The sequence below is a fragment of the Gracilibacillus orientalis genome, assembly GCF_900114645.1.
Taxonomy (GTDB): Bacteria; Bacillota; Bacilli; order Bacillales; family Amphibacillaceae; genus Gracilibacillus; species Gracilibacillus orientalis.
On record NZ_FOTR01000001.1, the window covers coordinates 173015 to 230685 of the forward strand.

Annotated in this window: 60 protein-coding genes and 1 pseudogene (2 of these 61 running past the window's edge); 25 read left to right on the forward strand and 36 right to left on the reverse strand. The window is 35.9% G+C overall.

Annotated elements, in window-relative coordinates; translation table 11 throughout:
* Nucleotides 1-324 carry the start of a DUF3298 and DUF4163 domain-containing protein gene (locus BM121_RS00825; protein WP_091479724.1) on the reverse strand. 333 nt of this gene lie to the left of the window's left edge, so the window shows 324 of its 657 coding nt (coding positions 1-324); the start codon lies at nt 322-324; its stop codon lies off the left edge, out of view.
* A 106-nt stretch (nt 325-430) separates the two neighbouring features.
* Between BM121_RS00825 and BM121_RS00830 the strand changes: the two genes are divergently transcribed.
* The 4 genes from BM121_RS00830 (at nt 431) to BM121_RS00845 (ending at nt 3638) form a co-directional block, all read left to right on the forward strand.
* Entirely contained in the window at nt 431-1600 is a 1170-nt protein-coding gene (locus BM121_RS00830; protein WP_091479727.1) for a cation:proton antiporter, read from the forward strand.
* 52 nt (nt 1601-1652) lie between these two features.
* Complete coding sequence (locus BM121_RS00835; RefSeq protein WP_091479731.1) at nt 1653-2369, forward strand: alpha/beta hydrolase; 717 nt, start codon at nt 1653-1655, stop codon at nt 2367-2369.
* Between the two features lie 11 nt (nt 2370-2380).
* Nucleotides 2381-2803, forward strand: coding sequence for a GNAT family N-acetyltransferase (locus BM121_RS00840; RefSeq protein ID WP_091479734.1), 423 nt, complete (start codon nt 2381-2383; stop codon nt 2801-2803).
* Nucleotides 2804-2963: 160 nt separating this feature from the next.
* A complete protein-coding gene (locus BM121_RS00845) occupies nt 2964-3638 on the forward strand; it encodes a DUF421 domain-containing protein (protein WP_091479737.1) in 675 nt (224 codons plus the stop codon).
* Between the two features lie 162 nt (nt 3639-3800).
* Here the strand turns inward: BM121_RS00845 and BM121_RS00850 are convergent, their stop codons facing one another.
* The 3 genes from BM121_RS00850 to BM121_RS00860 all read right to left on the reverse strand — a co-directional run bounded on the left by BM121_RS00850 (nt 3801) and on the right by BM121_RS00860 (nt 5007).
* Nucleotides 3801-4082: a hypothetical protein gene (locus tag BM121_RS00850; protein ID WP_091479741.1), complete on the reverse strand. Its 282-nt coding sequence runs from the start codon at nt 4080-4082 to the stop codon at nt 3801-3803.
* A 208-nt stretch (nt 4083-4290) separates the two neighbouring features.
* On the reverse strand, nt 4291-4512 hold the full coding sequence (locus BM121_RS00855; protein ID WP_091479744.1) for a hypothetical protein: 222 nt from the start codon (nt 4510-4512) through the stop codon (nt 4291-4293).
* A 96-nt stretch (nt 4513-4608) separates the two neighbouring features.
* Nucleotides 4609-5007 carry a CotO family spore coat protein gene (locus BM121_RS00860; protein ID WP_175495263.1) on the reverse strand — a complete coding sequence of 133 codons (399 nt, stop codon included), beginning with the start codon at nt 5005-5007 and terminating at the stop codon, nt 4609-4611.
* A gap of 174 nt (nt 5008-5181) precedes the next feature.
* Between BM121_RS00860 and BM121_RS00865 the strand changes: the two genes are divergently transcribed.
* Entirely contained in the window at nt 5182-5685 is a 504-nt protein-coding gene (locus BM121_RS00865) for a CotY/CotZ family spore coat protein (RefSeq protein WP_091479750.1), read from the forward strand.
* 197 nt (nt 5686-5882) lie between these two features.
* The gene (locus tag BM121_RS00870; RefSeq protein WP_091479753.1) at nt 5883-7424 is read left to right on the forward strand and encodes a glycine betaine uptake BCCT transporter; all 1542 of its coding nucleotides are present in this window, start codon (nt 5883-5885) and stop codon (nt 7422-7424) included.
* Between the two features lie 33 nt (nt 7425-7457).
* On the opposite strand, the gene BM121_RS00875 is transcribed toward BM121_RS00870, so the two are convergent.
* From BM121_RS00875 to mgtE, 3 genes are all read right to left on the reverse strand, one after another.
* Nucleotides 7458-7853, reverse strand: coding sequence for a thiol-disulfide oxidoreductase DCC family protein (locus tag BM121_RS00875; RefSeq protein WP_091479756.1), 396 nt, complete (start codon nt 7851-7853; stop codon nt 7458-7460).
* Between the two features lie 235 nt (nt 7854-8088).
* Entirely contained in the window at nt 8089-9942 is a 1854-nt protein-coding gene (locus tag BM121_RS00880) for a monovalent cation:proton antiporter family protein (protein ID WP_091479759.1), read from the reverse strand.
* Nucleotides 9943-9962: 20 nt separating this feature from the next.
* Nucleotides 9963-11327 (reverse strand): magnesium transporter, encoded by a 1365-nt coding sequence (mgtE, locus tag BM121_RS00885; RefSeq protein ID WP_091479762.1) that lies wholly within the window; start codon nt 11325-11327, stop codon nt 9963-9965.
* A 215-nt stretch (nt 11328-11542) separates the two neighbouring features.
* Between mgtE and BM121_RS00890 the strand changes: the two genes are divergently transcribed.
* Entirely contained in the window at nt 11543-12733 is a 1191-nt protein-coding gene (locus BM121_RS00890; protein WP_091479765.1) for an FtsW/RodA/SpoVE family cell cycle protein, read from the forward strand.
* Nucleotides 12734-12763: 30 nt separating this feature from the next.
* On the forward strand, nt 12764-13498 hold the full coding sequence (gene prpE, locus BM121_RS00895) for a bis(5'-nucleosyl)-tetraphosphatase PrpE (RefSeq protein ID WP_091479767.1): 735 nt from the start codon (nt 12764-12766) through the stop codon (nt 13496-13498).
* Between the two features lie 135 nt (nt 13499-13633).
* On the opposite strand, the gene BM121_RS00900 is transcribed toward prpE, so the two are convergent.
* Genes BM121_RS00900 through yjbM form a run of 3 tightly spaced genes read right to left on the reverse strand, consistent with a single transcriptional unit; the run spans nt 13634 to nt 16012 of the window.
* Entirely contained in the window at nt 13634-14554 is a 921-nt protein-coding gene (locus tag BM121_RS00900; RefSeq protein WP_342714377.1) for an RluA family pseudouridine synthase, read from the reverse strand.
* Nucleotides 14555-14564: 10 nt separating this feature from the next.
* Nucleotides 14565-15371 carry an NAD kinase gene (locus tag BM121_RS00905; protein WP_091479774.1) on the reverse strand — a complete coding sequence of 269 codons (807 nt, stop codon included), beginning with the start codon at nt 15369-15371 and terminating at the stop codon, nt 14565-14567.
* 14 nt (nt 15372-15385) lie between these two features.
* On the reverse strand, nt 15386-16012 hold the full coding sequence (gene yjbM, locus BM121_RS00910; RefSeq protein WP_091479776.1) for a GTP diphosphokinase: 627 nt from the start codon (nt 16010-16012) through the stop codon (nt 15386-15388).
* A 140-nt stretch (nt 16013-16152) separates the two neighbouring features.
* Here yjbM and BM121_RS00915 point away from each other — a divergent pair, with 140 nt between their 5' ends.
* The 4 genes from BM121_RS00915 (at nt 16153) to BM121_RS21885 (ending at nt 18891) form a co-directional block, all read left to right on the forward strand.
* A complete protein-coding gene (locus tag BM121_RS00915; protein WP_091479778.1) occupies nt 16153-16734 on the forward strand; it encodes a CYTH domain-containing protein in 582 nt (193 codons plus the stop codon).
* 334 nt (nt 16735-17068) lie between these two features.
* On the forward strand, nt 17069-17470 hold the full coding sequence (locus BM121_RS00920) for a globin domain-containing protein (RefSeq protein WP_091479782.1): 402 nt from the start codon (nt 17069-17071) through the stop codon (nt 17468-17470).
* Nucleotides 17467-18360, forward strand: a complete 894-nt coding sequence (locus tag BM121_RS00925; RefSeq protein ID WP_091479785.1) for a ClpXP adapter SpxH family protein — start codon at nt 17467-17469, stop codon at nt 18358-18360. Before BM121_RS00920 ends, BM121_RS00925 begins: the two co-directional genes overlap by 4 nt.
* 354 nt (nt 18361-18714) lie before the next feature.
* Complete coding sequence (locus BM121_RS21885) at nt 18715-18891, forward strand: hypothetical protein (protein WP_175495264.1); 177 nt, start codon at nt 18715-18717, stop codon at nt 18889-18891.
* 56 nt (nt 18892-18947) lie between these two features.
* On the opposite strand, the gene pepF is transcribed toward BM121_RS21885, so the two are convergent.
* The 12 genes from pepF to BM121_RS00985 form a co-directional block, all read right to left on the reverse strand.
* Entirely contained in the window at nt 18948-20765 is a 1818-nt protein-coding gene (gene pepF, locus BM121_RS00930) for an oligoendopeptidase F (RefSeq protein ID WP_091479788.1), read from the reverse strand.
* A gap of 55 nt (nt 20766-20820) precedes the next feature.
* Complete coding sequence (locus BM121_RS00935) at nt 20821-21906, reverse strand: competence protein CoiA (RefSeq protein WP_175495265.1); 1086 nt, start codon at nt 21904-21906, stop codon at nt 20821-20823.
* A 52-nt stretch (nt 21907-21958) separates the two neighbouring features.
* Complete coding sequence (locus tag BM121_RS00940) at nt 21959-23356, reverse strand: MDR family MFS transporter (RefSeq protein WP_091479793.1); 1398 nt, start codon at nt 23354-23356, stop codon at nt 21959-21961.
* Nucleotides 23357-23671: 315 nt separating this feature from the next.
* Entirely contained in the window at nt 23672-24355 is a 684-nt protein-coding gene (gene mecA / locus BM121_RS00945; protein WP_091479797.1) for an adaptor protein MecA, read from the reverse strand.
* A 608-nt stretch (nt 24356-24963) separates the two neighbouring features.
* Nucleotides 24964-25359, reverse strand: coding sequence for a transcriptional regulator SpxA (spxA, locus tag BM121_RS00950; RefSeq protein ID WP_018933337.1), 396 nt, complete (start codon nt 25357-25359; stop codon nt 24964-24966).
* 223 nt (nt 25360-25582) lie between these two features.
* Complete coding sequence (locus BM121_RS00955) at nt 25583-26185, reverse strand: GNAT family N-acetyltransferase (protein ID WP_091479800.1); 603 nt, start codon at nt 26183-26185, stop codon at nt 25583-25585.
* A gap of 121 nt (nt 26186-26306) precedes the next feature.
* Nucleotides 26307-27527, reverse strand: a complete 1221-nt coding sequence (locus tag BM121_RS00960; RefSeq protein WP_091479804.1) for a putative glycoside hydrolase — start codon at nt 27525-27527, stop codon at nt 26307-26309.
* A gap of 633 nt (nt 27528-28160) precedes the next feature.
* Nucleotides 28161-29081, reverse strand: coding sequence for an ABC transporter ATP-binding protein (locus tag BM121_RS00965; RefSeq protein WP_091479807.1), 921 nt, complete (start codon nt 29079-29081; stop codon nt 28161-28163).
* Nucleotides 29078-30127 carry an ABC transporter ATP-binding protein gene (locus BM121_RS00970; RefSeq protein WP_091479811.1) on the reverse strand — a complete coding sequence of 350 codons (1050 nt, stop codon included), beginning with the start codon at nt 30125-30127 and terminating at the stop codon, nt 29078-29080. The genes BM121_RS00965 and BM121_RS00970 overlap by 4 nt, the downstream gene beginning before the upstream one ends.
* A gap of 11 nt (nt 30128-30138) precedes the next feature.
* Nucleotides 30139-31287, reverse strand: a complete 1149-nt coding sequence (gene opp3C / locus BM121_RS00975; protein ID WP_091479815.1) for an oligopeptide ABC transporter permease — start codon at nt 31285-31287, stop codon at nt 30139-30141.
* Nucleotides 31287-32219 (reverse strand): oligopeptide ABC transporter permease, encoded by a 933-nt coding sequence (opp3b, locus tag BM121_RS00980; RefSeq protein WP_091479821.1) that lies wholly within the window; start codon nt 32217-32219, stop codon nt 31287-31289. Before opp3b ends, opp3C begins: the two co-directional genes overlap by 1 nt.
* Nucleotides 32220-32325: 106 nt before the next feature.
* Nucleotides 32326-33975, reverse strand: a complete 1650-nt coding sequence (locus BM121_RS00985; RefSeq protein ID WP_091479824.1) for a peptide ABC transporter substrate-binding protein — start codon at nt 33973-33975, stop codon at nt 32326-32328.
* A gap of 272 nt (nt 33976-34247) precedes the next feature.
* Between BM121_RS00985 and BM121_RS00990 the strand changes: the two genes are divergently transcribed.
* Entirely contained in the window at nt 34248-34613 is a 366-nt protein-coding gene (locus BM121_RS00990) for a DUF3899 domain-containing protein (RefSeq protein ID WP_091479828.1), read from the forward strand.
* 130 nt (nt 34614-34743) lie between these two features.
* Here BM121_RS00990 and BM121_RS00995 read toward each other — a convergent pair whose 3' ends face one another.
* On the reverse strand, nt 34744-36222 hold the full coding sequence (locus BM121_RS00995; RefSeq protein WP_091479831.1) for an aldehyde dehydrogenase family protein: 1479 nt from the start codon (nt 36220-36222) through the stop codon (nt 34744-34746).
* A gap of 337 nt (nt 36223-36559) precedes the next feature.
* Between BM121_RS00995 and trpS the strand changes: the two genes are divergently transcribed.
* On the forward strand, nt 36560-37558 hold the full coding sequence (gene trpS / locus BM121_RS01000) for a tryptophan--tRNA ligase (protein ID WP_091479834.1): 999 nt from the start codon (nt 36560-36562) through the stop codon (nt 37556-37558).
* A 219-nt stretch (nt 37559-37777) separates the two neighbouring features.
* On the opposite strand, the gene BM121_RS01005 is transcribed toward trpS, so the two are convergent.
* From BM121_RS01005 to BM121_RS01020, 4 genes are all read right to left on the reverse strand, one after another.
* The gene (locus BM121_RS01005) at nt 37778-38536 is read right to left on the reverse strand and encodes a DUF3603 family protein (protein WP_091479838.1); all 759 of its coding nucleotides are present in this window, start codon (nt 38534-38536) and stop codon (nt 37778-37780) included.
* A 77-nt stretch (nt 38537-38613) separates the two neighbouring features.
* Entirely contained in the window at nt 38614-38847 is a 234-nt protein-coding gene (locus BM121_RS22760; RefSeq protein ID WP_483866633.1) for a YuzI family membrane protein, read from the reverse strand.
* 346 nt (nt 38848-39193) lie between these two features.
* Nucleotides 39194-40432, reverse strand: a complete 1239-nt coding sequence (gene fabF / locus BM121_RS01015; protein ID WP_091479845.1) for a beta-ketoacyl-ACP synthase II — start codon at nt 40430-40432, stop codon at nt 39194-39196.
* Nucleotides 40433-40451: 19 nt separating this feature from the next.
* A complete protein-coding gene (locus BM121_RS01020) occupies nt 40452-41387 on the reverse strand; it encodes a beta-ketoacyl-ACP synthase III (protein ID WP_091479848.1) in 936 nt (311 codons plus the stop codon).
* A gap of 237 nt (nt 41388-41624) precedes the next feature.
* Between BM121_RS01020 and BM121_RS01025 the strand changes: the two genes are divergently transcribed.
* Nucleotides 41625-41804 carry a hypothetical protein gene (locus BM121_RS01025; protein WP_091479850.1) on the forward strand — a complete coding sequence of 60 codons (180 nt, stop codon included), beginning with the start codon at nt 41625-41627 and terminating at the stop codon, nt 41802-41804.
* A 19-nt stretch (nt 41805-41823) separates the two neighbouring features.
* Here BM121_RS01025 and BM121_RS01030 read toward each other — a convergent pair whose 3' ends face one another.
* The gene (locus tag BM121_RS01030; RefSeq protein ID WP_091479853.1) at nt 41824-42795 is read right to left on the reverse strand and encodes a BMP family ABC transporter substrate-binding protein; all 972 of its coding nucleotides are present in this window, start codon (nt 42793-42795) and stop codon (nt 41824-41826) included.
* 278 nt (nt 42796-43073) lie between these two features.
* Between BM121_RS01030 and BM121_RS01035 the strand changes: the two genes are divergently transcribed.
* Both BM121_RS01035 and BM121_RS01040 read left to right on the forward strand, forming a co-directional pair.
* Nucleotides 43074-43250, forward strand: coding sequence for a DUF2929 family protein (locus BM121_RS01035; RefSeq protein WP_091479857.1), 177 nt, complete (start codon nt 43074-43076; stop codon nt 43248-43250).
* A gap of 97 nt (nt 43251-43347) precedes the next feature.
* Complete coding sequence (locus tag BM121_RS01040) at nt 43348-44163, forward strand: undecaprenyl-diphosphate phosphatase (protein WP_091481217.1); 816 nt, start codon at nt 43348-43350, stop codon at nt 44161-44163.
* Nucleotides 44164-44228: 65 nt separating this feature from the next.
* Here the strand turns inward: BM121_RS01040 and BM121_RS01045 are convergent, their stop codons facing one another.
* Both BM121_RS01045 and BM121_RS01050 read right to left on the reverse strand, forming a co-directional pair.
* Nucleotides 44229-44540, reverse strand: coding sequence for a metal-sulfur cluster assembly factor (locus BM121_RS01045; RefSeq protein ID WP_091479860.1), 312 nt, complete (start codon nt 44538-44540; stop codon nt 44229-44231).
* Between the two features lie 71 nt (nt 44541-44611).
* Nucleotides 44612-45376, reverse strand: coding sequence for an alpha/beta fold hydrolase (locus BM121_RS01050; RefSeq protein ID WP_091479864.1), 765 nt, complete (start codon nt 45374-45376; stop codon nt 44612-44614).
* A gap of 145 nt (nt 45377-45521) precedes the next feature.
* Here BM121_RS01050 and BM121_RS01055 point away from each other — a divergent pair, with 145 nt between their 5' ends.
* The 3 genes from BM121_RS01055 (at nt 45522) to BM121_RS01065 (ending at nt 47193) form a co-directional block, all read left to right on the forward strand.
* Nucleotides 45522-46376, forward strand: coding sequence for a Cof-type HAD-IIB family hydrolase (locus tag BM121_RS01055; RefSeq protein WP_091479867.1), 855 nt, complete (start codon nt 45522-45524; stop codon nt 46374-46376).
* Between the two features lie 198 nt (nt 46377-46574).
* Nucleotides 46575-46772 (forward strand): DUF3813 domain-containing protein, encoded by a 198-nt coding sequence (locus BM121_RS01060; RefSeq protein ID WP_091479871.1) that lies wholly within the window; start codon nt 46575-46577, stop codon nt 46770-46772.
* A 157-nt stretch (nt 46773-46929) separates the two neighbouring features.
* Nucleotides 46930-47193, forward strand: coding sequence for a NifU N-terminal domain-containing protein (locus BM121_RS01065; RefSeq protein WP_091479874.1), 264 nt, complete (start codon nt 46930-46932; stop codon nt 47191-47193).
* Nucleotides 47194-47908: 715 nt separating this feature from the next.
* Here the strand turns inward: BM121_RS01065 and BM121_RS01070 are convergent.
* Both BM121_RS01070 and BM121_RS01075 read right to left on the reverse strand, forming a co-directional pair.
* Nucleotides 47909-48751 carry a BsuPI-related putative proteinase inhibitor gene (locus tag BM121_RS01070; RefSeq protein ID WP_091479877.1) on the reverse strand — a complete coding sequence of 281 codons (843 nt, stop codon included), beginning with the start codon at nt 48749-48751 and terminating at the stop codon, nt 47909-47911.
* A 50-nt stretch (nt 48752-48801) separates the two neighbouring features.
* Nucleotides 48802-49650: a YitT family protein gene (locus tag BM121_RS01075; protein ID WP_091479880.1), complete on the reverse strand. Its 849-nt coding sequence runs from the start codon at nt 49648-49650 to the stop codon at nt 48802-48804.
* Between the two features lie 232 nt (nt 49651-49882).
* Here BM121_RS01075 and BM121_RS01080 point away from each other — a divergent pair, with 232 nt between their 5' ends.
* Nucleotides 49883-50743 carry a DegV family protein gene (locus BM121_RS01080; protein ID WP_091479883.1) on the forward strand — a complete coding sequence of 287 codons (861 nt, stop codon included), beginning with the start codon at nt 49883-49885 and terminating at the stop codon, nt 50741-50743.
* A gap of 126 nt (nt 50744-50869) precedes the next feature.
* Nucleotides 50870-51730 carry an SDR family oxidoreductase gene (locus BM121_RS01085; RefSeq protein WP_091479888.1) on the forward strand — a complete coding sequence of 287 codons (861 nt, stop codon included), beginning with the start codon at nt 50870-50872 and terminating at the stop codon, nt 51728-51730.
* Between the two features lie 31 nt (nt 51731-51761).
* On the opposite strand, the gene BM121_RS01090 is transcribed toward BM121_RS01085, so the two are convergent.
* The gene (locus tag BM121_RS01090) at nt 51762-52265 is read right to left on the reverse strand and encodes a DinB family protein (protein ID WP_091479891.1); all 504 of its coding nucleotides are present in this window, start codon (nt 52263-52265) and stop codon (nt 51762-51764) included.
* A gap of 99 nt (nt 52266-52364) precedes the next feature.
* Nucleotides 52365-52568, reverse strand: coding sequence for a transcription initiation factor TFIIIB (locus BM121_RS01095; RefSeq protein WP_091479894.1), 204 nt, complete (start codon nt 52566-52568; stop codon nt 52365-52367).
* 160 nt (nt 52569-52728) lie between these two features.
* Here BM121_RS01095 and BM121_RS01100 point away from each other — a divergent pair, with 160 nt between their 5' ends.
* Entirely contained in the window at nt 52729-54096 is a 1368-nt protein-coding gene (locus tag BM121_RS01100; protein WP_091479896.1) for an MATE family efflux transporter, read from the forward strand.
* Between the two features lie 91 nt (nt 54097-54187).
* On the opposite strand, the gene BM121_RS01105 is transcribed toward BM121_RS01100, so the two are convergent.
* Together BM121_RS01105 and BM121_RS01110 are read right to left on the reverse strand one after the other, a co-directional pair.
* Nucleotides 54188-55096, reverse strand: a complete 909-nt coding sequence (locus BM121_RS01105; RefSeq protein ID WP_091479900.1) for a macrolide 2'-phosphotransferase — start codon at nt 55094-55096, stop codon at nt 54188-54190.
* A gap of 713 nt (nt 55097-55809) precedes the next feature.
* Nucleotides 55810-56673: a hypothetical protein gene (locus BM121_RS01110; RefSeq protein WP_091479903.1), complete on the reverse strand. Its 864-nt coding sequence runs from the start codon at nt 56671-56673 to the stop codon at nt 55810-55812.
* Between the two features lie 141 nt (nt 56674-56814).
* On the opposite strand from BM121_RS01110, the pseudogene BM121_RS22630 reads away from it, so the two are divergent.
* Both BM121_RS22630 and BM121_RS01125 read left to right on the forward strand, forming a co-directional pair.
* A pseudogene (locus BM121_RS22630) lies at nt 56815-57422 on the forward strand (IS3 family transposase); the annotation flags it as partial.
* Between the two features lie 43 nt (nt 57423-57465).
* On the forward strand, nt 57466-57671 hold the 5' portion of the coding sequence (locus tag BM121_RS01125; protein WP_245780719.1) for a sce7726 family protein. It continues 85 nt past the right edge of the window; the window shows 206 of its 291 coding nt (coding positions 1-206); its start codon is at nt 57466-57468; its stop codon lies off the right edge, out of view.

Below are 57671 nucleotides of genomic sequence, written 5' to 3' on the forward strand. Positions count from 1 at the left end.
GATATAATTACTCGTAAGAATACTCAATTTAGAAGATTGGTTAAATTTCACTTCATAATCTGTTTGATATTCCGTGTGGAAATCGTGTTTTTCTCCTTGCTTTTCATTTTCCTTCAGTTCTTTATACGATTCTTTAATATACTTCTGAAACGTTTTATTGATCTTATCTTCCATCTCCGGTTTTTCAACTTCTGAAACTAGAGGATATTTTAATGCCTCCATATCTTTATATAGCTCATCTGTTACCAAAGCTGTTTGATTATTCGCAAATACTGTTGTAGTCATCGTCGTGAAAAGCAATAAGAATAAACAGATCTTTTTCATCTAAGCACACATCCTTTTTTGCTTAGCTTACCTAAAATAAGGGTAAACATACATGTGTTTTTGTTGAAAAAATATGGGAATAACTACAACATAGGTGGTGAAGAAAATGTCGATTGAACACATTGTGGTCTTACTTTTTATTGGCTACATAATTTTTGCGATTGATACAAAGAAAGAAAACTTTCCTGTCCCTACCTTATTAATATTACTTGGGATTGGGTTAGCTTTTATTCCGTTTTTCGAATCGGTAAAACTAACGGATCATACCATTTATCATATATTTCTGCCTGCCTTACTTTTTGTATCCGCTTATCAATTTCCAATAAAGGATTTCCGTCAAAATGCAAACTTAATTATTTCTCTTGCAACTATTGGGGTTATTTTGAATGTAGTAATATTAGGCTATCTGATCGCTGTTATTTCACCTCTTAACTTAGCCGGTGCTTTTGTTATTGCTGCAATACTGACACCTACTGATCCCGTTTCAGTTGTTTCCATTATCAAAAAAGCAACCGGAAATAAACAGGTCGCTAGTACAGTCGAAGGGGAATCCATGTTAAATGACGGGACTAGTATTGTACTTTTTACAACTTTAATTGCTCTAGCCACGCGTGAAAAAGGCTTCTCTTTTTCTGCGTTTCTTGGTGACTTTCTGCTCGTTTCTTTAGGTGGAATTGCGATAGGCCTTGTCTGTGGTTATTTAGTTAGCAAAATTGTCCACTATTCTCATTTACGTAATTATCAAATTATGCTCAGTATTATCTTGGCATACGGCTCTTTCTTAATTGCTGAGGCAGTACAAGTTTCTGGTGTCTTAGCGACCGTTGCAAGCGGCATGATGATTTCATTGGAATATGGCCGTGCAATGAAAGAAGACCATTTTCGCGAATCATTGGACGGATTTTGGGAAATTGTTGAAAACAGTTTACTTGCAATCTTATTTTTAGTTATAGGTATTGAAATTACTGAGTACTTAGCAATTAATTACTGGCTCTATGCCTTCATCATATTTCTGTTCATGATTTTGGTACGGTTTATCACTACCTACGCGGTGACAAAGGTGATTCATTCCCTTTCCTGGCGTTACAACCTGTTAATATCATGGGCTGGATTAAAAGGGTCTATGTCTGTCTTTTTAATCCTAACATTGCACGCAAAAAATGCCAGTGGTATTAACAGTGAATGGATGGTTGGTGTTAGTTTTACCGTTATTCTATTGTCACTAACGATTCAAAGTCTCAGTATGGCACCGATCTCACGATGGTTGTTAAAATAATGCATATAACAAAAAATCCTGTTAAAATATTTTATCATAAGGGGGAGTTTATGTGGGGCGTAATGGCACAATGGAAGATGCGACCATTCAAAGCGTACATTTGAATGAAGAAATCCAGATAAAGTGGTACCTTCCAGAAGGATTTACAGCTTTTAAAGATTACCAATTATGTATCATGAATGATGGTGATGATTATTTCAGAATGGGACGAGTTGCAACATTAAGCGATCAATTACATGAAGATATGGAGATAGAAGCAACTATCTTTGTTGGTGTTCATTATCAAGATAAGAATGACCGACGGGAAAAATATCATCCAAGTGGTAAACAACAGGACGCCTATATTGCTTTTCTCGTAAAAGAAGCGATTCCTTATGTCGAGAATCATTTACATATTACACCGGTAAAGCGCATTTTAATGGGAGATTCGCTAGCTGGGACATTAGCATTCATGATAGCAACTCAATTTCCACATTCGTTTGATACCGTTATTATGCAATCACCTTATGTTGATAAGGATGTATTGGAAAGGATGACCATTGCGTCTGAATTTTCTCAAATCGAAGTATATCATTCGATTGGAAAAGAAGAAACCGAAGTACACATGACAAATGGAGAAATTGCTGACTTTTTAACACCAAATCGTACTTTACGTAATGAATTAAAAGATAAACTACAGTTATATCATTATGATGAGTTTAACGGTAATCATACGTGGAAATATTGGCAAAAAGATTTAAAGAATATATTAATTAAGATGTTAGGATAAGGAGATAGAAAATGGAAGTAAAAGTAGTCAAATCAGAAGAAGAATTACAGGATGCCTATAAAGTTCGTTCCGTTGTTTTTGTGGAAGAACAAGGTGTACCTGAAGAACTAGAAATTGATGAGTTAGAAAAGGAAGCCATTCATTTTATCGGGTATGATAATGGTGATTCGGTAGCAGCCAGCAGAATGCGGTTCGTTGGTGGTTACGCTAAGATGGAGCGTATTTGTGTATTAAAATCACAGCGAGGTAAAAGCTTTGGCAAAGATATTCTGTTATTTATGGAAGACAAAGCAAAAGAAAAAGGCATAAAAAAATCAAAACTAAATGCCCAAACACAAGCAGAGAAATTTTATCAATCGCTCGGTTACGAAACGATTTCTGGTGAATTTATGGATGCCGGCATCCCCCATGTAACGATGACAAAATCATTATAAAGTGAGACATCCATCAATGGAGGTTTTACGGCAACTGTTTAAGCTAAAATGTGATACGCATTTTAGCTTTTTTTGTTAAGAATTGTTGTTCCCTTATGTATGCACTTTGAGGTTTTAGTGTACCCTAATAAAAAATACGATAAAGATAGGAGAAACAACAATGCATTACGGTTCAATTTTTGTCGAGACATTGTTTGGTTTTGTCATGTTGTTTATCTTAGCTAAGGTGCTTGGAAAAACACAAATTAGGCAGCTCACAGCATTTGATTTTATCTCTGCACTTATTCTTGGGGAATTAGTAGGGAATGCACTCTATGATGACGAAGTAGGCATTAGGGATATTGGTTTTGCTGTACTCTTGTGGGGAGGGTTATTATATTTGACTGAGATCATTACACAACGGTATAAGAAATCGAGAGGGATACTGGAAGGTCGGCCGTCGATTGTCATCCACAAAGGGAAATTACAACGCGAAGAGATGAAAAAAGGAAAGCTTGATATGAATCAGCTTTTACACTTATTACGATCTAAAGATGTCTTTTCCATTCGAGAAGTGGATTATGCCCTTCTGGAAACAGATGGTACAGTTTCTGTATTGAAAAAAACTGCTCACCAACTTCCTACACGTAATGACTTAAACCTTCCCCCGGAACAAATCGTATTGTCCTTTATGCTCATTAATGATGGTGAAATTATTTGGGATAGCCTTCGTGAAATAGGGAAAGATGAAAACTGGATAAAAGAGGAATTAAAAAAACAAGAGATCTATTCTGTTAAAGATGTGTTTTATGCTGAATATGAAAAAGGCAAGAATTTGTATGTTCAAGGATATTAGTAGCTAAAGTAAGTAGTTCAATTTGGAGTTAAAAGTACTTCAAAGTGGACTACTTTTTTATTTAACAAAGCAGTTAATGAAGCGTTCATCTATGCTTACCACCATGATAAACAAAAAAATAACAGGATCAAATTATACTGCATTTGATCCCCCATTAATTCGCTATACGTTTGCTTCAAAATTCCCACCTTTTCCGGTGACTTCTGCATAGATCGTATGGTGTTTTGTCTGACTTTCTTTTTCCGTTATTTGTTGGTGAACTCTCTTCTTTTGTTGAGGAATCACTACTTTTTTAGGCTCTTCTCTTGTTCGTTCCTGTTTATAATGCATGCCAAATTGGATTGGGTATAGCTTTTCAATAGGAAATGGGTCACGTTCTCTACGTGTGTCACGGTTATGATATTGTTGATATTGATAATTCTCAACCGGTATAATATATCCCATTATCGTCCATCCCCTTTCATGCTTATATATTATTCTATACCCATATTTTCGGAAAATGAATCATACTTTTGACCGTCAAACTAAGAAAAGCGAAGTATTCTGCCTGAGCGGTGACATAACACTCTTTACAAGACAGCAAATCACAAAAGAGTTATTGCTACAAAAATAAAACAGATAGCTTCTCACGTAAAAGCTATCTGTTACATTTTTAGAACCATGAAAATGGTGGGCGTTCGTTTTTATCTTTATCATCATCGTCTTGTTCGTCTTCTAGCTCTTCAACATCATCTTTTTCGAATCGTTCCTCTTCTTCTCCTTCCACTTCGCGTGGACCAAAGAAAGGATCTTGACGGCGAGTTGGTTCAATTCGAACATTATCTGCTTTGATAACTAGATCTTTCACATAAATCACTTTCTTCTTTTCTGACACGTTCTTCACTCCTTCTTTCTTTTATATCAACTTGGACTAGGTTCAAATATCATTACATCTTATGCGACAGGTAAAGAATAATGCCTACTCTCTATACTAAAAGCCGACCATGTTGATTTCTTCAATTTGTTTCATAGGAACTGATACAGGTCTCGGTTTACTTGCCACTTTGATGATTACCATTTCATTTTGGTAATCTTCAATCAATCCTACATATTTTTTTCGTTCTGTGATTATTTCACATTTAACTCTTGGGACATGGAAAGGCATAGAAGCAAAATAGATCACTTTTTCCAGTATGGTCATCTCTTTAAATTTTTTATTCTCCAATTGTTTCTTTGAGATATACTGACTCGGAATATCTTGAGACTGCTGTGGCTTATCATAGGCACTGACAGAATGATAATGTGACTGCATGCTTCGCTTCGGTTCTGCCAAATCCGGTTGCGTAATATATAACTTTGGTAATTCGCGCTTTTCACTGATGGAGTCCATCTTCACTACCTCCCTATAACACTGCATAGTTATATATATGACAACCGTCTAGGTCTTGTGAAAAAAAATCAACACCTATTTACGGAAAACAAGGCTTCCGTCTATACGAATAGCCAACTCTTTCATAGATTAATTAGTGTTAACGAAATCTTTTCAAAAGAGGAGTGTAGTGTAATGGGAAGAAATTCCGGATGTAATGATGATAATGTAGCAGGAATTAGTAATGGCAAAGACTGTGTTTGTGACGTTGTCCGCGCGATTGCTGATGCACAAGATAACGTTGTAGACCAACAGTGTGATGTTAGCTGTTCACGTTCAATCCAAGATTTAGTATCACCAGTAAGAGGTAATGGCTTAGATACAGTACCATTTATTTTATATGATAAAAAAGGTAAGCCGTTCAAAGGATTTGGAGCTGAAGTTGATGCAAACGGTGGACCTGCTCGATTCGATTGCTTCAGCAGTTTTATTTTCCGCGTAACAGAAGTGGATGATGATGAGTGCTGTGCAGTATTGGAACTATTAGTGTTTGACAACGATGAGAAAACTTGCGGCGATCCTTGTGAGCAATTGGATAACGAGAAAGTTGATGAATTAGAGCGTACTGGTATTTGTATTACAGTAGACTTAAATTGCTTCTGTGCTATTACTTGCTTACCTGCTGTTTCTGTACTTTAATAATCCGTTCGACCCTCTTCCAGCGAAAAAAGCTGGAAGAGTTTTTTTGATTTTTGTACCATATTACTTGAATTTTTCCGCTAATATCTGATAAACTCCGACACGTTGTGTAAAAAAAGATGAATATTTCGCGAAAAATAGGGTAAAGTATATTGTGCACTAATACACAAAACACATTTTTTGGAAAGGATGTTAGAATGAAAAAGGTTACAAAGGTATTTTATATTTCTCTTGCTATTTCAGTGTTATTTATTATTTGGGGGTTAATTCCTAAAGATGCATTACCTGAATGGAACCTCGATCATGTCACTTCTCTTATTCAAGGTTTTCTAGTGACACGCTTTGGTTGGTTCTATTTATTAGTTACAACTGCTTTTTTAATTTTTGCGATATTTTTAATTGTCTCTAAATATGGAAACATTGTGCTTGGAAAAGATGAAGACAAGCCTGAATATAATTACTTAACTTGGTTCGGTATGTTATTTAGTGCCGGTATGGGGATCGGACTTGTATTCTGGGGTGCAGCAGAACCAATCAGGCACCTGCACGAGCCACCATATCCAACAGGGACTGAAGCAGCGGCAGCACGTGTTGCAATGCAACATAGTTTCTTCCACTGGGGCTTTCATCCATGGGCGGTTTATGCCACACTAGCATTAGCGCTAGCTTACTTTCAATTCAGAAAGGACGAGCCCGGTTTAATTAGTAGTACATTGAAACCACTATATGGTGACAAAATGAATGGGGGTTATGGTACATTAATAAACGTTATTGCTGTATTTGCTACTGTTTTTGGTGTTGCTACCTCACTCGGTCTTGGTGCACAACAAATAGGTAGTGGTTTAGAATTTATCTCAGATAATATTTCTAATACCATTAATACACAACTCATTATTATTGCAGCCGTAACAGTCTTATATATGTTGTCAGCATTAACTGGCTTGAATAAAGGTATTAAAATTTTAAGTACAACTAATATTATTGTTGCGATTCTATTAATGTTATTCTTACTATTTACTGGACCGACGAATTTCATTATGAATTTCTTCACAACAACTTTAGGTTCTTATATTTCTAATCTACCTGAAATGAGCTTTCGTATGGCACCATTCAATGAAGAAAATGCGCACTGGTTAGAAGATTGGACGATTTTCTACTGGGCATGGTGGATTGCATGGGCTCCATTCGTCGGTATGTTTATCGCACGTGTATCCCGTGGACGTACGGTTAGAGAGTTCGTTGTTGGTGTCTTGTTAGTGCCTACCATTTTTGGTGCGCTATGGTTTAGTGTATTTGGTGGATCAGCAATTCACTTAGAAATGAACCAAAATATAGATATTTTTAATATCATAAATGAGTCCGGCTCTGAAGCGGCATTGTTTACCGTTTTAGAAAACTTTCCTCTAAGCACATTTATGTCGGTGCTAGCCGTGTTACTGATCAGTACATTCTTTATTACATCAGCTGACTCAGCAACTTTTGTTCTTGGTATGCAAACTACTAACGGTGAATTAAATCCGGATATCTCGGTTAAAGTTGCATGGGGTATTGTTCAATCAGGTACAGCTGCTGTATTATTGTGGCAAGGTGGTTTAGGAGCATTACAAACTGCCTCGATCATAGCAGCATTCCCGTTTGCCATCATCTTGATTATGGTTACTTACTCGCTATTTAAAGCCTTTAAAGAGGAAGCACGACTTTATACATTGAAAAGAAGAAAAAGAGAAGGAAAAAGGTAAAGAGAAAGGCTATCTCCTTTGTGAGATAGCCTTTTATGTGTCCAAAAAGCGTTGTCTGTCTTCGGGTTTTGGAAGCATACATTGATTTTTTTTACCAAACCAACGATAGCGATTATTGGCAAGGATGTTATAGAATATATCACGAATCGGTTTTGGTATAATAAGGAATATCGATAAGAGTTGATAAGCTCCTTTAAGTTCTTTAGCAATACGTAAAGCTGCCGTGGATTTTGTATAAACACGGTCTTTTTCAATAAGTACCATGCTGTCCATGTCCTGTGAAACTTGATATTTTGTTAATAATTGTTGGCCTACGTCACTTTGTAACGATGCGAATTGGAACTTGTGTACGGGGTCTCTCTTGATAATAAACTGCACACTGCTACTGCAGAAATTACAGACCCCATCAAATAAAATAATTCTTTGCATATATAGCACCTCTTGTGTAAAATATATCAGATTTTACTATATAAATACAAAAGGTACTGCTTAGTACAACAGTTCTCCCTAATAGAAAAATCACTCATAAACGAATGGGAGATAAGAATTGATGATCAATAAATCTTGGTTTGCTCGATTGGTAGCACCATTACATTTAGTCTAAGCCAAATTTAAACCCGTTTCTTTAAAGAAACGGGTTTAAACATTATTGACTATAAAGATTCTAAACATATTCTAATAATTGTTGTAGTTCTTCTACATATTCTGTTGATCCTGTTACGACTAATCGATCATCCAACCTTAATTCTGTGTCCCCATGTGGAACAATGGAATCCTTGCCACGGAAAATACGTACCATGATTACATCACCCGTAAATGGAAACTCTCGTAAAAGCGTACTATCGTAATTGGCATTATTCATGTTAATCTCGTACAATGCACTGTCCTGTTGTGTAAAGATGTTCACAACATTTGGCGATTCAATTAATGCCTTCAACACTGTTTTTGAAGATAGCAATACCGAGAAAACATCGATACCAATTTCCTGTAGCCTTTTTTCGATAGCTGGAATTTCAATACGAGCAATAATTCTTTCAACACCCTGCTCTTTAGCATAGGTAGCAATTTCTTCATTTTTGTATTCATCCCCGGTCGAGACCACCACTATATCATGCTCAAATACACCTGCTTCTTCCAATGTTGCCAGATCATAATTATCAAGTTCATTAATATCGAAAATGGAGCGACCATTTTTAACATCGAATTTTTCCTGTTTCGTATGGAACAAGTGTGTCTCGTATTCTTTTGGATCCAATTCACGTACTACCGGAATGGTTGCCTGATTGGTACCAATGAAAGAAACTGTCTGCTGATAGTCTGCTTCTTCTTGATTCTCATAATATTTTTTAAAAAATGACGGTGTAATGATACAGGATAACACTGCCACTAACACTAAAGCTCCGTGCATTTCACTTGAAAAGATCTCTAGTCGTTCTCCAATCGTTGCTGCAGCAATGACTAATGACAATGTAGAAGTCAATAGCATGCTTGCGGCCACCACTGTTTTGGTATCATACCATTTTTTCAAAATAGCCACTGGAATGACTTTTGAAATCAGCAGAGCGATAAATAATAATGGGATCAAGGCTAATACTTTGGGTTCATCAAACAATGCCCATAAATCCAAATCTACCCCAACCATTACAAAGAAAATCGGAATTAGAAAGCCATAGCCAAAGCTGTCTAGTTTTTGTACTAATTCCTGATTTGGTGCTAATAACGATACTAACGCACCAGCTAAAAAGGCCCCAAGAATATTTTCCGCTCCTACCGATTCTGATAAGGCCACAAGGAAAATAATTAACGTAAACACTGCCCTTGTCCCTATTTGAATCGTACCTTTTGACATTGTTTCGATAAAGGACTGATTCCGAAAATACTTGCCGACGAAATACAACAGTACACCGACACCAAATAAGATCAATAATAACCACATATTCCCGGATTCTTCACCATAGAAAGAAACAAATACAGCTAACAATATCATCGTAACCAGGTCGGCAATAACGGCAATTAATAATATTGTTTGTCCTACAGTTGTCTGCATCGCTTGTGCTTCTTTTAATGTAGGAACAACAACCCCTAATGAAATCGTAGAAATGATTAACGTCATAAAGTAAACATTATCGATAAATCCAAACAAGACAAACATAAAGGATAATAAGAACGACAAAATCAAAATGCCACCAAACACCATACTTGCTAACAAGACTGGATTGGGCATTTTTTTAGTCATATTTTTTTGATTTTTACGCTGTTTCTTACTGGAAAAAATCGAGAAATCTATTTCTAAACCGCTTAAAAACATCAAGAAAATAAAGCCTAATGTAGATAATGTTTTCAACCAATTACTCTCTTCAACAAGGTTAAATCCACTATTTCCAATGATTAAACCAACAATAATCTCTGCCACGACCACAGGAATCATTTTTAACCGGAATCTGTGTAACAGAATCGGCGTTAAAAATGCTGCGAGAATGACTATAACTAGTGAACTGACAGATTCACCGTGCTCCATATTACAGCACTCCTTTCCCTCTAAACTAAAAAGCTCATAAATGCTGTTGCTAATCCGAAATAGATAAATATTGAAATCAAGTCATTTAGTGTTGTGATAAACGGACCGGATGCAACAGCTGGGTCAATATTAAAACGGTGCATAACAAGTGGTACGAAAGCACCTGATATAGTTGCGACAAGTAAAGTTGCCATAATCGAAATACCTACAAGTATCCCTAAGAATAAATTTTGGTACCAAACTGCAACAAGTAATGTAATAATAACACCACATGAAACACCTGTAATTAAACCTGTTTTCGCTTCTTGCCAGATGACGGAGGCTTTACCCTTCTTCTCCATTTCACCTGTTGAAATACTTCTAACAGCTACAGCAAGTGCCTGTGTACCGGTGTTACCTGCCATACCTGCAATTAATGGAATAAAAATAGCTAAAATGGCTACTTGCTCCAGAGTAGCTTCAAATCTGCCGATAACCGTGGCTGTTAACATACCTAAGAATAAAAGAATAATAAGCCATGGCAACCTTTTTTTAGCGGATGAAATGGCAGTATCTCCACTTTTTTCGACTTCGGATATACCAGCTAATTTGGAGTAGTCATCACTTGCTTCTTCCTCCATAACGTCCATAATATCATCAACTGTGATAATTCCAAGCAAATGATCTTGAAAATCGACAACTGGAAGGGCTAAAAAGTCATAATCACGCATCATTTGTGCGATATCTTCCTGATCTTCTCCGACAGGGACAGAGACAACACGCTCACCCATTACATCTTGAATGAGCCAATCTCCTTCTGCTATAATTAAGTCTCTTAACGAAATAACACCGACAAGTTTTTTAAAGGAATCAACAACATAAATATAATAAATCGTCTCAGCAGCAGGCGCTTCTTTTCTTAAATGCCGCATCGCTTCTTTGACTGTCATTTCGGTATTAATGACAACAAATTCTGTTGTCATTATACTACCGGCTGTTTTCTCTTCATAATGCAGCAATTCTTTAATTTCTTCCGATGACTTTTTGTCCATTATCGTTAAAAAACTTGCCACTTTATTTTTATCTAATTCATTTAGAATATCTACCGCATCATCCGTTGACATATATTCCAATATTTTTGTTGCGAATGCTGGAACCATTTCAATGATGAATTCTTCAACAAAGTCTCGATCAACCTGTTCAATTACTTCAGCCATTTCTTCCGGGGATAGGTAGGTATAAATTAAAAAGCGGATCTCCTCATCTTGTTCTTCGAAAATCCTTGCTTGATCATATGGATGTAATTCTAAAAATTCCGCTCGAAATTGGTCGATTTGTTCATCGATTAATGCTTTCTGTATTTTTTCCCACATTTCCATTCGTTCATGCTGTTCTAAATGTTCCATTATTTCGCCCCCTATCTCTCGCTTGACTTATTCATTACATTTGGGATGTTAAAAGAATAACATAACTTGCAAAAAAAAACGCTAATTTTACACATTCTTATCAAAAGAAGATGTTACAATAATGAAGGGAAATAATTGTTTTTATTCTCAAAAAACCATTTATACACTATACTAGGAATAGACTATAATTTTCAAGAAAGAAAGGTCAATACATTATGTCGGAAAAAAATTCGAATGCAAAACTTGATTACTCGTTACTATTAATTATTATTTTACTTGCAATAATTAGTGTTTTTACTTTATATACATTGGATCCATATTTAAGCCAAAACTCTTTGTATCAAAATATGTACTTAAAACAAGTCGTCTGGTATATTGCCGGATCAATGGCCGTGGCCGTTATTATGATGTTTGATTATGATCGTTTTCGACAAGTGTCCTGGCTCCTGTATGGAATTGGGGTTCTATCTCTACTCATGCTTTATTTTCATTTTCCACCTGGCATAGCTAAAGAAGTTAAAGGGGCTTGGGGATGGTTTGAATTTCCAGTACTAGGGACAATTCAACCGGCAGAATTCATGAAAGTATTCTTGATTATTTTCATGGCTCATGTCATGGTAGCCCATAATGAAAAAAATCCAGAACATACCGTTTCAATGGATCTCTGGCTACTTTGTAAAATGGGAATCATTGCTTCGATCCCTATTGTATTACTTATTGAACAGCCAGATCTTGGTGGTGTTTTAGTACTAATCGCCATTACCGCCTTCATGGTGTTGGTATCAGGAATAAAATGGCGTATTATTCTAACGTTATTTTCCACATTTATTATCGGTCTCAGTACATTTATTTACCTGTACTTTACTTATACAGATAAAATGAATCAACTTTTATATGACAATGGACTTGATCACGTTGTTCAACGATTTCAAGGCTGGCTGTTTCCAGAAGAATACAGTAGTGAAGGGGCTTATCAAACATCACAAGCAATGCTGGCTATCGGTTCCGGGCAATTTTTCGGTAAAGGTATTGGCCAGTTTGAAAAGACACAATATGTCCCAGAAAACCATACAGATTATATTTTTACATCCATTTCAGAACAATTTGGTTTCTTTGGTTCCAGTGTCGTTATATTAATTTTCTTTTTATTAATTTACCGGTTAGTTAATGTCGCTCTAAAGTGTAAAGAACCGTTTGCCAGCTATATGGTAACCGGAATTATCGGTATGTTTACCTATCAAGTATTTCAAAACATCGGAATGTCACTTCAATTGCTCCCTGTGACTGGATTACCATTACCATTTATCAGTTATGGTGGTAGTTCGACACTTACTTATATGATTGCTATCGGAATCGTCTTGAGTGTCTTTTATCGTATAAAAACCTATATGTTTGACGAATCATAGAAGTAGACTAAACGGATAGGAGTTAATTCGATGAAATTAGATATTATAGGTGATATTCACGGATGCTATCAGGAGCTACAAACTCTACTTAAGGAATTAGGGTATAAATGGGAAAACGATCAATTCCATCATCCAGAAGATAGAACGCTCGCTTTTGTAGGAGATTTAACAGATCGAGGGCCTCGCTCCCTCGAAGTGATTCGGTTTGTCTATCAAATGGTTGTTGAACAAAAAAATGGCTATTATGTTCCAGGTAATCACTGTGATAAATTATATCGTTTCTTTCTCGGAAATAATGTGAAACAACAACATGGTTTGGAAACGACAGTAGCAGAATATAAACAACTGACTAAACAAGAAAAAGACGAAGTAAAACACATGATGATAACACTTTATGAGAATGCACCCTTATATCATGTGATTAATGAGTTACAAACCGTAATAGCACATGCAGGGATTCCTGAAAAATATATCGGCCTACACGGTAAGAAGGTAAAAACATTTGTCCTTTACGGAGATATTACTGGGGAGAAACTTGCTGATGGCAGACCGGTTCGCAAAGATTGGGCACAAGACTATCATGGGAACAGGTGGATTGTTTACGGGCATACCCCTGTTTTAGAACCTAGATTTGTGAATCAAACAGTAAACATTGATACTGGTTGTGTATTTGGTAATAAACTGACAGCCTTCCGCTTACCGGAAAAAGAAATAGTCAGTGTCAAATCCTCGCTGCCATTTGTAGAAGAGAAATTCAGGTATTAAAGTGTCTATATATATTTGGAGCAGTTCCTCCTAAGTAAATCAGTAACATTCATCTGGTTGGTATTTATTGATTTTGGTCTGATTTTACGTAATGGTTTGTTTCTCCTGACTTAAGATGATAAGAAAAAGTCACTACTATTCCAGAGGTTTAGTAGTGACTTCTTCTTTAAACTCTTGCAAGAATAGTTCTAAATCATTTGCAAGTGGAATTTCAAATTCCATTCGTTTCTTTGTGAGTGGGTGGTTAAACGCCAGCTTATGACAATGTAAGGCTTGTCGTTGAAGTTTAGTAGTATCCCCACCATATAAACTATCACCGATCAAAGGATGGCTAATCGAAGAGAAATGAACACGGATTTGATGGGTTCTACCCGTTTCTAATTGAATATCCAGCAACGAAATATCCGCCAACTCTTCTTTTACTTGATAGTGTGTAACAGCTCTTTTTCCGGTAGAAGCAACCAATCGTTCGATAATCGAATCCGGCGCTCTATCAATTGGATAATCCAGCACCCCTTCTTTCTCGGTAAGCTGACCAGCAATGATCGCTTGATAGTGTCTATTTACTTTTGCTTCGTGCTGCTCACTGAATAGGATCGAATGACTGTAACGATGTTTGGCAATTAATAATAAACCAGACGTATCACGATCTAATCTTGTTACCACGTGCACTGTGTAAGGAATTTGCTGCAGATTATAGTGATGAATAATTCCATTCGCAAGCGTATGACTTAGATGATGAGAAGACGGAATAGTTGCCATATGCGGCGCTTTATTCAACACCAGCACATCGTCATCTTCGTATACAATATCAAGCGGTATTGGTTCTGGTACTAATAACTCACTTCTTTTCTCTGGCGGAAAAATAACCTCAACCACATCACTGTCTAAAAGTTGATGACGGACATTTACATCACTGTTATTGACTAACAGTCTACCGCCCTCAAATTTAATTGCAGTTAAAATTCTGCGTGATATGCCTCTAACTTGTAATAGATATTCCCTTAACAATAAGCCCTCGTACTGCTTACTTATTTTCCACTTCAAATTATCCACCTACATTTTATTATGTTCTTTCATCAGAAATGAAGGAGTCGTGTACTCTTTTCCAAAAAGGAAAGGATCTAAACCTGGCAAAACGGATTTTTTCATCCGAGACACGACACTCAATTCGGTCAATATTGTCGTACATTTCGGTATAGTGGTCCACTGTAATTAAAAACCTTCTGTCATGATATAAAGGTAACAGTTCACATACATGATGTTTCGGTAAAATTAATGGAGAACCGATTGTACGATAGACACGATTATTAATTGACGCCATCTCTGTTATTTGTAAAGCATTAAGCGAAGGATGAAGGATTGCTCCACCTAACGCCTTATTATATGCAGTACTTCCTGATGGTGTAGATATACACAATCCATCACCACGGAAACGTTCAAAATGAGCTCCTTTAATATGAACATCCATTGCTACGGTTCCTTCTGCTGATTTTACCGAAGCTTCATTTAATGCCACGAATTGCTTATATTGATCATTATCAACCGGATGAATTTTTATGTCTAACAGTGGGTATTCCACCACTTCAAAAGGTTTCTTCGCGATTTCAATAATTAATTTCTCTACATCCTCCGGTACCCAATCTGCATAAAAGCCTAAATGACCTGTGTGAACCCCAATAAAGGCAGTATCCTTTAATCGGTGTTTATAGGTATGGAAAGCTTCCAGAAACGTGCCATCCCCGCCGACGGAAATAACAACTTCTGGCTCCTCTTCATCATATATAAGTGAAAAATCTGCTAGATATTGCTTCACTCTTGATTTAATCGCTTCTGATTTATGATCACTTCTTGACAGAATTGCAAAGCGCATGTTATTCCCCTCCATTACTTGTCATCGCTCTCCTTGTTGGTTTTGAAAATTCGTTGTGCTTCTTGAATTTCATCTTTTACCTTTGACATTTCCTCATCTAATTTAAATGCAGCCTCAGCCGCACGCTTTAGCCTTGTCCTAACCTTTTCAGGAATTCGACCATCGTATTTATAATTAAGAGAATGCTCATTTGTCGCCCAAAAATTCATTGCTAACGTGCGAATTTGAATTTCAGCAATAATTTTTCGCTCTCCATGAATCGTTTCCACTGGATAAGAGATAATTAAGTGATAAGAACGGTAACCACTTTCCTTCTTATGGTTAATATAATCTCTCTCTTCTATTACCTCAAAATCATTCCGATATTTCAAGCGTTCCACGATATCATATATATCGTCGACAAATTGACAAACAACACGAACTCCTGCTATATCCTGTAGTTCCTCTTCTATATTATCAATATGTATGTGTTTACGTTTCATCTTATCTTTAATACTTGATACCGGTTTAACTCTGGCTGTCACAAATTCAATCGGTGAGTGACTGGACTCAAATTCAAATTGAGTTCGCATTCCTTTCAGTTTAACCTTTAATTCTTCAACCACCTGTGCGTAAGGTGCCAAGAAGTTTCTCCAATTCATGTCTTGCACCACCTATGTTAACATTATCTGCATTTATTTTATCATATATCCTGCTAAAGAAGTAATCTTTACCATTTTCGTTATTTTTGCTTTTTTGTCTGAAATACTTCAGAATATAATAGCAAGAAAGGGTGAAGTGTATGTCACAAGAAATTGAGATTGAATTTAAAAACCTTTTAACGAAAGATGAATATCAGCAATTAGTTACACATTTTCGTTCATATGAACTGACGGAGATAGAACAAAAAAATTACTACTTTGAAACACCAGACTTCCAATTAAAGCAGCACCATGCAGCACTTCGCATCAGAGAAAAAAAGGAAAAATTTCAATTAACACTAAAACAGCCAAACCCAAATGGTGCCGGTTTATTAGAAACGCATTGTGATATAACAACAGATGAAGCTCAACAATGGATCAACGGGCATATTATTTTAAAAGATGAAATAGCGAAAGCTCTTAGTGCTATAAGTATTAACATGCAGAATTTAAAATACGGTGGAATGTTGGAAACGTATCGTTTGGAATGTACGTATGATAGCACAACTATTGTCCTCGACAAAAGTCATTATAACGATCATACGGACTATGAATTAGAATTAGAAGCGGAAGATGAACAACATGGAATGACAGTTTTCAAGGAGCTTTTATCTTCTCATCAAATTCCAAAACGGAAAACCGCAAATAAAATTGAACGATTTTATCAAACATTAAAGATGTAAATTTCAAACTATAAAGTGAGACTATGATCATTAGCGAAACTTATCAGGGTGTTAGCGTCTGTTATCCCCCACTTAGCTTCCTTGTGTTACTTGAAGCTTGAAGTGGGAGTCTTACAGACGATTAAGTGAGACTTCCACCAGTCGGGGTTTTATGGACAAATAGCACCCTGATAATGTTTTACTACTGAACTGTTCAATAACAGTTGAATGCTTACAGCTTAAAGGGTTAAACTACTAAAACACATAAGTTGCTAGTTCTATGTAAACACTGTTACAATATAGTAACATAAAGAGAGAAATAGTTAGTAACATGAAATGAAAGGTTTGGAGGAATATGAGAGAAGAAGCGGGCTCCATTTATGAAGCGATTGGTGGACAGGAAAAAATTGAGGAATTAGTTGAGGCTTTTTACGCACGAGTGTCTAAACATCCTGATCTAATTCCAATCTTCCCAGAGGATTTTACTGAAGTGGCACGGAAACAAAAGCAATTTTTAACTCAATTTTTTGGTGGTCCACCGTTATATATACAAGAACATGGGCATCCTATGCTAAGAAAGCGTCATTTACGCTTTCCAATTACTCCAACTAGGAGAGACGCTTGGCTTTCCTGCATGGAGGATGCACTAGAAGAAGCAAATATTGAGGAACCATTTCGAAGTGCTATGTTTGATCGGCTTACCCTTACGGCCAATCACATGATGAATACGCCTGAAGAGAAAGGAGAATCATTGTGAATTGGAATTCTGCCGGATCTTGGCAACCTCAAGATCGAAACCAAACAGCGCATTATCACTTTATCGATGTATTAAAGAAACCAATTGAAATATATGTATTTATTGATCCACTCTGTCCTGAATGTTGGTCTCTGGAACCATATTTAAAGAAACTTTCGATTGAGTACGGACGGTTTTTTACGATAAGAACGGTTCTAAGCGGTCAATTAACGAACTTGCATAAAGATAAATTTGAGAAGCCGAGAAGATTAAAGGATATATGGGAAAAAACCGCTAGTCGAACTGGCATGAGTTGTGATGGCGATCTCTGGATTGAAAACCCTATTCATTATCCATGGCTTGCTTCCATTGCAATAAAAGCGGCAGAATTACAAGGGAAAAAGAACGGTAAACGATTTTTACGCAAATTACAGGAGCTTGCCTTTTTAGATAAACAAGATATTTCACAAGAAGAAGTATTATTGGGTTGTGCTAGAAAGGTACATCTGGATATTGATGAATTTCGTGAAGATCTTTATTCAAAATCGTCCAAAAAAGCTTTGCAATGTGATTTGAAAATTACTAAAGAAATGGACGTTGAATATATTCCAACCATGGTTTTCTTTAATGAGTCTGAAGACGATGCAGGCTTAAAAATTTCTGGTATTTATCCTTATGAAATTTATGTCAAAGTTCTGAAGCAAATGTTGCAAAAAGAACCACTTCCAGCAAAGAAGCCTAAATTATTGGAGTTCTTATCTCATTATGATTTTGTTGGAACAAAAGAAATAGCAGTTGTCTATGATTGGTCGATGGAAAAAGCAGAAAAAGAAATGAAAAAGTTACAGCTTAAACAGCTAGTTGAAAAGGTACCGGTGAAGTTTGGTTACTTCTGGAAATATGCTAAATAAGAAAAGCTTAATCTTCTCATAGTAACGTAGAGGTGAGATATGAGGTAGACATCTAAGCTTATACTTCCTTTATAACTTTAGCAAAGAGGACATGTTTACGTGACATATCCTCTTTTGCTTTACCTATTACTAGATAAGGGATGGGAGAAAGTTACAGGTCAAACAAAGGGGTTTTTTGTTTACCTTACCTTTACTATACCAAGCGTTGAAGGCGGCTGACAATAGTTTTGTGCATAAATTCACAAAATTTTCACACTTCTACACTACAAAGTAATGAATATGATAGAGTATAGTTGATTTATCAGTTACCTTTCCATAATCTCTGATAACTCTATTTTGGAGGTGGTTTCATAAATGAAAGTAATACTATTCATACTGCCTGTTTTTGCGTTTATACTTAATATTTTTGGATTAATGCGAATGATTCCGATCTATTTTACCGTACCACTATTATTTGTCACAATTTACATGACTGTATACTTTTGGCGTGACAAAAAACAATTTAAAGGATTTCAAAAGGCCACCAGATAAGGTGGCCTTTTTTCTTAGTTTACCTAGCTCCACTAAATGGGTATACAAAGTTTTGCTTAGTTAACTTGATCTAATAATTTTTCCATCTCATCAAGCTTGTCTTCAAATACTTTTAATGCATTGGTCACAGGGGTTTTTTCGGTCATGTCAACACCTGCTTTTTTCAACACTTCGATAGGATCGTCACTGCTTCCTGCTTGTAAGTAACCAAGATAACGTTCTACTGCTGGTTCTTTTTCTTCTAAAATTTGAGCGGCTAATGACTGAGCTGCTGCATAGCCTGTCGCATATTGATAGACATAATAATTGTAGTAAAAGTGTGGGATACGTGACCATTCTAATCCGATTTCTTCGTCTACTATCAGGTCATCCCCAAAGTACTTTTTGTTCAATTCATAGTACAGTTCCGTTAAGCGATCGGCTGTTAGTGCTTCCCCGTCCTGTGACAATACATGAATCATATGCTCGAATTCGGCAAACATGGTCTGTCTGAATACAGTTCCACGGAATCCTTCTAAAAAGTGATTAAGCAAGAATAATTTTTCTTTTGGATCATTTGTTTTTTCTACTAAATAATTATTCAGTAACGCTTCATTACAAGTAGAAGCTACTTCTGCTACAAAAATCGAATAGTTCCCATAACGGTATGGCTGGTGTTTATGTGTGTAATAACTATGCATGGAGTGGCCTAACTCATGTGCTAGCGTAAATAAGTTATTTAAGTTGTCCTGCCAATTCATGAGAATGTAGGGGTTTGTACTATAGGCACCAGAAGAATATGCACCACTACGCTTACCTTTGTTCTCCTCCACATCAATCCAGCGTTCATTGAATGCCCTTTGCATGACGTTTAAGTAATCTTCTCCTAAAGGTTTTAACGCCTCTGTCACTGTTTTTTGCGCTTCTTCAAAAGTGAATGACATATCAACATCTTTCACTAATGGTGTATACAGATCATACATGTGCAATTCTTTTATGTCTAACACCTTTTTTCTTAAAGCTATATATCGCTGTAGTAATGGCAACCCTTCGTGAATTGCTTCAACCAAATTATCATATACTTTCTCGGGGATATTATTTTTATTCAAAGCGGCTTGTCTTGAAGAATCATAGTTACGGATTTTGGCATAGAAATTATCTTTTTTAACAACACCTTGTAATGTTGAAGCAAATGTATTCTTTAAACTGCCATATGTTTCATACATTGCTTTGAAAGCATCACGGCGCACGCGCTGCTCATTGGATTCAAGGAAATTAATAAAGCGGCCATGTGTTAAATCCACTTCATCTCCTTGTTCATTTTTTACAGATGGAAAGGTTAAATCAGCATTGTTAAGCATACTGAAAGTTTGTGACGGGTTATCCGTTACTTCTGATGCTTCGGCTAATAGGATTTCTTCTTTTTCTGTTAGAACATGCGGACGCTGACGATTAATTTCATCTAATGTATGTTTATATAACCGTAAGTCTTCATGACCCTCTAAATATTGTGTTAACGTTTGCTCGTCCAATTTTAAGATCTCTGGCGTTATGAAACTCATCTTACTGGAAGCTTGTGTAATCAAATTCTCCGCCTTACCATTCATTGCTTGATAGAAAGAGTTTGTCGTATCCTGATCATAACGCATATGCGCGTATGTATAGAGTTTACTTAGACGATCCGATACTTCATCTTGTAATTGTAATAATTGATATACTTTCTCTGCACCATCCTCCAATTTCCCTTGAAATTCCTCAAATTTAGGTAATAATGCTTTTGTTTCTTCCCATTCTTTGTCCCACTCTTCATTTGTCGCAAAAATATCCTCTAATTTCCATGTTAGCTTTTCAGGTATTTCTTCGCGGTTCGGTAGTGATTTCTGAGCTTTGGCCATGTGAATTCCTCCTTCATTGTTACTATGATCTTATTATAACTTATTTGCCTATTATTCATACAGTAGTTCGATTTACTTGATAATTAGCTTCAGAGACCCCCTTTAAAATACCTATACGCACTAATAGTTGTAAATATTCACTAACTGGGTGATTTGTAGTCTGAATTAAAGAAAAATTATCTGCAGGATGGTAATGATCACGAAGAAGATGCATCGCTTGGCTGATTGTGAAAAATTCTTTTATTAAAATGAGATCAACGTAGAGTCTGGATTGCCATATCCATGGTGGGCTCTTCATCAGATATTGCGTAGTGATGGGAAGATAAATGAAGGAAGGTAAAGATAGTATATTTAATTGATGAAGGTATAGCCATTGTCGCCATTTAGTCTCTTCTCGCTGATAATAAGGAACCGGACGATTACGCCACTTTTCTTTTTGTTTATTCCAATATTTGTTGAATAATTTTTTATTGCAATATCTTGGTCGAAATAGATCTGACCATACCAGTGATGTTAACGGAGATATATGCAATGCTCCAAATACCTTAGTTTTCGATAAAAAGATCAAATCTTGATAGATAATCAAACGTTTCGTATTGGAACAATAATAAAATATGCTTGTTGGTAATGATGGATGGAATTGATGCAGGAAAGCATGATCATTAGAAGGAATATTGAGGGAATGTGTGCCTCGTCTCTGTAATTTGTTAGCTCCAAGTATCCAAATTGGAATAACACCTATGGAACGGTATCCTGCAGTTCTCTGACAAATTTCCTGTATAGAAATAGCAGCACATTGATATTCAATTGCAATTCTTTTCTTTTTTAGCTCTAAGTAAACATCGGCTCTTTGCCTAATATCGGGAAAATAATGCTCTAATGCTACTTGATAACCTTGTTCATGTAACCATAAATAAATATCCTTTTTTCCATTTTCATGATAGCTGCCTTCACCGGATAGAGTGCAATTACTTTTGCTGTGGTGAGCAAAATGCGGTGTGTTTTTCATCCCTGCTTTGATCATTAATGGCTCACTACAGTCTGGGCAGAAAAATCTTTCTTTTCTCTTTTGCTTAATTTCGTCACGATTCATTTTCCAAATAGGGACAAGCTCTCCTACTTGATTTACTGCTTGTAACATAAAAATCACCTCCATGTAATTATAATTCTACAAAGAGGTGATTTTTCCTGCATTATTCTACAACTTTTTTTGGTATAGAATTTTTGATGAAGAAAGCTAAAATAAAGCCTCCTATTGAAATAATACCAGCAACCATAAACGAAACATTGGCACCATGGATCATCCCTGCCAACCCATCTGTCGGGATTGCTTGGTTCATCATAACAGAAACAAGTAATGCCGTACCAAGTGCGCCTGCCATTTGACGCATTGTATTATTCATAGCTGTTCCATGAGGGATAACATCGTTTGGCAATTGATTCAATCCGGCAGTAGTTACTGGCATCATCACCATCGAAATACTAAACATTCTGGCTGCATTCACAGTTGCAATGTAAGTAAAGGTTGTCTCTGTTGTGAGAATAGCCAGTAAGAAAGTTGTGACCGATAATATTCCTAATCCAAATACGGCTAGCCATTTTCCACCAAAACGGTCGAATAAGCGTCCAGTAATTGGATTCATTATTCCCATTAAAACGGCACCAGGTAATAGTGCTAAACCTGATTCCAAAGCAGTAAATCCTAGATAATCCTGCATCATGATCGGTAAAATAATTGCTCCACCAATCATTGCTAAAAAGGATATCATTCCGATAACTGTGGTCAAACTAAACATACTATACTTAAATATACGGAATTCCAGAATTGGTTTTTCCAATTGGAACTGACGACGAATAAAGAGATATAAAGTTACTGCACCTACAATTAATGGAATTAGTACCATTCCACTTAACCAGCCATGATTAACATCCCCGGCCATACTAAATCCATATAGAATACCACCGAAACCTAACGTTGACAAAATAATGGAGATCGTATCTACTTTCGGGAAAGTCTGCTTTGTTACATTGACTAAAATCTTATTTGCAACGATCAAATCAATAATAGCTATTGGTAAAACGACATAGAACAAACTTCTCCATGGAAAAGTTTCAACTAACCAACCTGATAATGTTGGTCCAATTGCCGGGGCAAATGCAATGACCATTCCAAATAGACCCATTGCCGTTCCACGCTTTTCAACTGGAAATATCAAAAACATAATTGTCTGCATTAACGGCATCATAATACCCGCACCAGCAGCTTGTAAAACTCTCCCTGCCATTAACACAGAAAAGCCTGGAGCAACTGCAGCTATCAAGGTACCAACAGCGAAACTTCCCATCGCTGTTAAAAATAACGCTCTTGTTGTAAAGCGTTCAATCAAAAATGCTGTTACAGGGATCATAATCCCGTTCACAAGCATAAAAATCGATTGTAACCACTGTGCAGTAGCCGCATCGATTTCTAAATCTTTCATAATATGAGGTAATGCTGTTCCTAGTAATGTTTGATTTAAAATTGCGACAAATGCACCGGACATTAAAATAATCATTAAGGGTGTACGTTTTATCTCTATATCGTTGTTCATACTCTTCCTTCTTTCTATTTTTTAAGATAACAGGGTATATCATAACATAATTTATTTCGGTATACGAAATAAATGCAACTTTTTTTAAAAAGTTTTTATTCCATTTTACTCACTAGTCTTAGACATTTAACAATACGTTTCTTATTATGTACGGAATAACTCATTATATATTTTCATGTCGCATGAAAACTTTTCCAGAATACGGGCATAATAAAACTGCGAAAAGATACTCTCTTTCCACAGCTAATTGTAGGTTTATTTTTTAGTAGTTGAACTAAACAAAAGAAAAAACTAAGCATCATGACAGACACTTAGCTAACGTGTAAAATGTTCACAAACTTGTTCCAGTGCATCTTCTTCAAAGATTGCTTTACCGTATTCTTCTACTACAAACACAGTTAGCGTCGATTCCTGACCAAATTCTAAAATTTGACTAATTAAATCTTCTTGCTCATCATCCGTCAAATAATCTTCATCAAATCGAGTAATTAACATGTATTGATTGTCGTAGTAATATAACTCATCTCTCATTCCTGTGGACGGTTCAAAAACATGACTTAATTGAATAATATCTTCTAATTCTTTAAAGGTTACCACCACAACAAAATCCTGACCATATTGTTGTTCCATTTCCGGCATTTCTTTGTCTGTTGGGCCGAATTTCTCCTCTAGAAGTGATTCAATCTTATCATCAACTGGCATATCAATTGTTTTCCCAGACTCTGTTGGCAATTGCAAGTTTTGACCATCTTTAGAAATCTGTGCTTTTGTTACCACAATTTCCAAACCTTTTTCGAGAGCTTGCACTTGAATCCATAATGGGCCATCAATTTGGAAGTCTTCTTCGTTATAATTGACTTCATCCATTACTTGCCAAAAAAGTTGTTCACTCTTTTCACGATTATACCAAATTTCTTCTCGATCAAAGCCACGGTCTTCGATGTCCATATAAGAGATGTAAAATTTTATTGTATTTTCGTTAATTCTTTCTATTTCCATCCTGTAACTCTCCCTTCTTGATAAGTGATTGGGTTGGAAGGGATCAATGTGTTCATCTATCTAAACCCTTATTAATACATATACCCTTTGGTCATCCTATCTAACTTAAAAGGATGTTACCTCTATTGTATGATAATTACTACTTATTTGAAAACATAAAAACCTAAAAAAAATAAATTGGACTTGATAACTCTGTATTAACTATAGATTGTAGCTTATTATACCCTATTTGTCACTAGTTAATTGCTTCAATTTGTGAAAAAGCAGATTACAATTTCTTCACAACTCCATTAAAATCATACATATTACTAATTGAATGAAATGATACCTCTTTTTAAGAAAAGCTTAGTGCGCCCGTTTAGAAACTGGAGCGAATCAACTGAGATAAAAAAGCACGCGGTGAGCTAACGAGCCGATAATGACTCTCGCCCTAGAGCATAAGGGCGACTAGGCCTCTGTTTTCACCAGTCAGCATGTCTACTTTAACGTAGGGCGATTCGTGAAGTCGTCTAGTTTCTGACGTTCAGAGCTAGACAACCGAGCAACTTTTATACTTTCTTGTCTTTTTAACAAAAAAGCAGATCTCAAAATAAGATCTGCTTTTCCTTTTAGTTTACCATTCTTTGTGCTTCTCTTAGTTGGAAAGTACGAACTGTACGTGGCAAAAAGCGACGAATTTCATCTTCGTTGTAACCAACTTGTAGTCTTTTCTCATCTAGAATAATTGGTCTTCTCAATAAACCAGGATTATCTTGAATCAATTGAAATAAATCTTTCAACGGCAGCTGATCCAAGTTTACATTTAATTTCTGGAATACTTTTGAACGAGTTGAAATGATCTCATCTGTTCCGTCTTCCGTCATTCTTAAAATTTCTTTAATTTCATCAAGCGTTAATGGTTCCGAGAAAATATTGCGCTCTGTAAATGGAATATCGTGTTCCTCTAACCATGCTTTCGCTTTACGACATGATGTACAACTTGGCGAGGTATAAAGTGTTACCATGTAACTTCACTCCTCAAAATGAATTAATTTATTATTTTTTAGATGCTTTTCACTTACACCTTTTATTACTTTAAAATGAGTTTAATCTATCATCTATGTACAAAGTATACTATATCTTGTAGTGGAATGATAGGGGGTTATGTTTTTTTCTTCACTTTTTACATAACTTTGTCTTATCAAGAGTATTCCCTTCCAATTCATCCCTAAACACCGTTTCAAAACTTTATTTATTTTTTTCCTCATGTTGTTTATCCAAAGCTTCAAAAATATCATCTGCTTCTCGATCATCGTTATAGGTTAACACTTCATCGACAGGCTGATAGGCTTTTCCATAAATCTCTTCATCCTTATACGTATGAATATCTTCATACATCCATTTCATTTGCTTATAAATCTCTTCTTCATTTTCTCCGGTTGGTGACCAATACAAAATTTCTAATGAATTAGTTTCATCTGTTGCTAAAGACTTTCTTGTATAACCAATGGAAACCGCATGTTTAAAACCTTCGCGCTGGTAGAAGCGTAATCTCTTTGTTGAATCACTATCTTGGTAATCATATGGTTCGACTTCCAAAATAATGGGCTTATTTTTGGTCTTGAGCTTTTCCATAAGCTGATGACCGATTCCCTGTCCCCGTGCTTGGGTCGATACATAGACATAATCAATAAAAAGAAAAGTAGGGAACTCAGCATACATTAATACGTGATGAGGTCCTTCATCTTTATAATAAACATCTCCTTTTTCTTTTAATAGTAATTCCATATGTTGTTTGGATTTCATTTCCTCTACAGGGAAATATTGATTTAATTTCTCGAACCAGTTCATATCTAATCTCCCCTTTTATAAAGATCATTCCAGTTTACGTAGAATCACTCTCATTATACCCTTTTTTGTTGGAAATACTCTTCATTTACTATTCAACAAAAAAGACCTCACATTCGCGCTGCTAATCTAATGGTGTATAATCTACACCTTCAGTATATGAGTTTCCAGCATTCCAAATTAGAAATTCGTCGATACCATTTTCATTTAAAGCTTTTATCTGTGCTTCCACTTCTTCTACCCCATACTGGAATGTTGAACCACTATAGAGCCACGGTGCTTCGAAATCTTGGATCCATGGTCTGGATACTGGTGGATTGTCTAATGCACCTAATACTTCATTTTCCACTTTGGCATATTCATCTACTAACCGATAAGGTTCTTTATCAGGAAAATCAATGTCGAAATATGGTGTCCAATGACTAGGATAAATCATCGATGAAATGACATCGACATTATCTGCAATTTTTGAAAAGTTTTGTCCAATACCTGGTGTTTCTTCAAGTGTTGCTGCATAGCCGAAAATATCTACTGACACATCTACATTATAATGTGCTAACTCTTCCCTTCCATAAGCAACGAAATCTGTCACAGCTTTTACTCTTTTTTTAATGTCATTCAGTTCAACATCTTCATAGTCACCTAGATCATATTCTAATTCTTTATCACGTTTTTCAAACCCTTCTGGAAAACGAACATAATCAAATTGAATTTCTTTAAAACCAAGCTCTGCTGCCCTTTTGGCGATATCAAGGTTATATTCCCATACTTCTTTTTGGAATGGACTTACAAAGGATTCACCTTTACCATTTGTCCAAACTTTACCATCTTTTGTGAAAGATAAGTCTGGTCTAGCTTCAGCTAAGGCCGTATCTTTAAAAACAACAATACGAGCTATTGGATAAACTCCCTTTTCTTCAAGTTTTTTCAACACTTTTTTTGGATCTTTCATGAAATTTTGAGCAACGCCTTCATATGGTAACTCTTCCTCAGGCTCATACGTAAGATGTCCATTATCATCTTTAATATCGATTACCATTGAATTCAAATCTGTTGAATCCATAAGATCCAATAATGTTTCGAAACGGCTACCTCCAGCAGAATGGCCGGTTACATATATTCCCCGTACAGCATCTGGATATTCAAATTGTAAATCAGATACAAACGAAAATCGCGCTAATGCTTCAGGTAATTCATGTATTAACAAATCTGCTTCCTTCTTTTCATGGACTTGCGCATGGAGCACTGCTTCTTTCTCTTCCTCAGCGCTTACTGTTGTTGTGATTGCAACTAACATAAGCATTGCAATCATCATGCTGACTGACCATTTTATGTACGTACGCATATACCATCAAACTCCTACAACTAAAATTATGTATAAACCTATTATATAGAATTTCTGTCCGTTTTTGTTAATATTCGTTGAAATTTTTTTAAAAAATGGAAAATTAGTTCATTCATCTCATTTATTCGAACGTTCTCTTTAATTTGCAGGTGTAAATACCTAAACTCATCCATCTATATACTGATATTTACTCACCGCTATGGTGTTTATTATGGACTAGCAATCACACAAAAAAATTCTACAAGAACACCCTTATCTGAGAGCTCTCCTTGTATACTGCCAACATAGAACGAGTATCTAAATCCAGTTCGTCTTCGATCATTAAATAAATCTTCACTCATCACTTGATCTAACCATTTCTGGTGTTTCTCATTCTCCATTAAACGGATTTGATTTTTATCATGATTTTTGTGACAAATCTCTAGCCTTCTCTTAAGATTTGTCAGTTATATCTGGTTTTGTGACAAATCTTTAACCTTTCTCTTGGGATTTGTCAGTTATATCTGGTTTTGTGACAAATCTTTAGCCTTTCTCTTAAGATTTGTCAGTTATATCTGGTTTTATAACAAATCCCCTGATTTTCTTTCTTACCTAATAATAAAAACTCTTACCCAAAAGGATAAGAGTTTTTTTCTATTTATCTTGATATGCTTTATATTCTTCTTCAGTACATAATACCCAGTGTCCTGGTTTTACTTCTCTAAATTCTGCGTCCTCCGTATCATGTTGTGTTGGATCATATATTGTTCGCTCACGGGTACGCTCAAAATCCGGATCAGGTAACGGGATTGCTGATAAGAGAGAGTTTGTATAAGGGTGTAATGGATTTTTGTATAACTCCTCACTATCCGCAAGTTCTACTATCTTTCCAAAATACATGACCGCAATACGATCACTAATATATTTCACCATCGAAAGATCGTGCGCAATGAAAAGATATGTCAACCCATGCTCTTCTTGTAGTTCTTTCATTAAGTTGACTACCTGTGCTTGAATAGATACATCCAAAGCAGAAATCGGTTCGTCGGCAATAATAAACTCCGGATCAACTGCTAATGCTCTCGCAATACCAATACGTTGACGTTGACCACCACTAAATTCATGTGGATAGCGAGTCGCATGCTCTTTATTTAAACCAACTGTTTCTAATAGTGCTTCCACTCGTTCCATTTTTTCCGTTTCACTCTTAATCAATCCATGAATCTGTATACCCTCTAGAATGATCTCTTTTACCGTCATCCTTGGATTTAACGATGCATATGGATCTTGGAAAATCATCTGCATTTGGCGGTTGAATTTTTTTAAATCTTTTTTGGACTTAGTTCCGTGAACATCGATACCATTAAATGTCACTTCACCACTCGTCGCATCATATAAACGTATGATCGTTCTTCCAGTCGTCGATTTTCCACATCCGGACTCACCAACTAAACCAAACGTTTCACCACGATAAATGTCAAAGCTGATACCATCTACTGCTTTAACAACACTCTTTCTCCCTGTCTGGAAATGCTGTTTTAAATTTTTGACTTCTAATATTTTTTCTTTATTCATGATCGGTTCTCCTCCCCAGCAGAGATATTACCTTTCATTCGCTTCTTCACCGCTTCTGGTGGTTCCACTTTAGGTGCATCATCATGTAATAACCATGTTGCAGCATAATGCGTATCCGAAACCTTAAACAATGGCGGCTCTTCTTCTAAGTCAATTTGCATGGCATATTCATTACGGGCAGCGAATGCGTCTCCTTTTGGAGGATTCATTAAATCAGGTGGCGTACCAGGTATTGCAATTAATTTTTCATCATTACCATCTACTGTTGGCATAGAGCCAAGTAATCCCCATGTATAAGGATGTTTCGGATTATAGAAAATATCATCCACTGTACCAACCTCAACTATTTTACCAGCATACATCACCGCTACACGATCCGCTACGTTAGCTACTACTCCTAAATCATGCGTAATAAAAATGATCGATGTATCCATTTTCTTTTGAATATCCTTCATTAATTCTAAAATTTGCGCTTGAATAGTTACATCAAGTGCTGTTGTCGGTTCATCCGCAATCAACACTTTCGGATTACAAGCAAGTGCAATGGCAACAACAACACGTTGTCTCATACCACCAGAAAATTGGTGGGGATATTGATCAATTCTTTTGGTAGAGTCAGGAATACCTACTAAGTCCAGCAGTTCAATGGCACGATTGCGAGCCTCTTTTTTTGATAATTTCTGATGTAATATTAAACCTTCCATAATCTGTTTTCCAATTTTCATCGTTGGATTTAAGGATGTCATCGGATCTTGGAAGATCATCGACATGTCCTTACCACGTATTTTTTGCATTTCTTTATTGGAAAGCTTTGTTAGATCTTTTCCATCGAAAAGAATTTCACCTTTGGGAATGTGACCTGCTGGTTTCGCAACAAGCCCCATCAACGCTTTAGTTGTTACGGATTTACCGGAACCGGATTCCCCAACAATTGCTAGTGTTTCTCCTTTTTTCAGTGCGAAATCCACTCCTCTTACCGCTTGAACAGTACCTCCATACGTATCAAACGATACATGTAAATTACGAACATCTAAAATTGGATCCATCTTCCTCCACCTCACTTTCTCATCTTCGGATCTAATGCGTCTCGTAATCCGTCCGCTAATATATTAAAGCCAATCATTAATAAGGAAATAATTACAGCAGGGAAAAGTAACATATAAGGGTACACCCTATAATCATCAAAAGCTGTATCAATTAATGTACCTAAAGAAGCATATGGTGGTTGTAAACCAAGACCAATAAAACTTAAAAATGCTTCAAAGAAAATCGCACTGGGTATCGTAAACATGGTATTTATAATAATCACACTAGTAACATTTGGAATTAGATGTTTCATCAAAATTCGCTTATCACTTGAACCTAACGATCGAGCAGCCAATATAAATTCTTGATTTTTTAACTTCAACACCTGTCCACGTACTATTCTAGCCATGCCAATCCAGCCTGTAATAGTTAGTGCTATCGTGATAGCTATGATTCCTGGGTTTAACAACATAATCATTAATATAACTACTACTAAATTTGGAATACCGGATAATACTTCAATAATTCGTTGCATAATATTATCTGTACGGCCACCGTAATAACCTGAAATTCCACCATATAATACACCGATAACCATATCAATCATAGCCGCGAGAAAACCTATATATAATGAAATCTGTGTACCTTTCCAGATTCTAGTCCATAGATCTCGCCCCATGCTATCTGTACCAAACCAGAAGTGTTCATTATCATATCCTTTTGCAGCATATACATCTACTTCCATAGCTACTGTATAATAACCATTTTCACTTTCATCAGGAGTTAAAACAACTTCCGTGTTTTGAATATATTGTTCTTCAATTTCATAGCCTTCTAAACCTCGATCTATTGCATCTTGTTCAGAACTACCTTCTACCTCATAGGTTTGCATGCCATCTAATCCCAGCCATTCCATACCTTGCACCTTAGGTGGTAAATAAGCGGCGTCATAATCTGCGTCATCGAATGTGTAATCATTTAATAACGGACCGAGGAATGCAATGAGAATAATAAAAGCTAAAACGACTAATCCAGAAATAGCCCCTTTATTTTTACCGAGTCGTAACCATGCATCCTTCCAATAAGAGAGTTGAGGACGTGACAGTTTTTCGCTATCATCACCTTTTAAATGGACTTGCTTAAATTTTTCTGGATCGTATTGTTTATTCTTATCGTCCATTAGTCCTTCCCTCCCGTTATTCGAATTCTTGGATCAATTAAACCGTATAATAAATCAACAATTAAAATGATAACGATGAACATTACTGAAAAAAGCATCGATGTTCCCATGATAACAGGGTAATCATTCGTATTTATCGAACGGACAAATTGTTCCCCAATTCCCGGTACGGCGAAAATTTGTTCAATTACTAACGTACCAGTCATTAAACTAACAGTCATTGGACCTAAAACTGTAATGACGGGAATCACTGCATTTCGTAAAGCATGTTTGAACATTATCGTATTGTTTGAAACACCTTTCGCTCGTGCCAATTCAATATAATCAGACCCTAATACTTCGAGCATTTCTGATCGCATAAAACGTGCACAGATTGCCATTGGGAAAATCATTAATGCAATAGTTGGTAATACGGTATAAATTGGCCCCTCCCAGAAAGATACTGGAAATAGCCTCCATTGCACTGCAAAATAATATTGAAGTAGACCTGCAAACACAAAAGATGGAATTGATATACCAATTACAGCTAACACGTTTGAAGTATAGTCCCACCAAGTATTATGTCTAATTGCTGCCGTCATACCTAAAATAATCCCCAAAATAGAACCTATAATCAGCGCTTGTGCACCTAAATGAGCCGATGGACCCAATCTAGTAAGTATAATGTCTGTTACATTTCTATTATCATATTGAAAAGACACGCCTAAATCTCCTTGGACCATCCCAGCCATATACTTCGCATACTGAACAGGTACTGGTTCATCCAGGCCATATTTCTCCATTAATAGTTGTTCTTGAGCTTCTGTCATTTTGCCACCAAGGTCGTTGAATGGAGAACCTGGTAACAATTTCATAAGAAAAAAAGTAGCAGTTGCTATAATAAACAATGTAATTACCATATAAATAATACGTTGAAAAATATATTTAACCATATCTTCCACCTCCTATATACATTTATTTATATAAAGCGAAAAGAGAGTATAGCGATTATCCCCATCGATAACTATACTCCCCTCTCGCCTATACAGTTATAATGTTCTATTCAATATCAACATATTTGTAACTGTAGTTATTTCCATAAGGGTTAAATTGATCTAAACCTTTCACATTTCCCTTAAATAATACGGACGTTTTACGTTGCATAATTGGAGAAATCACTGCGTCTTCTAGTGCAATTTCTTCAGCTTCTCGCATCGCTTCAAATCTGGCAACAGGATCATTAGCCAATTCACCTTTAACAGATTCTACAATTTCGTCATATTCTTCGCTGGAGTAGCCAACATCATTGTTTTCTCCATCTGTTATCCATAGGTCAACGAATGAGATAGGATCAATATAATCAGGACCCCAGCCAGATACAGCTAAATCATATTCTTTATCACGCATAAGTTCCAACTGACGTGACCATGGTACATTGTTTGCTTCAATCGTTAAACCTTCTAAATTAGTTTCAAGTTCTGTTTTCATGAATTCACTAATATTTTTCGCGACATCATCATCTTTACTTAAGAAAGTTAATGTAATTTCGTCAAAATCTAACTCTTCTTTTGCAGTTGCCCAATATTCTTGTGCTGCTTCCACATCATAACTTAATACATCACTTCCTGTTTGGAAGTCTTCACCTGTTTCAGGATGCTCTGCAAAATTTGCTGGAACAAAGAAATCTACTGGTACAGAGTCGTTACCATAGTTTACATCTACATATGATTGTTTATCAAATGCTTTTGCTAACGCTTTTCTGAAGTTTTCATTTTGCATGTATTCACTGTTTTCAACAGATTCCTGATTCATTTTCAACCAGAATATACTTGACTCCGTTAATGAATGATAATCCGGGCTTGTTTGATTATCACTTACTTGTGAACCGGATAATAAAACTCGGTCTAATTCCCCGACATCATAGTTAGAAAGCCGTGTATCTGCGTCTTTGATAACTTTAACAGAAATACCATCTAATGCTACATTTTCCGCATCCCAATAACTTTCATTTTTCTCAACTGTCCAACCTTCTTCTGTGTTCCATTCTGTCATTGTAAATGGACCATTTGACATAATGTTATCAGGTGATAAAGAAAAATCATCGCCTTGTTCTTCCACAAACTCTTGATGGGCAGGTAAGAAGTTTGCATTTGTTACATAAGAATCAAAATATGCAATCGGTGTTTCAAGTTCTACCACAAATGTGTGATCATCTTGTGCACTTACTCCTAACTCTTCCGGTTCCATCTCTCCAGCAAAAATTTCCTCTGAATGTTTAATTTTTCCGCTCATTAAATAATTACCATAGAATGAACCATTATCTGGATTATTTGCACGTTGCCAACCATAAACAAAATCTTGTGCAGTTACTGGATCACCATTCTCCCATTCCGCATCTTCGCGTAAATGGAATGTATATGTTAAACCATCTTCACTCACTTCAGTTTCTTCCATTTTTGCAATACCAGAAACAATTTCTCCTCCCGGTGCTTGACGATATAATCCTTCATAGACAGTATCAATCCATTGTGTCGATACATTATCTTCTGTCATGATTGGATCCATTGTCGGAATATCTGATCTTTCCGCTATATTTAAAATCTTTTCCTCATCTTCTGCTTCTGTGCTATCGCTTCCACTAGAGCATGCTGCTAAAACTAAACCTAAAAATATCGCTACTACTAACAATAACCATTTGTTATGTCTCATTTAATGATACCCCCTGTTATTTTTATTTCGAAATAAAGACAAAACTTATATTAGGTATTATACATATAATTTTCACACAATTCACTAAATTTTTCGTCATATTTCTACAATAAGCTATATTTACAGTAATCCTTAGCATTAAATTGATTCTTTATCCCTATTCCTTTTTGCTTATTCTGAATATTGGGTATTTTCTGTAAATTCGGATAGTTCTGACAATTGCTATTATAGTATGATTATTTCATAATAGCAAAGAAAGGAGTAACAAAATAATGATAAAATGGACCATTCATTTAGCCTTAATTATTGTACATTGCTTAGTCTTTCTACTATTTAACTTATTATTTACAAAAAATGCGTCATTACTTGATTATATCAATATCACTTTTTATATGGGGGCATTTTATTTAACGATAGGACTCTTACTTTACGTCATATCTAAAAAATTCTTTGATATAACAGCTCTAAGCTTTAGAAAAGTGTTTGCAAAAGTAAACAAGCAGAAAAAATGGCAGAGTAACTTTGAAGAATACCAATTACCTTCTGATAGAGTTAATACTAATTGGGTTAATTTCTTTTCTATTCAAGGAGGGGCTCTTCTTGCGATTATGTTTATATTGTTAATATTATATTATTAGACTTAAAAAAGTATGTTATATTCTATTAAATCATAGTATAGAAAAGGCCTTGGATTTAATCCAAGGCCTTTTCTATTAGTGTTATAGCTGAAGCTTCCTTCTTTTATTAAACAAAATGATACATAACCGTTTATTCAGGAATATAAGGTAAATCTAGATTTTCAGGAACGTTAATTACATGGGTATCGGTGTAAGCAAGAATTCCTTCCTTGCCGTATTCACGCCCCACTCCAGATTGTTTCACACCACCAAATGGGAAACGTACGTCAAGTCCTTGAATGGCAGCTGTATTAATCATGGTAGTACCAGCCTGTATATGCTTCGCGATCTCTATGGCATGCTCTTCTTTTCCCCATACAGAACTAGTTAGGCCAAAAATGCTGTCATTGGCAAGTTCAATGGCGTGTTGATCATTCTCAAAAGGTAAAATAGGGACTGTTGGTCCAAACTGTTCTTTCACAACAATTGGGTCATTCTGATCTGCTCCTAAAACGACTGTAGGCTGCATGAAATAACCTTCTTCAAATAAATCTTGATCAAGTATCTTACCTAATTTAACTACTTTAGCACCCTTACCTTCAGCGTCATCGACTAAACTCTGCACATACTTTGCTTGTTTCTGATTATTAACAGGACCAACCGTAACATTTTCATCAAAAGGATCTCCAACCCTAATCCACTTGTTAGCTGCCTCCATATACTTTTCGACAAACTGATCATAAATGGATTTATCCACATAAATTCTTTTGGCAATCATACATATTTGTCCAGCCGTAAGAAAATTAGAAATAACCAAGCGTCTCATTGCCTTTTCATCATTTACATCAAAATCACGTAAAACAATAGCTGCATCGTTTCCGCCTAATTCTAATGTCATATGTTTGATGGTATCTGCTGCCGCCTTCATGATATGTTTCGCTGTGTCCGTCCCACCTGTAAAGGCTATCTTGGCTACTTTAGGATTGGATGTTAATTCAACACCAACTTCTGCTTCCCCATGGACCATGTTTAATACTCCAGGTGGAAATTCATCTGCAATTATTTCAATGACTTTACTAACAGCAAGTGGTGCTAAAGGACTTGGTTTCAAAACCATCGTGTTTCCTGTCAACAATGCTGGTGCCACCTTAATAGTGGAAAGTGAAATAGGATAATTCCAAGGTGTGATAGCAGATACAACACCGATCGCATCTTTTGCAATAATCGTCTTCCCATTATCGTGCGCTTGTACCTCATTTTTTAAAACTTCCGTTACGTTATCACATGCATATTCCATCCACATTAACGAAACACCAATTTCACCTTCTGAATCATAAAGTGCTTTTCCATGCTCACGTGATAACAATTCCGCAATCTCAGGCGTGTTATCTTTAATTTTCTGAATGGCACTTCTCATACGTTTAATCCGCTCTTCAATAGGCGTTTCTCTCCAAGTAGTAAAGGTATCGTGTGCTACGTCAATCGCCCTGATTGTATCTTCCACTGTATTAACTGGTGCATACCCAACAATTTCATCCGGATGTGTAGGATTTTCACGTGGTGCTTGTTTCTCAGCCTTATACTTTTCCCCATTTATAATGGCCTCTATTTTAATCAGGCTTTCAGACATAGAATGCTTCATCCTTTCTAGTGAAATTCTTATTTTACTATACCCTTCATTTGATAGGATAATGCATAGAAATTTAACTCAGAGCAATCTTTCAACTTTTCCCTACAAATGTTATTATTATAGGGAAAAATAAACCTAGTACGTCATTCTAATATCAAACTGCACGGTAAAAAGGATATACGTTAATGTGAGAAATTATGAACAACATGTGATAGAATCAATTAAGTTAAGTCAAAATAACGTAATATTTGCTGATGATGCAAAGAATAATTTCAGAAATAGAATTGCTTTTTTATAGTAAAAAAATATACATATAGATTTATTGAGGTGAAGAAAAGTGAAAACAATTTTTTCAGGTATTCAACCAAGCGGTAGTTTAACATTAGGGAATTATTTAGGTGCGATGAAGCATTTTGTGACATTACAAGAAGATAGTCAGTGTTATTTCTGTGTAGTAGACCAACATGCGATTACCGTACCACAAGACAGATTAAAATTACGCGAAAACATTAAGTCGCTTGCAGCGTTGTACATAGCTTCCGGAATTGATCCGGAAAAATCTGTGCTTTTTATACAATCAGAGGTGCCAGCACATACACAAGTGGGTTGGATGTTACAAACGATTAGTTACATAGGGGAACTCGAACGGATGACCCAATTCAAAGATAAATCCAAGGGTAAAGAAGCAGTATCTGCTGGTTTATTAACTTATCCACCGCTCATGGCAGCTGATATTTTGCTCTATAATACCGATGTTGTCCCTGTTGGAGAAGACCAAAAGCAACACTTGGAATTGACACGTGACTTAGCTCAACGGTTTAATCATCGCTATAATGACATTTTTACGGTTCCGGAAATTAGCATACCAAAAGTCGGTGCACGTATTATGTCATTACAAGAGCCAACGAAAAAAATGAGCAAGTCAGATGATAACCAGAAAGCTTCTATTTTTATGCTAGATACGGAAAAACAAATGGAAAAGAAAATTAAAAGTGCCGTGACAGACTCTGATGGTATTGTCACATATGATAAAGAAAATAAACCAGGGATCAGTAATTTATTAACCATTTATGCGAGTTGTACAGGAGAATCAATTGATGAATTGGTACAAAAATATGAAGGCAAAGGCTATGGCGAATTTAAACAAGACACCGCAAATGCAGTAATTGAGGCATTACGTCCGATCCAAGAACGTTATTACGAACTAATTGAATCAGATGAATTAGATGATCTGCTTGATCAAGGTGCTGATAAAGCCAACTTCACTGCTACTAAAATGTTACGTAAAGCGAAAAAAGCAATGGGGCTTGGACGAGTGAAGAAAAAGAAAAAATAATAAGAAAAGCGCAAAGCGCCCACTTAGAAACGTAGCGGCTTCAGAATCAACTGAGATAAAGGAATCACAGTGAGCATGTGACGCGATGATAACTTACGCCCAAAGGATAAGGGCGATTCGTTAGTCACCTAGTTTCGCGCATTCGCAGGCTAGACACCCACGTGAATTTTATGCTAACAAAAAACCTTGGAGGTAATAATACTCCAAGGTTTTTGCTTTTTAAAATCGTAATGATTTGGTTGAGTAAGGTTCGTGTTCTCGTTCCCATATATCTTCATAAAAAGCTTGCCCTTTAATAATTTGTTTACAAAAAATCTCATGTTTAATACTCCAACCAGTCACTAAATCCCGGTATAACTTTTCCCATGCCTCACTGAATGTCATTTTTTTAATCAAATGATATTGCTCTGGTGCCCATTCTGTTAACCAGTATCTAACTTCTTCAGAACAGCTAGCGACTTCTAATTGATCCAAAGCAATCATTAGTAATTGTTTTAATTGTCGCTCTCTTCTCGTTAGGCCGACCATATATTCTGGTGGTAATGATAAAATGTGAAATTCTTTATCCGAATGGGCAGGTATTGGATATGTCTTGGCAGCTCGTCCCTCAATCAGATCTAATACTAACCGCTCTTGACGAGGGATTAACCTGCTTTTTCGAATTGGTATATGATATCCCATCGTATCAAATGTTAATATCGATGAACCGTTCGTGATGACACAAGCATAATCGAGCTGTTGCCGTTCTTGATTTTTTCGAATATAGGCACGTTGATAAATCTGATCTAACATAGTTTGAGGTATGTCTTGCAAATCATTTTCAATGTATTGAAAGGTTTTGTCATCGATGAAGAGTATCGGTGCTTGATCTAGAATTTCAATACCATCTGACTTTCTCCATTCATGGAAAGGACTTACATTATAGCCGTTTTCTTCTCCTTCAAACCAATTGACCCATACATCATGTAAATACAGCATATGACGAACCCTCACTTTGACTAATCTGTTTATCAAACAGTATGACCAATACAAGATAATTTATTCTTTTATTGCTATTATTTAACAGAGAAAAGTGTCATCTTTTGAACAGATATTCCCATAAAAATAAGGCCAAGGAGGAAAAAATAACATTCCATTTTCGTTTGTACAATGACAAGATAATCAAAGAAAGACAATCCAGCTGGTATAAAATTTAAATAAAGAATAATCGAGACGCCACCCGAAATAGACAACCCAAACCCAATCAAAAAAAGCAACAAATAAATCACCACAACCCGCCCCTTAACCACTTTATACTCATTATATGTACAAGCCTCTAATCTATGACAATAGCACGTTTATTGACTGACTGTAAGTGAAATAGTTGATTCTTCGCAAATACAAAAAACCGGGCATAAACCGCCCGGTACATATACACTAGAAACAAACTGCGAACCAGTGAAAGTTTAGAAAAATGAGGCTTCCTCCCATTCTGATTAATGATAAGTGCTACTACATCGCTGCGGAAAAATACTCCCTTTCACCCAACTGCATAGAAAATACTTCAGCCTCCACACAAGAAAAAGACGCTTCTGCACAATGATATATATTCTTTATTTAAAAAAGAGGACAGTGGCTCTGTCCTCTTGATTGATATTATTGATATTTTTTGAATGCGAGTGTGACGTTATGACCACCGAAGCCTAGTGAGTTACTGATTGCGATATTGGTACCTTGATCAATTGCTTCATTTGGTACGTAGTTGAGATCACATACTTCGTCTGGAGTTTCATAGTTGATCGTTGGTGGTAAAATACCATCCTGAATTGCTTTGATACATGCGATCGACTCAATGGCACCAGCTGCTCCTAATAAATGTCCTGTCATTGATTTCGTTGAGGAAATATTCATCTTATAAGCATGGTCTTTGAAAACTGTTTTAATCGCTTGTGTTTCATAGGAATCATTGTACTCGGTACTCGTCCCATGTGCATTTACATAATCTACATCTTCTGGAGATAGTTCAGCAGTATCAAGTGCTTGCTGCATTGCACGTGCTGCTCCTTCTCCTTCTGGTGCTGGAGACGTAATATGATAAGCATCTCCTGACGCTCCATATCCAACAATTTCAGCATAAATCGTAGCACCACGTTTTTGAGCGGATTCTAATGATTCTAGGATTAAAATGCCTGCGCCTTCCCCCATAACAAATCCATCACGGTTTTTATCGAAAGGTCTACTAGCTATGTTTGGTTCATCATTAAAAGACAATGCTTTTGCTGACGAGAAACCTGCAAAAGCCATAGGTGTTAATGGTGCCTCTGCTCCACCTGTAATCATGTAATCAGCATCTCCACGTTCGATTACTTTATAAGCATCTCCGATTGAGTTTGCCCCTGATGCACAGGCAGTTACAGAACAGTTATTAATCCCTTTAGCACCTAGTTGAATCGATACCTGACCAGCTGCCATATCCGGAATTAGCATCGGTACGAAAAACGGACTAACACGACGATATCCTTTATCCATAAATTTTCTAAATTGTTGATCATATGTCGCCATACCACCAATACCAGAGCCAATCCATACTCCAACACGACTTGCAATTTCATCCGTTATGTCAAGGTTGGCGTCTTCTACCGCCATTTTAGCAGCACCTACTGCGTATTGTGTAAATAAATCCATTCGTTTACTTTCTTTTTTCTCCATGTATTCTGTTGGATCCCAATCTTTTACTTCCGCAGCCACTTTAGCAGGAAAATCGTCTTTATTGACCTTTGTCACATAGTCGATTCCTGAAGTACCAGATTTTAGATGATCCCAAAATTGAGCGATAGTATTTCCCAACGGTGTCACGGCGCCCATACCAGTAATAACCACTCGATTTTTACTCATATCGATTCCTCCCTTTTTTCTATTTTCCCCATTTTAATGCAACAGCGCCCCAGGTTAAGCCTCCACCGAAACCAACCAAGACAACTAAATTATTTTCCTGTATTTTACCGTTTTTTACTCCTTCAGATAAAGCAATAGGTATTGATGCTGCAGACGTATTACCATATTTATTAACGTTAACAGCCATGCGATCTTCTCCAATACCTAATCGCTGTCTAGCAGCTTCCATAATACGAATATTTGCTTGATGTGGAATTAAATAATCAACATCTTCTTTATCATAACCCGCTTTTTCCACGACATGAACTGATGATTCCGGCATTTGTCGTACAGCAAACTTAAATACTTCTCTTCCATTCATATAAATATAATCATCGTTTTGTGCTAAATGCTGTCCACCGCTGCCATCTGCACCTAACTCGAAGGATAGTACCCCTTTATCTTCACTTACAGGTCCCATTACTGCTGCACCTGCACCGTCACCGAATAGGACACATGTATTACGATCAGTCCAATCAGTGATTTTTGATAGTTTCTCAGCACCTACTATTAAGATATGCTTATATGCTCCTGTTTCGATAAATTGCTTTGCGGTGATCACACCATACATGAAACCTGCACATGCCGCACTAATATCCATTGCTGCAGCCTTCTTTGCGCCTAATTGATCTTGCAATTTGCAAGATACTGTTGGAAAAGGTTGATCTGGTGTAACTGTTGCGATAAGAATTAAATCCAGATCTTCTCCTCCAATTCCTGCTTCTTCTAACGCTTGTTCTGCTGCTTTATATGCTAAATCAGACGTATCTTCTTTGTCATGAGCAATTCTTCGCTCTTCAATTCCTGTTCTTGTACGAATCCATTCGTCACTTGTTTCAACAATTTGTTCCATATCTTTGTTTGTTAACACTTTTTCTGGCACGTAATGTCCTGTGCCTATGATGCCTGCTTGCATGTTTATCCTTCCTCTCAAAGGAATTATTATCAATTATTAAGACTTGGTACTAATTTTATAGCATGCGCTCATTTTTTTCAAGTTTATTTAAAGTCTGTCCACCCAAAGGAAAAATACTCGCTCCCTATGATAATAGAATATATAGCTTGATCCATCCATTTTTATATACTTTTAAAAAAGAAATGAACCCAAACATTCTAGTGGATTTTCCCATAAGATACTTTAGGAGGGATAGATATGGAAAAGCAAAATCGATTTGATGAGTTAATGTTGGGTAAGAAGCAAGAGGCAGAGCCGGAAGAAACAGAAGAAAAAGCCGAGAATTCATTTGATTTATTTCAAACAGTAGAATTATTAAATGACACCTATCAGAAATTATCTCCGCTTAAAAATATTTTTAAAAACATAAAAAAATAGCTGTCATTTTATACGACAGCTATTTTTTAGTTTGATGAGGTAATAAACCTGTTTCCTTATACTCTTCAACCAGTTCATTCAGATGATCAGTAAAATTCTCTGATAAATGCTCACTATACGGTCCCATTGTAATAACATCTTCTGCAAAACCGAAGTTGTAAATTCCGCCTTCTAGTTCCCCTTCTTGCAATTGCTCAATTGCATACACATATAATTTATCTATATGTTGGACCGTACTTGTTAATACAGACTGTCCACCAATAGTTTGCTGATCATTAACATACCCAATCGAATAGATACCTTCATTCATAGCAGACTCAATAATCGGAACACTATAAGCATCGCCAGCTGGATAAATGACATCCATATTTTGATCGAGCATTTTTTGATAATACTCCACTGCCAGATCCTTTTCATCCCAATCGTAAACATACTGTATATCAATGTCCACCTCATCATTTTGATAGAGAACGCCCTCATTAAAACCCTCTACCTCTGGCTGCCATTCATAGGCGGCAATGATACCTACATGATTTGTTTCGGTCATTTTACCTGCTACCATCCCTGCAAAAAATCCCATTGCTAACGAGTTAAAATTTAAACTAATTAAATTATCAGCTGAATAGCCACCATTTACATATATAAATTGGATATCAGGATAAGAAGATTGAAGCTGATTAAAAAAATCACCAAAGCTACTGCTATGGCCGATAATAACCTGTACTCCTTCATTTGCAAATTTCTCAACGGCCATATTTACTTGCTGTTGCGTCTGGACTCCTTCACGGAAATAAATATCCATATTAAATTCCTCTTGTATTTCCAGTAATCCCTTATATCCTTTATTGCCCCAATTTTGATCATGGATCGTGTTTTCAATTAACATCCCAACACGTTCTATTTTTTCACCACTTGCGTTGTAGTTACAGGCGGATAATACGGGAATAATTATTATAAAAGTAAAAATGAGCAAGATAATATATTTTTTCAATATCCGCACTCCTTAAAGAATGGCATAGACGAACAGACTTCCTTAGGACTATTTTATCGTTAACTTGTCATTCCGTAAACTAAGAAAACATTACAAATAGATTACAATTGTGCAGAAACCCTCACAAATTAGGATTCACAAAACGATCACAAATTTTCTTTTGCACAAGATTTTTGTTTATTTTATAAATAAAATTTGATAAACTATATATGTTGAAAAAAGTATACATAATTCATAATAAATTGTATGGCAGACATAATAGATAGAGAGGTGAAACGATGAAATATTTCGCAACTATTTTTTGGGCAATCATTATATTAACCGTTGTATCATACGTATTAACAAGTATGGGTGGTCAAGATTTTAATTTTGCTTCTGCGATTTCCATTGCAGCTATTTTTAGTATCGGTGCAATCATTCTAGGTGATGGCATCTTAAAAGAAGAAGGAGAATAACATAGAAGAAATCACTTCCGTTTTAACCGATAACCCTTGTCAACAAAAAGTGACAGGGGTTATCTTTATGGAAGACAGATTAGGGGGGATACATAAAATGGGAGATATATTGACATTAATCAAATATTTGTTTCTCGGATTAGTACAAGGTTTCACAGAGCCAATTCCCATTTCATCTAGTGGGCACTTATTATTATTACAGGATATATTCAATGTAGGAATTGAAAACTTATCGTTTGAAGTTTTAGTCAATTTTGGTTCCTTAATCGCTGTACTAATGATTTACTGGAAGGATATTGTCCATATAGCTAAAAACGGGATTAACTACATCATTACCAAAGATAAAACCTATCATAATGATTTTATGTTTATCATTTATCTGGTTGTCGCCACTATCCCTGCGGCAGTAATCGGATTGCTGTTTGAAGACTATATTGAAGCAACCTTTGTCGGCAGAGCAAAAATGGTTGGGATTACTTTGATTGTTACCGGTATTGCCCTATGGATTATTCGAAACTTACGTGGAAACAAAAATGATGGTGCTTTGACAATGAAAGATGCGATTATCGTAGGGTTGGCTCAATCTGTTGCTTTATTACCTGGGATTAGCCGTTCTGGTGCAACCATTGTAGCTGCAATGTTATTAGGAATGAAACAGGAAACAGCTTTACGTTTTTCATTCTTGCTATTTATACCTGTAAGTGTTGGTACCATGATATTGTCTGTTGATGAAGTGGTGAATGATCCAAATTTTAATACACTTTGGATTCCATATATGATTGCCTTTATCGCAGCCATCATCGCTACTTATTATTCCTTACGCTGGTTTATGAATGTTATGGTTAAAGGTAATTTGAAATATTTCGCCTTCTATTGCTTTATTGTAGGTATTATTGCCTTTATCCTTCTATAATAAGTGACACACGATAAAAGCAGCAATCTAAAAAAGCGCCTTACTAGAAGGGCGCTTTTTTCTTATTAATCCGGAATACCAAGTGCGATTTTTGCATATCTTGACATACGTTCTTTTGACCATGGCGGATTCCAAACGATATTCACTTCAGTATCCTTTACATTCGGAATGTCTTCCATTACACGTTTTACATCTTGTTCAATGTGACCGGCAAGAGGACATCCCATCGCAGTAAGTGTCATTGTGACAGTAGCAATACCTTCATCATCCAGTTCTACACCATACACAAGACCTAAATTAACGATATCTATACCTAGCTCTGGGTCAATCACATTTTCCAATGCTCCCATTAAATTCTCTTCTAATGCTTGATCCATCTCTATCCCTCCTTCAAAACTCTTCTATTTATTATAAAACAAATCAGATACTTTTTAAATGATTTTAATCATCATAATTGATATTCTAACCATTTTACAAATTCTAAAATCGCAAAGCGACTAACTTTATGTCCGCGACCCATTTCTTTTAAGAAACGGATATTTTCAGGATTTTTATAGTGTTCAATCGCTTCTTCATAAAAACTATATGCATGATCAAACGGAACCACACTATCCTCTTCCCCATGCCAGAAGAATAACGGTCTGCCAAATAATTTTTCGATTTGGAACGATAAATCAATTTCTTTTAATTCATTTATTAATAAGTTAAGTTGATCATCAGAAATTGGAAGTTCTTGTTGTTGGGCTTTCATATAGCCAATTAATTGCTCTGCATATGCGGTAATTTTCGGAGAGCCCATTAACACACCGGCTGTCTTGACCCATGAAAATTGTGTTAAAGCAGCAGCAGTCGTGATTCCTCCCATGCTTGTACCTGCTAATCCAAAACGATTTCCTTCCAGTAATTGCTTAGCAACTAATTCTTGATAAATGCTTTCAATATCATCCAAATTTTCCTTAACAATATCGAAAAAACGTAGCTCTCTATCCACATCTGAAATTTCGGTTGCTCTGTCACCATGTAACATGGAATCAGGTAATAGTACACGGTATCCTTTTTCTGCTAATAAGTAAGCTAATGGTAAGTTATGCTCTTTGGCACTTGTAAAGCCATGTATGTACGTTAACGTTGGTAATGGTTTCTCTTTATTTTCTTGGTCTACGACGTGTAATAGTGGAATTTCGTTCCAGTATTCTTTATTTATTGCTATCATCAGTATATTCCTTTCTCGTATCTTTTCTCACTTTCATGATATAACTTCTTAATCGAACATGCAAAATAAAGAAATGAAAATATACAAGAACTTTACACCTTAAAGAAAGATCTATAAAATATAATTACAATAGTGAGGTGAATGTATGCAAACAAATAAACACTTAATTGCATTAGATTTAGACGGAACGCTCTTAACTGATCAAAAGAAAATTAGTCCTTTTACAAAATCGGTGGTACAACAAGTAATCGAAGAAGGTCATATTGTTGTGATCGCCACAGGCCGACCACATCGTGCCAGTATTATGTATTATCATGAACTTGGTTTGCAGACTCCGATGGTTAACTTTAACGGTGCATTTATCCATCATCCAACCGATCATAAATGGGATGTATTACACACACCACTTCCAAATCGAACTGCAAAAAAAATCATTCAAACCTGTTATGATTTTCAAGTTGATAATATTTTTGCTGAAATTCGAGACAAAATGTATTTAGATCAATTTGATCAAAGAATTATTGATATGTTTTCAGAACCAAATCAACAGGATTTAATTACTATCGGTAGCTTAAAAAACCACTTAAAAGAAGACCCCACATCGTTATTAATACATCCTAAGGACGAACATTTAGATGAATTACGTCAATACTTAGATGATAAACATGCATCCATTATTGAGCACAGAAAATGGGGTGTACCTTGGAATATAATTGAAATTGTACGAAAAGGTATAAATAAGGCTGTTGGTTTGAAAAAAATCGCACACTATTTTCACATTCCAAACAATAATATTATCGCTTTTGGCGATGAAGATAACGACCTCGAAATGATTGATTACGCGGGTGTTGGTGTTGCGATGGGAAATGGTATTCATGAGTTAAAACAAATTGCTAATTATCAAGCAAAAACTAACGAAGAGGACGGAATTGGCAATTTCCTTATTGACTATTTGAAACTGGAAGTAAACGTTAAGGTTGGCAAAGATCTATCTGAATAGAAATGCGTGATTAATCCATAATAAGCATGAACATCAAATTGGTGTTCATGCTTTTTCCTTAAGATCTGTTTCGGTGGTGGTTTATCATAAAGCAACAAGGAAAGCTTCTAGTTGTTTTCGTACCACCATTCAAAAAGGATCATGATGGTAATCCAGTTGATAAGCCTAGTGATTCAATAGACAGGAGGATTTATTATTATGCAAAACCAATTGTTTCAGCAAGCAAGAAATGCCGTCAATAGCTTAATGAATCGCGCGAACGGGAACTTTAATGAGCAGGATAAGCAAGCAGCTCAAAATGCGATTCAGTCTGCCTATACAAATGCAACAGCAGAAGAACAACAAGAACTTCGCAATTTAGAGAACCAATTAAAGCAACAGAACGAATTAAAGTAAGCTCCTCTGTTTAAAGAAGGTATACGATCCATGTATACCTTCTTTTCTTATTCCATTTATAATTTCCGTTCGAAATTTGTATATTCTTTAATTCCTTTCATAATCATCTACATTTTGTTATCATTATGATAAAGTACGATTTATAGGAGGAAAGACTATGAGTATTCATGTAGAAGCAACACCAAATCCAAATGCAATGAAATTCACTAGCGACAAAATGATTTTTGATGGCAACAGTAGCATTTCTGTTATGCCAGGTCAAACGAGCGAACATGATATTTTAAATAAACTAATGGAGCTAGATGAAGTTGATAATGTATTTGGCTTCCAACACTTTATCACTGTCAACAAAAAAATGAACGTCGAATGGGACGAGCTCACCGGTAAAGTAGAAGAAGTTATTAGTGAGTATGGGTATTAAACAAACCTGAAACTAAATTAGAGATAATGTGATTATAATCAACAAACCTCGGCTTATTTTGCCTGGATTTGTTGATTATTTTAATTTATACAACAAATCTTTGGTACGTTTACTCTGATTTGTTGTTTAAATCATTAGGGGGATATCTGATCGTTTACTTTGCTCACATACGTTTATTAGGTTGAGATAATACCCGCTTCGGCTTGTCCATTTCGCTTTCCGGGTGGCATGCTCGTCAGCTAACTTTTCAAAGAAGATCACTTTACAAAGTGGATCTTCCGATCACGCTGATCACCCAGGAGTCGAAATGGCCGCCTACGCTAAATAATGCTCGACATTGCGTGTAAGTAGTGATGACGACTGCAATTCTATGTTTTAAGAAAACTCGACATGTTCCGTGTACCTAACCTTGTAGCATCACTATCTAGCGAAGGCCGGACGCTTCTACTCCAGTGGGAACTGTTTTACTCGAAGATCCACTTTTCCAAGCGGTTCTTGCTTGGAAAAGTTAGCTGAGAGGAAAACCCCACGGAAAGGGAAGTGGCCAGCCGTAGCGATTGCCTTGCACACAAGAACTCCATAACCATTCAACAAAATCTTTGTTTATTTCACCTTTTAATAGGAATTGGTTACCAAAACGTTGTAATATCAACGCTTTTATACTTTCCTTGCTTATAAAAAAAGAGAAGGTCAGTTCAGTGACCTTCTCTTTTTCCTATGGTGTTACTTCTAATTGTACTGGCATTTGTTCAGATCGCTCTTCTGTATACAGTAACATAACAACTGCTCCATTTTGTGGTAACAAGTCCTCTGCAATCGATACATTTATCTCAAATTCCTGCCATCCATCACCTTCAACAGGAATTTCAGTCTGTTCGATTAAGTAATTATGGCCATCCTCTACCTCGTAATAAGTTACACCTACACTGGTATCGACCTCACCTGTAACGATATATTCACCATTTTTCCCTTCAGATTCAACTGAACGAAACGGTCCTTCTGTACTGTTATCAGATTCCATTTCTTCTAACGTGATTGTAATTGTTTGTTGCAATGGCTCACCATCAATTTCCTGTCCATTTATCTCAGCTGGTATGAGGGTCATTTCCACTTCATACTCTCCAGGCTCCAATGGTTCTGAGCTTTCCCAAGATTCTGTCCAATTTTTGGCTTCACCAGGTGCTAACGATTCTTCTGCTAAAGCTTGGGTAAACATTTTTCCATCAGAATATTGATAAATTAATTCATCTTCTTGAAACAACTTAATTTCAAATTGCTGACTGGAAGTAAACATAAAATCAACGGTATCCTCGTTTTGGTTGATCAACTGAAATGTAAAATCAATACTTGTCCCCTGTTGTTCTGCAGCAACCTGTAAATCTAAATTTTCCATAATAGCTGAAAGATCCTCCGTTTCAGATGATTCTTCCTCTGTTGAATCGACAGGAGTATCTTCTGGTTCAGAACCTGTCGTTTCTTCCTGATTAACATCAGCTGTTCCACAAGCCATTAACAAAAACATCAATATAATAGATATGAGAGAGAAATACTTTTTCATATTTCTACTACCTCCTTTAAAAGATTAGACGTCAGATGCGAAAAAAGGTTTCAATCATTTCTTCTAAAGAATCCATATACACCTGCCGTCTGAATGACATTAGTAAAGGCATTCTCGTCTACTTCATGGATAATTCGTTCTAAATCATATAACTCGTATCTGGTTATAACTAAATATAACATATACTTATCCTCTTTTGTATAAGCACCTTTAACCGGCAATATTGTAATTCCACGGATCATCGTGTCATGAATTGCCTTTTGCAGTTCTTCTGTTTTTTTGGTTACAATCATGGCTGTTACTTTTTCGTGACGAGTATGTATACCATCGATAACACGAGTTGTTACATATAATCCTACTAAAGTATAAAGTGCGTTCTCCGGTTCATTTAAAATACCCGCTATCACAATAATCATCCCATTAATTGCCATTAAATAACTACCAATAGGCTTGTCCTTCATCCGAGATAAAACCATTGCGATAATATCAGATCCACCAGTGGAAGCACCCCATTTCAAGGTAATCCCCACACCGATACCAGCAATAACTCCACCAAATACCGCATTAAGCAAAATATCATTAGATAAATTAACTATTGGCAAGACTTCCAGAAAAAAAGATGTAGCAATAACGGAAAGGAAACTGTAGATCGTAAATCCTCTTCCTACCATTAACCAACCAACAATAGCTACTGGTATATTTAAAATAAATAGAATAATACCGGTACTTGCAATATCTATTCCTAAGTAATCAGAAAAAACAGTAGCTAATATTTGTGAAATACCAGTAAAGCCACTAGCATATACATTAGCACCGATTAAGAAAAAATTAAGTCCAATTGCGTTGAGTATCGCACCTATTATCACAATGGCTATTCGTTTTGCTTCCATAAAAAACATGCCGCTCATCCCTCCTATTAACGGAACCCACATGATTCCATACCCTTTTATTTGATTAATTAATCTGTTTTGCACAAGAATAAACTATACTAGAATCTACCCTGGAAACCAAGTATTTTCAGGTAAAAATATTGTAAATTTGTTTTGACGTAGCTGTCCGTTAGGCTTACACTTATAATAAGCTAAAACTCAATCATCATACATGATCAAAAGGAAAAAAGGAGGGGTTACATTGACTGTAAAAATACTTGCAGATTCTGCTTGTGATCTTTCATCTGAAGATTTACAACAATTTAATATCGAAGCGTTGCCGCTGACAGTCCAATTAGATGGTGAAGATTATGAAGATGGTGTTTCAATTTCATCTAAAAAAGTATACGATGCAATGCGAGAAGGCAAATCTCCCAAAACCGCACAAGTCAGTCAACAAGTTTTCAAAGATACTTTCGAAAAACACGCCAAGGCAGGAAACCAGGTCTTATATTTAACTTTATCATCCGAACTGTCTGGTACATATCAAGGTGCAAAATTAATGGAACAAGAAGTGAAAGATACGTATCCTGATTTTGAATTACACGTTGTCGATACAAAGTGTGCGTCATTAGGCTATGGACTTGTTGTTCTTAGAGCTGCTGAGTTAGCTAAAAAAGGAGCAAACTTAGATGAAATACTCGAAGTGAGTAAGCATCGCTATGAACATATGGAACATATTTTCACCGTTGATGACTTAGAATATCTGTACCGTGGAGGCAGAGTCAGTAAAACAGCAGCTTTTGTCGGTACATTATTAAAAGTAAAACCTTTGTTACACATGGAAGATGGAAAGCTAATACCATTAGAAAAGGTCCGAGGTTCCAAAAAAGTGTATAAACGCATGATAGAAGTGATGGAAGAACGTGGTAAAGATCTCGAAAACCAATTAGTGGCGATCAGCCATGGCGATGCACTTGATACAGCAGAACATATCGCAAGCATGATCCGCGAAAAATGGAATGTCAAAGATATTAAAATTAACATGGTCGGTTCTTCTATCGGTGCCCATTCCGGACCAGGTACAATCGCTCTATTTTTCTTAAATGATACACCAAAATAAAAAATACTGTTAATTTTTACTGGACATGTTTAAAAATCCCTACTTCAAATCGAAGCAGGGATTTTTCACGTATGTAGTTCTCTATTTTTGCCATACTAGGAGAAAAAGTGTTTAGGAGTGTATTTAATGTCAACCAATCAGAAGAAAGAAGTTTTACCTAAGCAGCATCAAGATCGACAACCTGGTTTTGAATATAAGATGACTCCCCTTCCTGTAAGCTCAAATGAAAATTATCAAGGAAGTAATAAATTAAAAGGTAAAGTTGCAATCATTTCTGGTGGTGATAGTGGCATTGGCCGTTCTGTTGCGATTCATTTCGCAAAAGAAGGAGCAGATGTTGCCATTATCTATTTTGATGAAGATCAAGATGCCAATGATACGAAAAAAATGGTCGAACAAGAAGGTAGCGCATGTAGCTTATTCCGTGGGGATATCTCTCATAGCGACTTTAGTAAGGATGTCGTCAAAAAAGTGATCGAGGAACACGGTAAAATAGATATTGTAGTGAATAATGCTGCAGTTCAATACCCGCAACAGGATTTTCTCCATATTACAGATGATCAATTAGAAAAAACTTTTCGAGTGAACATTTTTGGCTATTTTTATTTAACCAGAGCGGCACTCCCTCATTTAAAACAAGGATGTGCAATCATTAATACCTCCTCCATTACCGCTTTTCAAGGTAATGAAACGTTAATTGATTACTCCAGTACCAAGGGAGCGATTACGACATTCACGAAATCACTAGCAAAATCTCTCGTCTCACAAGGCATTCGCGTGAATAGTATAGCACCTGGACCAATCTGGACACCTCTAATTCCTGCAACCTTCGACGAGAATCAAGTGGCAACCTTTGGATCGGATTCTGAAATGGGTCGACCAGGTGAATCATCTGAAGTTGCACCAGCATATGTCTATCTAGCAAGTAATGATGCAAGCTATATAACAGGTCAGACGATTCATGTTAATGGTGGGCAAATTATTTAAAACTGTTAATCGACTTTAACACAAACTTATTTTATTTTAGAATAAAAAACGCATAATCTGTTGGTACACCTCGTTCACCTTGTTGATGAAGCATCGCTGATATATTTCCACGATGATATGTTCCATGGTTAACGACATGATGAACTAAATCAACAAGTGTGAACTCACAAAGCCCAAATTGAGGATGCTCAGCAGAAATGATGTACTCGGGATTACTCTGATTACTAAGAAAGTTGTAATACTCGGTTGAAAGTTCTTCATACAACGCTTCTAGATTATCTATCGAAGTCCCTGCAGCTTTGGATTTTCGATGCTCAACTTTTTTAATTGTGTCATCAAAGCTGCTTTCTTTCATGGTCTCCAGCCAAATGATATCTGCGGCATAAAGGTGAATCAGTACTTCTGAGATGGAAGAAAAAACACTTTTAACCGTCCCGTTAAAAAATCCGTCAGGTAACTGCTTTAAGTGCTGGAACACTTGATTGTTCGCCCAAACATGGTAATCGTACATTTTTATCATTTGATTATTTGTCATGAGACCACTCCTTGTTTTGAGGAAATTCAATTAATGCATTTACTAAAATATTCGACGACTTTTTCCATATTCCTGCTCTAAGGGCATCTTCCTCTAAGATTAAATAATCGTTCCTTTAAATTTCTCCGGTTTTTTTACATAACTTTCAATTATATAACCGCAATCCGTACAAAGAATATATTCCATTTCTGAACCGAGACTCATTTTGTTTACAGGTTGCATTACTGCATATCCACTATGCTTACCAAGTCCCAATTCCGTTTCACCACATTTTGGGCACTCTTTTACTCCTTTATAATACATATAAGAACAACTCCCATCCTTTATAGTAGATTTACGAATCAAGTGTATCCAAGTTTCATTATTTTTTCATAAATTATTAAAGATTTAACCGTTTCCTTTTTCCACTATTTAGTGTAAAGTATATTCTCAAGATACAAATTAAAGTGAAAGAAGGAACTAGATGAATCAGACAGAGACGAAAAAATTAAGTTTATTTGCCTTAACATGGCCAATTTTCATTGAAATTTTGTTACATATGCTAATGGGTAATGCAGATACGTTGATGTTAAGTCAGTACTCCGATCATTCGGTTGCTGCAGTTGGTGTATCCAATCAAATATTATCTGTTGTGATTGTTATGTTTGGCTTTGTTGCTGCTGGGGCATCGATACTTGTTGCGCAAAATCTCGGGGCAGACCAGCCAAAAACAGCAGGAAAGATTGCCGTAACATCGATTAGTTTAAATTTATGGTTTTCATTAGGATTAAGTATTATTTTGTTTGCTTTCAGTGACTTTATTTTAGGTCTGATGGACTTGCCTGCAGAACTAATGAATGAAGCCTCTACTTATATGAACATCGTTGGCGGTTTTATCTTTGTTCAAGCATTGATTATGACAGTTTCGGCTATTTTACGAAGCTATGGTTTTACGAAAGATACCATGTTTGTCACGATTGGGATGAATATTTTAAATGTGATTGGTAACTATTTTGTTATTTTCGGTCCATTTGGTTTTCCAGTACTTGGTGTCGAAGGGGTTGCCTATGTCACGATGCTTAGTCGTTTTATCGGATTTATTATCTTATTATTTATCTTGGCATGGCGCAGTGAACGACAGCTTCCATTCTCATCCTTTTTCCGTTATGAAAAGAGGCACGTCAAAGACTTATTACAAATTGGCATACCTTCTGCAGGAGAACAGTTATCATATAATGCGAGTCAGATGGCGATCACCTATTTCATTGCACAGATGGGAACGGTTGCTATTACAACAAAAGTATATGTGCAAAATTTAATGATGTTTATTCTCCTGTTCTCCATCGCTATTGGTCAGGGTACACAAATTCTGATCGGTCACATGATAGGTGCAGGAGATGTCGAAAACGCATATAAACGTTGTATCAAAAGCTTAAAAATAGCGATTGTGATCGGTACCTTAATGGCAATTTTTTTCTATAGTTTCAGTTCGACATTACTTGGCATTTTCACTAATGAAGAAACTATTATTGAAAAAGGTATGTTCCTTTTACTCGTAACGATCATTCTTGAACCAGGTCGGGCGTTTAACCTTGTTGTCATTAACTCGTTAAGAGCTACTGGAGATGTTAAGTTTCCCGTGGTAATTGGAATTGCCTCGATGTGGGGTGTCAGTGTTACTTTAGCATGGTTCTTTGGTATCTTCTTAGAATTAGGGTTGATAGGCGTTTGGATTGCCTTTATTGCTGATGAATGGCTAAGAGGAGTGTTAATGCTGGGTAGATGGCGATCTCGAGTTTGGGTTAAGAAAGCATTTGTCAAAAAAGAACCAGAAGCCGCAACGGATGGATAAGTCAAATAGCATACCAGTACACTTAGTTACTGGTATGCTTATTTTCTATAGATATGAGTTATTTAGTACTTTCTTTTCGGAAACAAGACTGCTATTTTTCATTAACTTCTAATGCTTGTTTCGCCATTTGTACATATTCTTCCATGCCAGAAACTAGGGCAAATTCAGCGATAGCTACTGGGTATGCAGCACTCAGTTCAATAATATGCTCTTTCATCAAGGGCCAGCTATATCCTCCCGCTTCCTTGTAAGCATCGATCAGAGATACAAGACCATCTTCACCAAAAAGTTGATAGTATCCCACAAAGTCATTGGATATATCTGTTACCTTCACTTCTGTCCAATCAATTATTCCTGTTACGTTGGCATTCTTATCAATTAACAGGTGACCTGCATGAATATCTCCGTGAATTAATCCTGTTTGTTTTGGCCACATTTCATCATTATTTACCCATGCTTGCCACCGATTCCATAAAGCTTCTCCCCCACCGAATTTTTCCTTGACAGCTTCCATTCTCTCGATCATCGATTGTCTCGCATCTTTTGGACTGTGTACAGTCAAGTCTGCTTTTGCTGCTATCTCTGGTGGAATACGATGAAGGTCTGCCAGCGCAATTGCTAACGTATGATAAAAATTGGCTGGTACATCGTTAATATCAATTTCCCAAACATAGTTTTGAATGTCATGATCGATTGTTCCTGCTGGTATTCCATTTAATTTCTTATACGCAATTAGATCCTCTGCATATATCGACCAATTTGGAGCCTGAAAAGTAGATACCTGTTCGTTGACTACATCTAAAGCTTTTTTCTCTACTTTCGTTCGTGGCATCACATCCGGTCTTCTTGGGATACGTAACGTCCACTCACTTCCTTCTTGATCTTTTGCAAAGACAACCTGAAAATCTAACCCTGACTCATTATATTGTAAGGTATCTTCTTGTAATTGAAGATCATGTTTCCTGGTTATATTCATCACATCTTTTATTGTTTTACTCACTTAACATCACATCCTCATTATTTTTTTCAATAAAAAAACACAGGTCTACTACCCTGTGCTGAATAATCGGATTATCGCTATTGTGAGTTATAAAATCATCCATAAAAACATAACAAGCAAACCATTTACTAATCAAAGGTTCCCTGTTTACTCGTTACGAATCATACATTCAATTATTTGAATATATAATTTATAGTTTTATGATGATTACTTAAAAATAGGCAAAACTATCCGATTACTCTACACACAAGTAGAGCCCTTTAAACACTTTAGAATTAGTAGCATAAAGATTAAAATCGGATTCTAATATAGCAGATACCCATTTTTAAGCAACCCTCCGTTCCTTTAAGTTATTAAAATCATAGCAGAAGCGACGATGTGTTGCAATATTTACACCAATATTTAGAAGAATTTATTTCTAGAGGGTGGCTGTTTCAAATTTTTCAGAACAACTTCAATCCTTGATTCATACAATTGAAATTTTTACAAACAGGAAAACCAGTTAATCCATATGAAGAATAACTGGTTTCATTTTAAGCTCTCGCCACTTTACTAGCTTGAAAGAGCCTTTTATACCAAATTTTTGCATTACATTTGAGGCATGATATAAATTCGAACTGACCAATTAGTGAATATCTTATATACTAAATTATCATGTATTTAAATATATTCAAAAAATTTACATATTAAAGCCAATAATTATCTAAACTAATTTAATTTTTTTCCGTTGTCTCTGATCTAAACAATTGAAAAATTGTTTTTTTATTAGATAGTTTATATTTTCTAATATCCTTTTCACTATCGCAACATATATAAATATAACCATTTGGAGATTTAAAAACCATTTTAACATTCTCAACTTCATTCACAAACTCATGTAAAATCAGATTTTCCTCATCTACTCTTGCTTTATCAGCTACAATTTTTCTAACTTTTTTAAATTTACGTTTCTCTATAACATTCGAAAGAAAACCTTTGTGACTAAAATAATCAATATTTGTGGTAATAATTGATTTTACAACATCCCAGCTAACTCCTGAAGCGACAGTATTAGCTATAAACAAAATAATATCACTTTCTCCCCCACCCGCTCCTACTTCAGTTTGATTAGTGAATTTTGATTCAATTTTATAGTTTATATTTTCTTTATCAAAGGCTTGTTTCAAATTAATATAATTTAGTGTAGATATCCCAGGTTGGTTAATTGAAATAAGATAGCCATCAAGATCAGTCGAGGTGAATTTTTGATTTTCAATAATAGACTTTGAATTCTCTTCTACATATTTACTACACTCATTTAATACAGTTTTTTGTACAGCGAAATCCTCTGTTAATAATTCTGGATTTGTAAATATTAGGGTTATTTCTATATAAATTATATTTTCATTTAAATGTATATCAAAAGAGGCCCAATCCCCCTTTTTTAAAAAAATTTTTGTAAAAAAATCCTCAATTTCATCTTCAATACGATTATCAGATGTAAAGTCAAAATTCGCGAGTTCTTTTGTGGATTCATTTAGATCTTCTGAAGTAAAGTCAACTATTTCTTCGATTACTTTTAATTGTACCTTTTTCATAGTTATCTCCTCTTTAACTTTAATTAGATTTTTATCTTTTTTATATAAGCATGATGTTAGTCTAAAAATTGGACACGGTAAATGGGGAGGAATTGAAGTATAATGAAACTAAACTAACCATTTTACAGGAGTGTCCAAAGAATGAGAAAAACATACGATAAAGAATTCAAATTACAAGCAGTCCGCATGGTGAAGGAGGACGGCAAGAGAATTGCGGAAGTTGCACGGGAACTAGATTTAGCTGAACAAACGCTTCATAACTGGATTAAGAAATACAATAAAGGCAAAGAAACTGCTTTTGTTGGTAACGGGAACGTACAACCTGAGAAAAAGGTGGAAAAGGACCTACAAAAACAAATACGTGATCTAGAAGAGGAAAATGCTATCTTAAAAAAGGCTATGGGCATCTTCGCAAAAGACCAGAAGTAATCTGTGACTTCATTTACAAGCACCGACACGAATTTCGTGTAGCGAAGATGTGTGAAGTATTAGGTGTTTCCAAAAGTGGCTATTATGCTTGGCTTAACCGACCAAAAAGTGAACAGAAAAAGAGGCGAGAGCGCCTTACAGCACGTATTAAACGTATTTACTTAGAATCCAGAAAAATCTATGGCAGTCCTAAAATTACTAAGATATTGAACGGACAGGGTGTTAACGTATCTCAGAAGACGGTAACACGGATTATGAAAGAAAACAACATTCGATCCAAAACAGTGAAGAAATATAAAGCAACCACAAACTCAAAGCATCAGACATAGTATTAATACAACTACTGCTTTAACAGAAATTCCGATAAGTAAATCAAAAGCAGATTTTATATTAATTAATGGGAAAGCGGTAGTTTATGAAATCAAAACAGAATTAGATACTTTTGAACGTTTGAATTCACAAATAAATGACTATTTCAGAGCTTTTGATCATGTATGTGTTGTTACTTCTGAATCACAATATAAAAAAGCTGAAAAGAAGTTAAAAGACTCTAAAGTGGGGATATGTGT

Bases quoted from the DNA above. Each gene is read 5' to 3' on its own strand.
- BM121_RS00830 (WP_091479727.1), top strand. From the start codon at position 431: ATGTCGATTGAACACATTGTGGTCTTACTTTTTATTGGCTACATAATT.
- BM121_RS00840 (WP_091479734.1), top strand. From the start codon at position 2,381: ATGGAAGTAAAAGTAGTCAAATCAGAAGAAGAATTACAGGATGCCTAT.
- BM121_RS00845 (WP_091479737.1), top strand. From the start codon at position 2,964: ATGCATTACGGTTCAATTTTTGTCGAGACATTGTTTGGTTTTGTCATG.
- BM121_RS00850 (WP_091479741.1), bottom strand. From the start codon at position 4,082: ATGGGATATATTATACCGGTTGAGAATTATCAATATCAACAATATCAT.
- BM121_RS00860 (WP_175495263.1), bottom strand. From the start codon at position 5,007: ATGGACTCCATCAGTGAAAAGCGCGAATTACCAAAGTTATATATTACG.
- BM121_RS00865 (WP_091479750.1), top strand. From the start codon at position 5,182: ATGGGAAGAAATTCCGGATGTAATGATGATAATGTAGCAGGAATTAGT.
- BM121_RS00870 (WP_091479753.1), top strand. From the start codon at position 5,883: ATGAAAAAGGTTACAAAGGTATTTTATATTTCTCTTGCTATTTCAGTG.
- BM121_RS00875 (WP_091479756.1), bottom strand. From the start codon at position 7,853: ATGCAAAGAATTATTTTATTTGATGGGGTCTGTAATTTCTGCAGTAGC.
- BM121_RS00880 (WP_091479759.1), bottom strand. From the start codon at position 9,942: ATGGAGCACGGTGAATCTGTCAGTTCACTAGTTATAGTCATTCTCGCA.
- mgtE (WP_091479762.1), bottom strand. From the start codon at position 11,327: ATGGAACATTTAGAACAGCATGAACGAATGGAAATGTGGGAAAAAATA.
- BM121_RS00890 (WP_091479765.1), top strand. From the start codon at position 11,543: ATGTCGGAAAAAAATTCGAATGCAAAACTTGATTACTCGTTACTATTA.
- prpE (WP_091479767.1), top strand. From the start codon at position 12,764: ATGAAATTAGATATTATAGGTGATATTCACGGATGCTATCAGGAGCTA.
- BM121_RS00905 (WP_091479774.1), bottom strand. From the start codon at position 15,371: ATGCGCTTTGCAATTCTGTCAAGAAGTGATCATAAATCAGAAGCGATT.
- yjbM (WP_091479776.1), bottom strand. From the start codon at position 16,012: ATGAATTGGAGAAACTTCTTGGCACCTTACGCACAGGTGGTTGAAGAA.
- BM121_RS00915 (WP_091479778.1), top strand. From the start codon at position 16,153: ATGTCACAAGAAATTGAGATTGAATTTAAAAACCTTTTAACGAAAGAT.
- BM121_RS00920 (WP_091479782.1), top strand. From the start codon at position 17,069: ATGAGAGAAGAAGCGGGCTCCATTTATGAAGCGATTGGTGGACAGGAA.
- BM121_RS21885 (WP_175495264.1), top strand. From the start codon at position 18,715: ATGAAAGTAATACTATTCATACTGCCTGTTTTTGCGTTTATACTTAAT.
- pepF (WP_091479788.1), bottom strand. From the start codon at position 20,765: ATGGCCAAAGCTCAGAAATCACTACCGAACCGCGAAGAAATACCTGAA.
- BM121_RS00935 (WP_175495265.1), bottom strand. From the start codon at position 21,906: ATGTTACAAGCAGTAAATCAAGTAGGAGAGCTTGTCCCTATTTGGAAA.
- BM121_RS00940 (WP_091479793.1), bottom strand. From the start codon at position 23,356: ATGAACAACGATATAGAGATAAAACGTACACCCTTAATGATTATTTTA.
- mecA (WP_091479797.1), bottom strand. From the start codon at position 24,355: ATGGAAATAGAAAGAATTAACGAAAATACAATAAAATTTTACATCTCT.
- spxA (WP_018933337.1), bottom strand. From the start codon at position 25,359: ATGGTAACACTTTATACCTCGCCAAGTTGTACATCATGTCGTAAAGCG.
- BM121_RS00955 (WP_091479800.1), bottom strand. From the start codon at position 26,185: ATGAACTGGTTCGAGAAATTAAATCAATATTTCCCTGTAGAGGAAATG.
- BM121_RS00960 (WP_091479804.1), bottom strand. From the start codon at position 27,527: ATGCGTACGTACATAAAATGGTCAGTCAGCATGATGATTGCAATGCTT.
- BM121_RS00965 (WP_091479807.1), bottom strand. From the start codon at position 29,081: ATGAATAAAGAAAAAATATTAGAAGTCAAAAATTTAAAACAGCATTTC.
- BM121_RS00970 (WP_091479811.1), bottom strand. From the start codon at position 30,127: ATGGATCCAATTTTAGATGTTCGTAATTTACATGTATCGTTTGATACG.
- opp3C (WP_091479815.1), bottom strand. From the start codon at position 31,287: ATGGACGATAAGAATAAACAATACGATCCAGAAAAATTTAAGCAAGTC.
- opp3b (WP_091479821.1), bottom strand. From the start codon at position 32,219: ATGGTTAAATATATTTTTCAACGTATTATTTATATGGTAATTACATTG.
- BM121_RS00985 (WP_091479824.1), bottom strand. From the start codon at position 33,975: ATGAGACATAACAAATGGTTATTGTTAGTAGTAGCGATATTTTTAGGT.
- BM121_RS00990 (WP_091479828.1), top strand. From the start codon at position 34,248: ATGATAAAATGGACCATTCATTTAGCCTTAATTATTGTACATTGCTTA.
- BM121_RS00995 (WP_091479831.1), bottom strand. From the start codon at position 36,222: ATGTCTGAAAGCCTGATTAAAATAGAGGCCATTATAAATGGGGAAAAG.
- BM121_RS01005 (WP_091479838.1), bottom strand. From the start codon at position 38,536: ATGCTGTATTTACATGATGTATGGGTCAATTGGTTTGAAGGAGAAGAA.
- fabF (WP_091479845.1), bottom strand. From the start codon at position 40,432: ATGAGTAAAAATCGAGTGGTTATTACTGGTATGGGCGCCGTGACACCG.
- BM121_RS01020 (WP_091479848.1), bottom strand. From the start codon at position 41,387: ATGCAAGCAGGCATCATAGGCACAGGACATTACGTGCCAGAAAAAGTG.
- BM121_RS01025 (WP_091479850.1), top strand. From the start codon at position 41,625: ATGGAAAAGCAAAATCGATTTGATGAGTTAATGTTGGGTAAGAAGCAA.
- BM121_RS01035 (WP_091479857.1), top strand. From the start codon at position 43,074: ATGAAATATTTCGCAACTATTTTTTGGGCAATCATTATATTAACCGTT.
- BM121_RS01040 (WP_091481217.1), top strand. From the start codon at position 43,348: ATGGGAGATATATTGACATTAATCAAATATTTGTTTCTCGGATTAGTA.
- BM121_RS01045 (WP_091479860.1), bottom strand. From the start codon at position 44,540: ATGGATCAAGCATTAGAAGAGAATTTAATGGGAGCATTGGAAAATGTG.
- BM121_RS01050 (WP_091479864.1), bottom strand. From the start codon at position 45,376: ATGATAGCAATAAATAAAGAATACTGGAACGAAATTCCACTATTACAC.
- BM121_RS01055 (WP_091479867.1), top strand. From the start codon at position 45,522: ATGCAAACAAATAAACACTTAATTGCATTAGATTTAGACGGAACGCTC.
- BM121_RS01060 (WP_091479871.1), top strand. From the start codon at position 46,575: ATGCAAAACCAATTGTTTCAGCAAGCAAGAAATGCCGTCAATAGCTTA.
- BM121_RS01065 (WP_091479874.1), top strand. From the start codon at position 46,930: ATGAGTATTCATGTAGAAGCAACACCAAATCCAAATGCAATGAAATTC.
- BM121_RS01070 (WP_091479877.1), bottom strand. From the start codon at position 48,751: ATGAAAAAGTATTTCTCTCTCATATCTATTATATTGATGTTTTTGTTA.
- BM121_RS01075 (WP_091479880.1), bottom strand. From the start codon at position 49,650: ATGTTTTTTATGGAAGCAAAACGAATAGCCATTGTGATAATAGGTGCG.
- BM121_RS01085 (WP_091479888.1), top strand. From the start codon at position 50,870: ATGTCAACCAATCAGAAGAAAGAAGTTTTACCTAAGCAGCATCAAGAT.
- BM121_RS01090 (WP_091479891.1), bottom strand. From the start codon at position 52,265: ATGACAAATAATCAAATGATAAAAATGTACGATTACCATGTTTGGGCG.
- BM121_RS01095 (WP_091479894.1), bottom strand. From the start codon at position 52,568: ATGTATTATAAAGGAGTAAAAGAGTGCCCAAAATGTGGTGAAACGGAA.
- BM121_RS01100 (WP_091479896.1), top strand. From the start codon at position 52,729: ATGAATCAGACAGAGACGAAAAAATTAAGTTTATTTGCCTTAACATGG.
- BM121_RS01110 (WP_091479903.1), bottom strand. From the start codon at position 56,673: ATGAAAAAGGTACAATTAAAAGTAATCGAAGAAATAGTTGACTTTACT.